Genomic DNA, 56013 nt, shown 5'->3' on the forward strand with positions numbered 1-56013 from the left:
CGCCAGCTGATCAGCCCGGCCCATGCCGGCGAACGCGGTGACCCGCCGCCAGCTACACCACGCTTAGGGACACGATCCCGTCTCAGTTGGCGGCCTCTCACGGCTGTCCTAATTAGGACAGCACCAATCCGGGGGCTGTCCCAATAGGACACCCGGCAAATCGAATTAGGACACTGAGAAATTCATGGGTGGCAGAAGCAAAAACGCCGCCCGCTTAAAATGAGCGCGGGCGGCGGCTTTCCAGCCCCGGTGGGTTTAGAGCAAAACTCCGGTGAGGATGAGGTTGCACAAGTTGTGCCAAGGTTTTGTGTCGCGTATTAGGACAGGTGGCCTGACTGAAACCAGTGGCGGCATGACCCGTATCTAAGCCGATGGTCGCCACCGACTTCAGCCTCCTTGCGGCCATCCGGCCCCGTTGTGCTGCTCGCGCGCCGGGGCCGTTCTTTTGACACCCGCGAAGGCGGATTAGCGGTGCGACAAGCATTCCAATCTCGCGCTTGACGATCGGCAGTTTCCATATGGTTGAAGGGAGGCGGCTCCAAGTGAATTCATCCGCCGAACGATATCAGCGCGAACCGGCCTACCGGCTCAGTGACCTTTGAAATGAAAGAGGCCGCCAACTGAGGCGGCCTTAATTCATCTTCTGGCGGAGCTTCCGGATAATCTCGCGCAGGCTGGCTGTGTATTCCTCGATGATCTGGCGTGCCTCTTCCAAGCGGGGGGATTGGGCTCTTTCGCGTCGATCTGTTCCTCGGGCTTGGTCCGAGAGCGGCACCTGGCCTTACCGCATACCCATGAAGAGCGCTGCAACAAACAGCGCGGCGCCGAAGGCTGCAATGCCAAGGCAGATGCGCGCGTGAACTGAATACGGATTGACGTGGGGCTGCTCGATCATGGGCCTCACCTCGGCGGCTGCAAGCCGGGAGACTTCGCCCAATCGTCCAGATGGTTTGCCACGTCGGCTTGGCGGGCCTTCCTAACGAGGGCTTCACGCTCTGCACCCGGCGGAAGTTTCGCGGCCTGCTCTTCGAGGTGCTTCGCCCATGCGGACAGGCGGTCTTGAAGCGTAAGCTGTTGCTTGAAACGACGCCGTTTGAACATGGCGCGCTCCTGTCCATGGGAGGAAGGCGGGAGCGCTAATGGCGTTCTCATCACAGATAAAAGCCACGGTCCTTTCTGTGATGAATGAAAATAGCACGGCGAGGATTTGGGTTCCTTGCCGAATGTTAACTTCTCGAACTGGAACACTCCCAAGATCAAACCAGGCCACCGCGTTCAGAAACGGGCCAACGCCAAAATCCGGATGCTTGGCCTAAGTAGGACACGAGCGCTGTCAGATCAGGACACCAATAAAAACGCCGCCCGCTTAAATGTTGCGCGGGCGGCGGCTTTCCAGCCCCGGAGAGGTCGATGCAAAACCCCGGTGACGATTAGTCTGCACAACCTGTGCCAAGGTTTTATGTCACGTTGCGGGACACTGCCGAATTCAACTTGGGACACTGGGGCGACGCCGCAACGCGGCGCTTTGCCAAGCCCCGCATCTTCAAGCTGATCCATCGGGATCAACCAGTCGGTACCAAGGGGCTTCCCTGGCAGAAGGAAGACTTCACGAAACGAAAGAGGCCGCCAACCGGGGCGGCCTCACGAGATCCGGCCCATCGCCAACGCGCGCATTGTACGATGGACCGTTCCGGGTGGATGGCGCGAGAGTGTCGCGCCACAGACCGGAATCTCAATCGCTTTATTGGAAAGTCGTTCCCGTCAGGCCGCCTACTGAGGCGGTCTTGCGTCATCCGCCCACAAGGCGGGTTGTCGTGACCAGAAATACGAAGCCGATCCCGGTCGCGGCGAGGAAGGCGACAAAATACCAGACGCGATACATGCCGAGCTAACCCGGGCGTGCCGCGATGGTTCAGGAGGTCGGCGAGCTCTCCGCCCATCTGGTGGTCTAGGCCGAGGTTGGACGGAGAGCCGCGCGCCGGACCCCCGTCGCATGACAATGCTAGGAACGTGCCATGACAGTTGTGTGAAATTGTCGGCGCCGCTCAGTGGAGATTGAACTTATCCAGAGGCAGACGAAGCTCCGCCGCGCGCTCCTCGCGATCTCGCCTGCGGAACTCATTTTCCTTCTGTTCGAATTTGATCATTTCCTGCGCGGCGGCTTCCAAGAGCCGATTGCGCCTGTCCGCCTGCTGCGTGTTTTCCGTCATCACCCAGGCTCCCTCAACGACTAGCGGCACCATCCTCAGACAGGCCGGACACCGCAAAAGATTCGCTGGGGATTGCGGATTTATGACGGCGACGTTCCGCTCCCGGATACACCAATCGTAGTCCCGAGAACAAAAACGGGCCGCTGTCGTTTTCAAATCAGGCCATCGAGGTCGGAAACAGGTCTGTGCCAAAATCCGGGTACTGGCCGGCGACGCAAGAGGCTGCACCAATTCCTTTCCGATATCGGCGTGAAGGCGCTACGCCAGCATCTGGGTCAGCTTCCAGGTATTGCTCAGGTATCGCGAGATCAGGGCGAGTACGAGGGGCACGTCAGAAGGATTTTCGGTCAACAGTATGAAATGGACTTGTGAACGAGGCCGCCAACTGAGGCGGCCTTACGGGGCGGCGAAATGAAGTACGACGGCCGCCATGATGCAAACGCCCAAGGCAATTGCCGCCCCGTAGCGCGGGTTGGGCCACGCCCCGGTCGTGATCAGTACCAGGGCGGCCACTCCGGCAAGTTTGAGAGCATTTATGACCATGCCTTTAATATGAGCCGTCCAACGAACTAGGTCACTCACAAATTCGAAAGACACTCAGGGTCAATACGGAAAGCACCTGTCTAAAGTGTTGGCCCTACGATAATACCTATGCTCAACAATTGAGCTTATAAGTTATCCCTGACATCTGCTGCCAAAGTTACCTTCGGGTGTTTCGCCTGCAGATGCACGCAAAAATAGTGCAAGAACAAAACAGGCCACTCCCAAATTCAAACTAGGCCGCCGCGCTCGGAAACAGGCCAGTACCAAAATCCGCGAAAGAACATATTGCGAACCAGGAACAAATGGGGTACATTGCTTTTATCGACGACCCGCCGCGCCAATCGTTTGTCCCGCACCCGAATCCTCGCCATAAGGAGCACGACCCAATGTCCAACACTGCCCTGCGTATCGTCGAAGGATCTTCCATGGACAAGAGTAAAGCTCTGGCCGCCGCGCTCTCCCAGATCGAGCGCCAGTTCGGCAAGGGCTCGGTGATGAAGCTCGGCAAGAACGACCGGTCGATGGATGTCGAGGCGGTGTCCTCGGGGTCCCTCGGGCTCGACATTGCGCTCGGGATCGGCGGTCTGCCGAAGGGGCGCGTCGTGGAAATCTACGGGCCGGAATCGTCGGGCAAGACCACGCTGGCGCTGCACACGGTGGCGGAAGCGCAGAAGAAGGGCGGCATCTGTGCCTTCATCGACGCCGAGCACGCGCTCGACCCGGTCTATGCGCGCAAGCTGGGCGTCAACATCGACGAGCTCCTGATTTCGCAGCCGGACACGGGCGAGCAGGCGCTGGAAATCTGCGACACGCTGGTGCGCTCGGGTGCGGTGGACGTGCTGGTGGTCGATTCGGTCGCGGCTCTGGTGCCGAAGGCCGAGCTTGAGGGCGAGATGGGCGATGCGCTGCCGGGTCTCCAGGCTCGTCTGATGAGCCAGGCGCTGCGCAAGCTGACGGCCTCGATCAACAAATCCAACACCATGGTGATCTTCATCAACCAGATCCGCATGAAGATCGGTGTGATGTACGGCTCGCCGGAAACCACGACCGGCGGCAACGCGCTGAAATTCTATGCCTCCGTCCGCCTCGACATCCGCCGCATCGGCGCGATCAAGGAGCGCGACGAAGTGGTCGGCAACACCACGCGCGTCAAGGTGGTAAAGAACAAGCTGGCGCCGCCCTTCAAGCAGGTCGAGTTCGACATCATGTACGGCGAGGGCGTTTCCAAGATGGGCGAGATCCTCGATCTCGGCGTCAAGGCCGGCATCGTCGAAAAGTCCGGCGCCTGGTTCTCCTATGACAGCCAGCGCCTCGGTCAGGGCCGCGAGAACTCGAAGGCGTTTTTGAAGGCCAACCCCGACATCACCGCCAAGATCGAGACCTCGATCCGCCAGAACTCCGGCCTGATCGCCGAGCAGATTCTCGCCGGCACGCCCGAGCGCGACGCCGATGGCGAGGAGCCGGCGGACGAGTAAACCTAACGCGAAGAACTTTCGCGAGGAGCGGGCGCTGAGGACGTTGAGTTGCCGACGTCGTCAGCGCCCGTTTCGTTTTGGGCCTGATAATAATGATCTGGTGGAGCGATGAGACGTCTGATCTTGACCAGTTCGTCCGGCGCTGATCTTGCCAAGTCGGAGCTGGCTGAGATCGTCGTTTTTTTCTTTTTTCGTTTCGCGTGGGATCCGCTGCCTTCACCTGAATATCTCGCAGCTTATTTCGGGGCGCGCTCAGGCCCGCTCAGGACGGGCGATCACTGGTCGGATTGGGGCGTCGTCTGGCCTCGCGCCTTCAAGGATCGCAGGAACCTGCCTTTTGCCGAGTTTTGCGAGCGCTATGACGAAATTGAACTTTGGTTTGACTCGAACCCTGAAGATCAATTGCAGTTGATTTGGCTGCTCGACTATTTCGATTCATGCCCCCAGCTGCTCGAAAAGCTTCGATTACGTTTGCTAGCGTCCGATTTTTTCGACGTGAGAATCGAAAGGCTCGGAAATTCCGCATCCCATATTCCCGTCGTGAGCGTCACGGCCAATGAGCTTATGACCGCCAAGATGGCCTGGCAGGCCTATAGCGCGCCGACACCCGAGGCCTGCGCTGATCTGATCCACAAGGACCTTAGCGCATTGCCGATGTTGAGGCTGGCTCTGCTCGATCTGTTGGAAGAGCTTCCGTCGCCTTTGACAGGACTTGGTGCAACTGAGTTTCGGTTTCTGGAGCTCATTGCGCGAGGGTTCACGCTCACAAATGCGCTGTTTCACCTGCGCACACTCCGAGGCACGCGGATATTCCGTGAATTTGAGTCAGGATGGTTGCTTCAAGGGCTGGCGCATGGTCCGAGGCCCGCGGTGGCAGGGTTGGACGATGAACTGCGCACAATCGACCGGGAAAACCTGAGGGATCGGCACGCCGCGTATCTGCGCAGCTGCCTGTCATTGACCGAATTCGGCAAGGCTGTCCTGGCCCATCAGGAGGATTTCAGCCGCCACAATCCAATCGATCGCTGGTGGGGCGGTACGCACCTGATCAACGATCGGCTATGGCGCTACGGCCCTGTTTTGACGAAGGGACCGTAGGGTGGGCCAAGGCGCGCAAGCGCCGTGCCCACCATATTTCAACGCGCACTAAGGTGGTGGGCACGCTTCCGCCTTCGCTCTTCGAGCTACGGCGGACAAGTCGCTTTGCCCACCCTGCGAATCCCTTACTCCGCAGCCTCCGCGTAGTCGCTCACCGGCGGGCAAGAGCACACCAGGTTGCGGTCGCCATAGACGTTGTCGACGCGCCCGACCGGGCACCAATATTTGTCGGTGCGCGAGGTGCCCGCGGGGAAGCAGCCCTCGGCACGGGTGTAGGCGCGATTCCACGCATCGTCTGCGATGTCGTGCACGGTGTGCGGAGCGTTTCGCAGCGGCGAGGCCTCGATCTTGAAGCGGCCGGCCTCGACCTCGGCGATCTCCTTCCGGATTGCGATCATGGCGTCGCAAAAACGATCCAGCTCCGCCTTGGATTCCGATTCGGTCGGCTCGATCATCAGCGTGCCCGGGACCGGGAAGCTCATGGTCGGGGCATGGAAGCCGTAATCGATCAGGCGCTTGGCGATGTCGTCGACGGTGACGCCTGAGGTCGTCTTCAGCGCGCGCGGGTCGACGATGCACTCATGTGCGACGCGGCCCTTCGCGTTCTTGTAGAGCACCGGGAAGTGCGCATCGAGGCGCGCGGCAATGTAGTTGGCGTTGAGGATCGCGATTTCGGTGGCGCGCTTCAATCCGTCGCCGCCCATCATCAGAATGTAGATGTAGGAGATGGTGAGGATCGACGCCGAGCCGAACGGCGCGGCCGACACCGGGCCGACCGGTGCGTCCCCATTCGTCGCGGGATGACCGGGGAGGAACGGCGCGAGATGCGCCTTGACGCCGATCGGGCCCATGCCCGGGCCGCCGCCGCCATGCGGGATGCAGAACGTCTTGTGCAGGTTGAGATGGCTGACGTCGGCGCCGTAATCGCCGGGCCGCGACAAACCCACCTGCGCATTGAGGTTGGCGCCGTCCAGATAGACCTGGCCGCCATGGCCGTGGACGATGTCGCAGATCTCGCGGATATGCTCCTCGAACACGCCGTGCGTCGACGGATAGGTGATCATGACAGCGGCGAGGTCGTTCGAGTGCTTCTCGGCCTTGGCGCGGAGATCATTGACGTCGACGTCGCCGTTCTTCTCGCAAGCGACCACCACCACGTCCATGCCAACCATCGCGGCCGAGGCCGGATTGGTGCCGTGGGCGGAGGAAGGGATCAGGCAGATTTTTCGGTGCGTCTCGCCGCGCGCGGCATGATAGCCGCGGATCGCGAGCAAGCCGGCGTATTCGCCTTGCGCGCCGGAATTCGGCTGCAGCGAGATCGCGTCATAGCCGGTGATGTCGCACAGCCATTTTTCCAGCCGCGCGAACAGCGCGTGATAGCCCTTGGCCTGCTCGCGCGGCGCGAAGGGATGCAAGGAGGCGAACTCCGGCCAGGTCAGCGGCATCATCTCGGTGGTCGCGTTCAGCTTCATGGTGCAGGAGCCGAGCGGGATCATCGCGCGGTCGAGCGCGAGGTCGCGGTCCGAGAGCTTGCGCATGTAGCGCAGCATCTCGGTCTCGGAGCGATGCGCGTGGAACACGGGATGGGTGAGGAAGGCGGTGGTGCGCTTGAGCGACTCCGGCAGCGCTTCGCGCGTGGTGGCGTCGATCTCGGCATAGGCGAGCGTGCCGCCGAATGCGCGCCAGACGGCTTCGACCGTCGCCGGCGTCGTGGTCTCGTCGAGCGCGATGCGCAACGCTGTCTCGCCGATACCGAGATTGATCTTTTCGGCAGCCGCGCGCGCGACGATCTCGGCGCGCTTGGCGCCGGCATCCACGCTGAGCGTGTCGAAGAAGGCTTCCGACTGCGGCGCAAAACCGAGCTTGCGCAGGCCGCTAGCGAGCACGGCCGCGCGGCGATGCACGTTGCGGGCGATCTGCGAAAGCCCCTCGGGGCCGTGATAGACCGCGTACATCGAGGCGATCACGGCGAGCAGCACCTGGGCGGTGCAGATGTTGGAGGTCGCCTTCTCGCGGCGGATGTGCTGCTCGCGGGTCTGCAGCGCGAGGCGATAGGCAGGCATCCCGCGCGAGTCCACGGAGAGGCCGACGATGCGGCCGGGCAGCGAGCGCTTCAGCGCATCGCGCACCGCCATATAGGCCGCGTGCGGCCCGCCATACCCCATCGGCACGCCAAAGCGCTGCGCCGAGCCGATCGCGATGTCGGCGCCCAACTCGCCGGGCGAGGCGAGCAGCGTCAGGGCCAAGAGATCGGCGGCAACGATCGCGAGCGCGCCCTTGGCCTTCAAGGCCGCGATCGCGGGCCTGAGGTCGCGCAATGCGCCCGAAGAGCCTGGATATTGCAGCAGCGCGCCGAGCACGTCGGTCTTATCGAGATCGGCAAGGGGGTCGCCGACGATCAGGGTCCAGCCCAGCGGTTCGGCGCGGGTGCGCATCACCGCCAGCGTCTGCGGATGGACGTCCTTGTCGACGAAGAAGGCCTTGGCTTCGACCCGTGAGTGCCGCTCCGCGAGCGCCATGGCCTCAGCCGCGGCTGTCGCCTCGTCGAGCAGCGAGGCGTTGGCGACGTCGAGCCCGGTGAGGTCGCAGATCATGGTCTGGAAGTTGAGCAGCGCCTCCAGCCGGCCCTGGCTGATCTCGGGCTGATAGGGCGTATAGGCGGTGTACCAGGCCGGGCTCTCCAGAATGTTGCGCTGGATCACCGCGGGCAAGATCGTGCCGGAATAGCCCTGGCCGATCAGCGAGGTGAAGACTTGGTTCTCTCGCGCGAGCTCGGCCATGTGCGCGATCGCCTCGGTCTCGCTCAAAGGCTTGCCGAGATCAAGCGGGGCGGACTGCCGGATCGAGGCCGGCAGCGTCTCCGCCATCAGCGCGTCGACGCTCTTGGCGCCGACGGCCTCCAGCATTGCCGTGACATCGCGCGCCGACGGGCCGATGTGGCGGCGAACGAAACTGGCGGTGTCGCCGTTGGATTTGCGGTGCGCGGTCATCATGGGTCCTCGCTTTAGATTTCTTTGTCATGCCCCGCGAAGGCGGGGCATCCAGTAAACGCAGGCGACACGGCTGGAACCGAGAAGCCGCGGCGTACTGGATCACCCGCCCCAGTGCGCAGTGCGCACAAGGCGGGTGATGACACCGAGTATGGGGCTGTTCTCGTCATCTCACGCCGTGTGGGCCTTGTAGGCGGCTTCATCCATGAGGCCGCCGAGCTCGCTCTTGTCGGCCATCTTGATCTTGAAGAACCACGCTTTGCCTTGCGCATCCGAGTTCACCAGCGCCGGCTCGGCGGCGAGCGCGTCGTTGGTCTCGAGCACTTCGCCGGTGACAGGCGCGTAGACGTCGGAGGCGGCCTTCACCGATTCCACGACGGCGGCGGCTTCCGCCTTCTTCAGGCTGCGGCCGACCTTCGGCAGCTCGACGAATACGACGTCGCCGAGCTGCGACTGCGCGTAATCGGTGATCCCGACGGTGGCGACATCGCCGTCGATGGCCAGCCATTCATGGTCGGAGGTGTACAGCGTCGTGGTCATTTTCTTAAGTCCTCAGCGTTTGTAGGTGTTTTTCACGAAAGGCATGGCGGCGACCGTGAGCGGCAGCCGCTGGCCGCGCACCTCGGCGAAGAGTTTTGTATCGAGCACGCTCGATGCGGTGGGCACATAGCCCATCGCGACCGGCGCGCTCAGGCTCGGGCCGAAACCGCCCGAGGTGACCTTTCCGATCGGCTCGCCGCCCGCAGCATCGGCAAACAGCAGCGCGCCTTCACGCACCGGCGCGCGGCCTTCCGCGCGCAGGCCGACGCGGCGGCGGCTCGCGCCGTTATCGAAATGAGCCAGGATCTTTTCGGCGCCGGGGAAGCCACCGGCGCGGGCGCCGCCGCTGCGGCGGCTCTTCTGCACCGACCATTCCAGCGCGGCCTCGACCGGCGTGGTCGCGGTGTCGATGTCGTGGCCGTAGAGGCAGAGCCCGGCTTCCAGCCGCAGGCTGTCGCGGGCCCCTAAGCCGATCGGCATCACATCGGGATTGTCCAGCAGCGTTTTTGCGAGGCGCTCGGCATCGGCCGCGGGGACCGAAATCTCGAACCCGTCCTCGCCGGTGTAGCCGGAGCGCGAGACGAAGCAGTCGAGGCCGGCGACCTTGTGTGGACCGGCATCCATGAACTTCATGGCGGGGGCCTCTGCACACAATTTCGCCAGCACCCCTTCCGCCTTCGGGCCCTGCAGCGCGATCAGGGCGCGGTCTTGAAGGTGCTCGATGATGCAGTCGCCCGAGAGATGCGCGCGCAGATGCGCCTCGTCCTCGGCCTTGCAGGCGGCGTTGACGACCAGGAACAGGTGATCGCCGAAATTGGCGACCATCAGATCGTCGAGAATCCCGCCATCCGGATTGGTGAACTGGGCATAGCGCTGCCGTCCCGGGGCGATCGCCACGATATCCTGTGGCACCAGCCGTTCCAGCGCGCGGGCGGCGTCCTCGACGTTGCCGGATTTCGGCCGAAGCGCGAGCTGGCCCATGTGGGAGACGTCGAACAGGCCGGCGGAGGAACGGGTATGGAGGTGCTCTTTCAGGACGCCCGCGGGATACTGCACGGGCATGTCATAGCCCGCGAACGGCACCATCTTGCCGCCGAGGGAGACATGAAGCCCGTGGAGGGGCGTATTTTTCAGGGAATCTTGGTCGTCGCGCGCAAGCATCACGGGGCCCTCGGTGGTTCCCCGGGGACGATTCCCCGAGCTAACCAGTCGAAGCCCCATCTGTCGCTGTGCCTGAGAGTATTATCCCGTCGGCGGACGCAGTCCGGGCCTTAAGCCCGTCGGCGCCTCTTTCCAGATGTCGTCAAAGCCACGCGGTCCTTTTGCCTGAGAGTTTCCGGGGCGGTTGCTCCTTCGGCGCCGGCACCAAAGCCGGTCTCTCCCGACGTGGCCGTACGATACAGATGGGTAGAGACCACAGGCCGGCCAAGCCTGTCAACGCGCACTTGGCGGCTTTCAACGGGATTGCAACGGAATTGCGCGCCTGCGGCAACTCACTGATCTCCTTGCACAGTTTCTGGACAGCGCAGCTGGCCTTGTCTAAAAGCGCTTTGACCCGCAGATATCAGCCCAAATGCCAGGTTTGGATGGCGTATCGCGGGTCCAAGCACACCCGATTGGATGAACATGAGCGGCGTCAACGAGATCAGGTCGACCTTTCTGAACTTCTTTGCCGAGAACGGCCACGAGATCGTGTCGTCCTCGCCATTGGTGCCGCGCAACGATCCCACGTTGATGTTCACCAATGCCGGCATGGTGCAGTTCAAGAACGTCTTCACCGGCGTCGAGAAGCGGCCCTATCAGCGCGCCACCACGTCGCAGAAATGCGTGCGCGCCGGCGGCAAGCACAACGACCTCGACAATGTCGGCTACACCGCGCGCCATCTCACCTTCTTCGAGATGCTCGGCAATTTCTCGTTCGGCGACTATTTCAAGGAGCGCGCGATCGAGCTGGCCTGGACCCTGATCACGCGGGAGTTCGGGCTCAAGAAGGACAAGCTGCTCGTCACCGTCTACCACACTGACGACGAGGCGGCCGGCCTGTGGAAGAAGATCGCCGGCTTCTCCGACGACCGCATCATCCGTATCCCGACCTCGGACAATTTCTGGGCGATGGGCGACACCGGGCCGTGCGGCCCGTGCTCCGAGATCTTCATTGACCGCGGCGACCATATCTGGGGCGGACCTCCGGGCTCGCCGGAAGAGGACGGCGACCGCTTTCTCGAATTCTGGAACCTGGTGTTCATGCAGTACGAGCAGGTGACGAAGGAGGAGCGCGTGGACCTGCCGCGTCCCTCGATCGACACCGGCATGGGCCTCGAGCGCATGGCCTGCATCATGCAGGGCGTCGACAGCGTGTTCGAGACCGACCTGTTCCGCCATCTGATCGACGCGACCGCGTCCGCGCTCGGCAGCGGGCCGAACGAGCAGACCGTCGCCTCGTTCCGTGTCATCGCCGACCATCTGCGTTCCTCGGCCTTCCTGGTCGCGGATGGCGTGCTGCCGTCGAACGAGGGCCGTGGCTACGTGCTGCGCCGGATCATGCGCCGCGCGATGCGCCATGCGCAGCTGCTGGGTGCGAAAGAGCCGCTGATGCATCGCCTGGTCTGGGCGCTGGTCCGCGAGATGGGCCAGGCTTATCCCGACCTGATGCGCGCGGAGAACCTGATCGAGGAAACGCTGCGGCTGGAAGAGACCCGCTTCCGCAAGACGCTGGTGCGCGGCCTTGCCATCCTCGACGAGAAGAGCGCGTCCCTGAAAAAGGGCGACATGTTCGACGGCGACGTCGCCTTCACGCTGTATGACACCTACGGCTTCCCGCTCGACCTGACCCAGGACGCGCTGAAGTCGCGCGGCATCGGCGTGGATCAGGCCTCGTTCACCGACGCGATGGAGCGCCAGAAGGCCAAGGCGCGCGAGTCCTGGAAGGGTTCTGGCGAGGCGGCCTCCGAGGCGATCTGGTTCCCACTGCGCGAGAAGCTCGGGGCCACGGAATTTTTGGGTTACGAGACCGAGAGCGCTGAAGGCGTCGTGACCGCGCTGGTCAAGGACGGCAAGGAAACCGCCAGCCTCAAGGCCGGCGATACCGGTGCGATCGTGCTCAACCAGACGCCGTTCTACGCGGAGTCAGGCGGCCAGGTCGGCGACACCGGCGTGCTTAGCGGCGAAGGCGGCATCAAGTTCCGCGTCACCGACACGCAGAAGAAGCTCGGCGATCTCTTTGTTCACGTCGGCACCGTCGAGAGCGGCGAGCTGAAGCTCGGCACTGCGCTGCAGCTCGAGGTCGATCACGGCAGGCGCTCCTCGATCCGCGCGCATCACTCGGCGACGCATCTCATCCACGAGGCGCTGCGCCAGGTGCTCGGCGATCACATCGCCCAGCGCGGCTCGATGGTCGCGCCCGACCGCCTGCGCTTCGACTTCGTGCATCCGAAGCCGATCACGGCGGAAGAGCTCGCCCGCGTCGAGGACATCGCCAACGACGTGGTGCTGGAGAACGACGAGGTCACCACGCGCGTCATGGGCGTCGACGAGGCCCGCGAGGCCGGGGCGCGCGCCCTGTTCGGCGAGAAATATGGCGACGAGGTCCGCGTCGTCTCGATGGGTAGGACCGCACGTGAGCGCGGCGCCAATGTGCTCGGCTGGTCGGTCGAGCTCTGCGGCGGCACCCATGTGAAGCGCACCGGCGACATCGGCCTGATCACGCTGACCGGCGAGAGCGCGGTTGCCTCCGGCGTGCGCCGCATCGAGGCGCTGACCGGCAATTACGCACGCCGGCACGCCAACGAGACCATGGCGCTGGCGAAGACCGCGGCCAACGAGCTGCGCACCTCGATCGACGACGTACCCGCGCGCATCACAGCGCTGATGGAGGAGCGCAAGAAGCTCGAGCGCGAGCTCTCCGACGCCCGCAAGAAGCTCGCGATGGGCGGCGGCGCGTCCGCCGGCAGCAATGGCGCAGCCGCAGGCGTGCGCGAGGTCGGCGACGTCAAGCTGATGGCGCGCGCGGTCGAGGGCATCGAGATGAAGGATCTCAAGAGCCTTGCGGATGACGGCAAGAAGCAGATCGGCTCCGGCGTGGTCGCCATCGTCGGCGTCACCGACGACGGCAAGGCCGGAATCGTGGTCGGCGTCACCGCGGATCTCACCGCGCGCTTCAATGCCGTGAACCTGGTGCGCGTCGCTTCCGAGGCGCTCGGCGGCAAGGGCGGCGGCGGCCGTCCCGACATGGCACAGGCCGGCGGCCCCGACGGCGCCAAGGCGCCCGAGGCGCTCGCGGCGATCGAAAAAGCGATGGCAGGCGCTTAAAATCCCATGCGCCTCGTTCCGCGAGGACGTGGCTCGGCCGATCCCAACCTAAGGGATCGCCTGTACGAATTGCTGGAGCACGATCCGCTCGCCTACTCGATCGGGTCGCGCTTCATCCAGGTGATCATCAGCGTCATCGTGCTCGACGTGGTCGCGATGATCCTCGCCTCGGTGCCGGAGCTCGACGCGCGGTTCGACACGCTGTTCAGCGCGGTCGCCGTCCTCGCTGTCATCGTGTTCGCGCTCGAATATCTGGCGCGGCTGTGGACCGTGGCGGGGCACACCCAGCGCAACGGCTCCGCGCTGTCCGACCGGCTCTCTTATGCCTTCTCCGCGCTCGGCATCATCGATCTCATGGCGTTCCTGCCGGCGGGAATCGTGCTCGCCACAGGCCGGCACGCGACGCTGGCCGGGCTCGGCGTGCTGCCGTTCTTCAAGCTGATCCGTTATTCGCCGGCGATGCGCTCGCTGCTCGCGGCCATCCATGCCGAGCGGCGTGCGCTGATCGGCTGCATCGTCATCCTGATCGGTGTGGTACTGACCTTCGCCTCGCTGCTCTACGCCATCGAGCGTGATGTGCAGCCTAACAAGCTCGGCACGATTCCGGATGCGATGTGGTGGGCGATCGTGACGCTCGGCACCGTCGGTTATGGTGACGTCGTGCCGGTGACGCCGCTCGGCAAGTTCATCTCGGTGTTCGCCATCATCAGCGGCTTTGCCATGATCGCGCTGCCGGTCGCGATCATCTCGACCGCCTTTGCCGAGGAGGTGAGGCGGCGCGATTTCGTCGTCACCTGGGGCATGCTGGCGCGGGTGCCGCTGTTCTCGCATCTCAGCGCAGCGGAGATTGCCGACATCATGCGGTTGCTCCGCGCCCGCACCATCGAGCAGGGCGAGATATTGGTCCGCCGCGGCGACGCCGCCTCGTCGATGTATTTCATCACTGCCGGCGAGGTCGAGATCGCGCTGCCGAGCCAGCAGGTGCGGCTTGGCGACGGCACCTTCTTCGGCGAGATCGCGCTGCTGCATAAGACAAAACGCAGCGGCACGGTGACGGCGACGCGCAAGACCCGACTGTTGCTGCTCGACGCCCAGGATTTTCACGCTTTGATCGAGCGCATGCCGACGCTCGCCGCCCACGTCCAGATGACCGCGAAGGCGCGGCTGGAGGAGACCGGCGACCTCGCGGCGGCAGAACTGGCGCAGGCCGAGCGCGAGGCCACCGACCGCTGAGCGGTCAGCCCTTCTTCAGGAAAACATACTCGGCCGAGTAGGGCGCGCTTTTGAATTCGCCGGCCTTGTCGCAGGCACCATCGAGCTTGCCGCCATGGGTGTTGATGCGCTGGACCGTAGTGACAGGCGTCAGCACGCCACTGCCGCGGCGCGAGGCGACCTCCAGCTTCAGCCAGGCGATATCGGCGGCCGTCGCACCCGGCGCGTTGCCGATGGCCTTGCCGGCCACGGCGCTGCCGTCGGCAAGCTCCCAGTTCGGGCCGGCATAGTGCCGGCCGACGGTCTTGCCCTCGGCGAGGAGCGTCGCGACCGGCTCGCGGAAAGCCCAGGCGAGCTTGCCGTCGGTGCCTGCCTTGCACTCATAGACTTGCGCGCCCTCGGCGTGGACGCTGAGCACGACGCTCTCGCCGGGCGCGGCGATGGCCTCGGGGAGCGGCTCCGCGGCTGCGGTGGGTCCGGCCACGGCCGCGAGCAGCAGGCAGGGGACGGCGAACTTGACGATGGACATGGGTGGCCTCCGCGCAACGGTGTCAAAATGAATGGGCCGCGCCCAGGCGCGGCCCATAATGTCTAACCCCGATCAGACGAAAATAATGCGCGGGCTTACGCCAACGCTTTCGTGAGGTTTTCCGCGACCTTGTCGAGGAAGCCGGTGGTCGAGAGCCAGCGCTGGTCGGCGCCGACCAGGAGCGCGAGGTCCTTGGTCATGTAGCCTTCCTCGACGGTGTCGACGCAGACCTTCTCCAGGGTGCTCGCGAACTTGGCGAGCTCGGCATTGTTGTCGAGCTTGGCGCGATGCGACAGGCCGCGGGTCCAGGCGAAGATCGACGCGATCGAGTTGGTCGAGGTCTCCTTGCCCTTCTGGTGCTCGCGGTAATGGCGGGTCACCGTGCCGTGGGCGGCCTCGGCTTCCACCGTCTTGCCGTCGGGGGTGAGGAGGACCGAGGTCATCAGGCCGAGCGAGCCGTAGCCCTGAGCGACCGTGTCGGACTGCACGTCGCCGTCGTAGTTCTTGCACGCCCAGACATACCCGCCGGACCATTTCAGCGCCGACGCCACCATGTCGTCGATCAGGCGGTGCTCGTAGGTCAGGCCCTTGGCGTCGAATTCCTTCTTGAACTCGCGGTCGAAGACGTCCTGGAAGATGTCCTTGAAGCGACCGTCATAGATCTTCATGATCGTGTTCTTGGTCGAGAGATAGACCGGGTAGTTGCGCAGCAGGCCGTAGTTCAACGAAGCGCGGGCGAAGTCGATGATGGAGTCGTCGAGATTGTACATCTGCATCGCGACGCCGGAGCCCGGGGTCTTGAACACTTCCTTCTCGATGACGGTGCCGTCCTCGCCGACGAACTTCATCGTCAGCGTGCCCTTGCCGGGGAACTTGATGTCGGTGGCGCGGTACTGGTCGCCATAGGCGTGGCGGCCGATGATGATCGGCTTGGTCCAGCCGGGAACCAGGCGCGGCACGTTCTTGCAGATGATCGGCTCGCGGAAGATCACGCCGCCGAGGATGTTGCGGATGGTGCCGTTCGGCGACTTCCACATCTGCTTGAGATTGAACTCCTTCACCCGGGCCTCGTCCGGGGTGATGGTGGCGCACTTGACGCCGACGCCGACCTTCTTGATGGCTTCGGCGGCGTCGATGGTGACCTGATCGTTGGTCTCGTCGCGGTACTCCATGCCCAGGTCGAAATACAGCAGCTCGACATCAAGGTACGGATTGATCAGCTTGTCCTTGATGTACTGCCAGATGATCCGGGTCATCTCGTCGCCATCGAGTTCGACGACGGGGTTGGACACCTTGATTTTTGCCATGATCGGGGAAGCCTCTTGGGAACGGCGCTTTGGCGCGCCACGGGAATATCCGCCGCCTCTTAGCACCGGACTGCAGCGGGCGAAAGCCAAGGGATTATGCACTTTTAGCTCATCCAGCTTGCCCAGATGGGGGGCGGGACGGGCCCTGCCGCGGGGGCGGGCCTCAGGCTTCAGAAGAGATTCAAAAGTCGAATCCAACCCGTTATTTCCCTTGAGAATTTCGTCAGGACAGGCAAACGACAGGCGAACGGGCGGCCGGCCCCAAGGATCGGGGCAAGGCCGGCTTTGAATCAATTCCTGAAGAACGCCTTGCCAAGGCCTTGAGAACCCAAGGTCTTGAGAACCCGAGGCCTTGCGAACCAGTGTGAAAGCGAAACGAGATGTCGGGGACTGACAAGAGCAAGGTGGGCCTCGCCCTCGATGGTCCCATCGTGATCCTGGTCGAGCCGCAGCTCGGCGAAAACATCGGCATGTGTGCGCGCGCCATGGGCAACTTTGCGCTTGGCGCCTTGCGCATCGTCAACCCCCGCGACGGCTGGCCTAACATTGCGGCCCAGCGGGCCGCCGCCGGTGCCGACTACATTCTGGAAAAAGTCGAATTGTTCGACACGGTCGGCGAGGCGGTCGCCGATCTCGACCTGCTGTTCGCCACCACCGCGCGTCCCCATGACCAGGCCAAGCCGGTGGTGGGGCCCGAGGCGGCTGCGACCGAGATCTCGGGGCACATCGCCACAGGCGGCAAGGCCGGCATCCTGTTCGGCCGCGAGCGCTGGGGGCTGACCAACGAGGAGGTCGGCCTCTCCAACCGCATCATCACCTTCCCGGTCAATCCGGGCTTTGCCTCGCTCAACCTCGCCCAGGCCGTGCTGCTGGTCGGCTATGAATGGTTCAAGCGGGCAACGTCAGGCGAGCTGCCGCACAGCATGCCCGAGCGTTCCGAACGCGCCTCGCAGCACCAGATGCAGGCCTTCTTCGACAATCTCATCCGCGAGCTCGACCGGGTCGAATTCCTGCGCCCGGCCGAGAAACGCGACACCATGCTGGTCAATCTGCGCAACATTTTTAGCCGCATGGAGCCGACCAAGCAGGACATGCACACCCTGCACGGGGTCGTGATGGCGATCGCGGAAGGGCGCAAGGGCCCGGCCAAGGGCGGCGTGCTCGACGGCGAGCAGGCCACGCGCCTGCGCGCGCTTCTCGCCGAGCACGGCCAGGGCGGCGGCGTGCCCGACAGCGGCTCGACCGTGCGCGGCCTTGCTCGCCTGCTCCGCCGCAACCCGACCGATGCCGAGCGCCTGCTCTGGCAGGCCCTGACCCGCGACCGCCGCTTCGCAGGAGCGTTCAAGCGCCAGACCCCGGTCGGCCGCCACATTCCCGATTTCGTCTCGTTCCCGCACCGGATCGCGATCGAGCTGGTCAATCCGGGCGAGGGCGAGACCATCGCGGCCGATCGCGCGGGCCGGCGGACGTGGCTGGAGGCGCGCGACTATCGCGTGCTGGAGATCCGGGCAGCGGACGTGGAGCGCGATCTCGAGGCGGAGTTGGTGCGGTTGCAGGGGATGATCCAGGGAATGACCTGACCTCGATCTGGCTGGGTTTTTGCAACCAAGAGCTGTGCAAGAGCCCTTCCGATTGCTATGACGAGCTGCTTGATATCATCGGGGGCTCCATGATCGGAAGGGTAGGCCGCGTGCTCTCGAGTACGGTAGCGACATTGGCAATGATCGCGCTTGTTTCGCCTGCGGCCGCAAACTCTGCTGACGAACAGAAGTGCAGCGCCCAGACCAAAGTCTCGCCCGACGAACGAATTGCGGCCTGTACTTCGCTACTGCGGCTGGACGAGTACGATCGGCAGAACATTGCTCGGATTTATTTCAATCGAGGCAGTGCTAACAACATCAAGGGTGAGTACGAGCTCGCCATTGCAGACTACAGCGCTGCAATCGAAGCCGATCCGACGGCCGAACGCGCTTACTACTGCCGAGCCGTCGCGCATTATAATCTCGGAGATTTTGACCGCGCTCTCGCCGATCTCGACCGCACGATTCAACTGAACTCAAGGAATCGCATTGCCCACTACGCCCGAGGTCTCATCTATTCAAGGAAGGGAGACTATGACAGGGCGATTGGCGACTACACCCGGTCGGTGCAACTCACATCTCAGGATCAGGCGCTTCGAAAGAATCAAAATGAGCCAAATCGCAAGGGCGACGATCTTGCCGCTCCCGTCGGCGGAGACGCCGCCGCGAGCGAGCCGGAAGGAATTGATGGCCGTATATTTCTGGCGCGCGGCGCCACGTATTATGAAAAGGGGGACATCGATCACGCTATTGATGACTACGATCAAGCGCTTCGGATCAACGCGAGAGATAAGGACGCGTTTGATTACCGAGCCAGAGCTTACAACGCAAAGGGCGACTTCGCCCGCGCAATCGTCGACGCCGACCGGGCAATCCAATTGGACCCAGAAGATGCGTTGGCCCATCGGTCACGGGCGCTCGCTTACTTCCAGAGCGGCTCACTGACCAAAGCTCTCGCGGATTTCGATCGAGCAACGTCGCTCGATCCCAGGGATGTCTACGCAGCGTTGTGGCGAGAGATCGTAAGCATGCGCAGCGGAGCGCCGAGCCGGCTTGCGGCCGCGACGATGAAGCTCGATATGACTGCTTGGCCTGCTCCCATTGTCCGACTATTTCTTGGAGAAGTGACGGCAGAGGAGGTGTTGCGAGCAGCCAACGATCCGCTTCCTGCTAAGCGGTCTGGCCAAATATGTGAGGCGAACTTCTACTCCGCCGAGTTCGCCCTGCAACGCGGTGCGAAAGAGCAGGCGCGGCGGCTTTTCGGACTGGCGCTTGCCGATTGCCCGCCGACCTTCGTGGAGGCACAGGCGGCCGCGGCCGAGCTCAAGGCGCTCGCTGCGAGCCCCTAGCGACGTTTGGGCACTGTCCAGTCTAGTTTAGACGACAGCGTAGGGTGGGCAAAACGGAAGCGTGCCCACCATCAATCGACGTGCCGGGACAGCAGTGGTGGGCACGGCGCTACGCGCCTTTGTCCACCCTACGAGATCGCGCTTGTGGGGTGCGTTAGTCGTACTGCGTCAGGCGGCGCTTGCGACCGGGGCTTTCGGGCCGCTCTGCTGGAGGCGACGTAACGCGGCGAGGTTGGTCTCGACCGAGGCCAGGCAGCAACGCGATTTGCCGCCTGACTTCGCCTCGTAAAGTGCTGCATCGGCGACCGCGAGCAATTCCTCGACTTCGGCGCCATGATCCGGCGACATCGCAATGCCGACGCTGGCGCCGACACCGGCGCGCACCTCGCCGCCGAGCTCATAGGAGACGGCGACCTCGCTGATGAGGCGGTGTCCCGCCTCCTGGGCCATTTCGGCCGTGACGCCGTCGACGAGCACGACGAACTCGTCCCCGCCCATCCGGGCGACCACCGCGCCGTCCGGCAGCGCCCGGCGCACGCGCCCGGCCACCGCTTTCAGGACCTCGTCGCCCGCCGCATGTCCGAACGTGTCGTTGACCGGTTTGAAGTCGTCGAGATCGAAGAACATCACAGCGAACCGTCGTTCGGCGTGGGCTCCAAGTCTGGCGCTGAGCGCCTCGACGAAGCCCGCGCGATTGAGCAGCCCCGTGAGTGCATCATGATGCGCGCGATGGCTGTTCTCGCGTTCGGCGCGCATGGTGGTGATCAGCATCCGGTTGAGGCGGAAGGCGGCGGCCGTCATCGCGGCCAGATACATCGGCACCTGGAGGTAGACGATGTAGAACAGCGGCTCGCCGGCGAACGCAGCGCCGGGGATGATGGGACCGAGGCTCAGCAGGATCATGGTCCCGGCCAGCCGCGGCGCGCCGAAATTGCGGAAGCAGATGCCGCCGACCATCGCCGCCGCCGAGAGCGAGGCCAGCATGGCGACGACCCAGTCCGCGCTGGCCAGGCTGGCAACGACGCCAAATCCAACGCTGGCGCTCCAGGCGACCGCGAGCAGGAGATGAAGGTCGGTCGGCGTCGGGCGGTGGGCACGCGCCCTGCGATGCGCGCTGACGAGCACGGCGAGGCGGGCCAGGCTGATCGCGATCTCCATGACCAGCCAGACAATGAATGGTGCGGTCTGCTTGCGGCCAGCGATCACGGCGGCGACGGCAACGGTGTTGACGGCGCCGGCAGCAAAAACCGGCAACGATCCATAGAGCTGGACAATGAGCGCGGCGCGGATGTCGTCGGGAACACCTAGCCCCGGCTCGGCGAGCCAGCGTGTCAGGCGCCAGCGTGGCGCACTGTAGAGTCCCTCGTCCGATTGCATTGCAGAGCGTCCCCGTATTCCGGGCGCCAACAACGATGACCGCTCCTAACAAGCCTTTTAAGACAGCCATCGATTGCCGGGCGTGCTTGACGCAAGGTAAACCGTCGCAAGCGCGGCCGCTGGCGTGCAGGAGAATGCGGATTGGTGCAGGCCGAAGGTGCGGCGACGGATGTGTTGCGTGATTAGAGGTAGGGAGGGCAAAGCGACTTGTCCGCCGTAGCTCGAAGAGAGCAGGCGGAAGCGTGCCCACCATGTCGCTCAACGGAGCTGAGATAGGAGTGATGGGCACGGCGCTTCGCGCCTTTGCCCACCCTACGAGGTACGCCCGAGCTGCACCTCGCGTTCCACCGCAATCCATGTCGTACGGGCCACGGCCAGCAACTTCCCGGCTTCATCGTGGAGCGCGGCCTCGGCCGTACGCTTGCGGCCGTCGCGGCCGGTTGGCCAAGCCGTGATGACGCAGCGGTCTCCGGGGCGCGGCCGGGCTTCGATCCGTGCCGACATCCGGCCCAGCAGCAGTGGCGTCTTGTCGAAGGTCGCGCTCTGCTGATCGCAATTGCAGGCAAAGCCGGTAGGACAATCGAGCGCCGACCAGAGAAATTCTGGCGCGACCAAACCATCTTCGGCTGTCAGATTAGCAGCCGGCGTCCAACTCGCCGCGAGAACGGCGTTGTGACGTCCGAGCGGACCGGCGAAGATGCGCAGGCCGTCGCCTTTCGCTCTTGCGGGACCGCAGACGAAACAGTTCGGCAGCGGATGCTCGTGCGGTTTCACAGGCGTCAGCAATTCGGCTGCGCGTGCTTCCTGCAAGGTGGCTGTCTCTACGCGCGTGAGTTCAACGCTCGTCGCTCGCCCGGTCGCGACGACTTTGGCGCCGTCGCGAAGCTCCCATGTGCCGTCGTCGGTCGCGACCGCAGCGAGCGGTTTGTCCAGGGGAGGCGGCGCGCGTAGCGTCACCTCTCCGTCGCCGGGAATGTGGCGGGCCAGCCGCCCGCAGACATAGCCGCCGTTCCCGGAGTTCGGAGGACCGCAAAAGCGCTTGTCGATGATGATCCCGGTCATCGGTTCTGTCCTCTCTTCGTCGTCGGGCCCAGTCTACCTGATCTTGAGGACAATTCGTCCCTGAACCGTGCGATTGGCGACGGCGCGCATGGCGTCGCCGGCCTCCTCCAAAGGGAGGACGCGATCGATGTGCGGGCGGATGTTTCCGTCGGCCAGCAATTGCATCAGCGTATCATTCATGCGTGCGGCTTCCGCGGAGAATTTCTCCGCCCAGGCGCCGACAAAGACGCCGATGATGGCATAGTTTTTCAGGAGAGGCAGGTTCATCGGGATCTGTGGAATTTCGCCGCTGGTGAAGCCGATCGGCATTAGCCGTCCGCCCCACTTCATCGATCGGGCCATCTGCTCGAAGATCGCGCCGCCGACATTGTCGAAGCCGATATCGATGCCGTCTCCCGATGTGATCGACTTGATCCGGTCGCGCAGGTCCTCGCTGCGATAGTTGATGACCTCGCTGGCGCCGTAACCGCGCACCAGGGCGGCCTTGTCGTCGGAGCCGACGCCGGCGACGACGCGCAGGCCGAGATGATGGCCGAGGTCGACGGCGGCAAGGCCAACCCCGCCGGCTGCGCCGGTGACGAACAGGGTTTCGCCGCGCTGCGCCCGAGCCCGCTCGACCAGCGCATAATAGGCCGTGCCGTAATTGTGCAGCACCGTCGCCGCGGCTTCGAACGCGACGCCATCCGGTAGCCGCACGCTCTTCGATTCCTTCGCAATCATCCGTTCGGCGTAGCCGCCGGTCCAGGCACTGCACGCCACGCGATCGCCGGGTGCGAACATCGTGACCTTGTCGCCGACCGCGACGACGACGCCGGAAGCTTCGGTGCCGGGCACGAAGGGCGTCGGCGGCCGCATCTGGTAGAGGCCCGAGACCAGCAGCTGGTCCATGAAGCTCACGGACGCCGCGTGGACATCGATGAGAATCTCGTCGTCGGCAGGTCGCGGCGCAGCGATCTCACCGAGGCGCAGATCCGCAGGGCCAGTGAACGAATTGCACAGAACCGCTTTCATCGGGGCGCTCCGAAAATGCGCGGCAACAGCATGGGAACGCGCCGGCGATAGTCCTGATAGGTCGCGCCGAACTCGGCGATCAGGTCCCGCTCCTCGAACTGCAGGGCGACCAGGATGTAGGCCGTGTTCGCGATCGCGAACAGCAGATGGCCGGCGGTCATCTCGGGCGTCGCCCAGAACGCGAGCAGAAAGCCCAGCATGAGCGGATGCCGCACGATCTTGTAGAGCAGCGGCGTCCGGAAGGATTGACCAGGCATGTCGGCTCCGCGCAACGCGAAGAGAGCCTGGCGCAGGCCGAACAGATCGAAATGATCGATCATGCAGGTCGAGGCGAACACGATCAGCCAGCCGAGCCAATGCACGCCGGTCAGGAGCCACGCTGTAATTCCGCTGGCCTGCCAGATCGGCGCCGGGATCGGACGCCACTGCCAGAACAGCAGCAGGAGGATCAGGCTCGAGAGCAGCACATAGGTGCTGCGCTGGCAGGCGATGGGAAGGCTTCCCGCCCACCAGCGCTTGAAGGCCGGGCGCGCCATGACGCTGTGCTGGATGGCAAACAGGCTCATCAGCAGCAGGTTGACGACGATGGCCTCACCCAAATTCGCAGGCGCGCCGACGTCGATCGACGTGTCGATTGACTTGGGCACGACATAATTGCCGACGAAGCCGAGCGCGTAGAGGAATGAAGCCGTGAAGACGGCGTAGCTCACGATGGCGTAGAGCAGGATTGCGAGGCGCGCGAACATGGTTTTTCCTATTGTGCCTGACACGGCGGTGCCGCATTCAGGAGCCTGAGCTGCTCGCTGGCGAGCGGGCTCGATCTGGCCTGACTGCTATCGCTGGACCGTCCCCTGCGCGTCCCCCGGGGCGCCGACCGGGGAGGAAGGATCTCCATGACGGCCTTTTCGCTTGGCACGTTCGGGTTCCCCGAGGTCCATGCCGACGACCGCCTGATCAAGCTGGCCTTGCGCAAGGGACTTGCGCTGCTGGTCTATCTCGCGGAAGCCAAAGCCCCCGTCGCGCGCGACGTCATTGCCACGCTGCTGTGGCCCGAGACGTCCCGCGAGACGTGCCTTGCGCGATTGCGGCGTCTGCTTCACCGCGTCGAACTCACGCTCGGCCAGGCGGTTTTCGAGACCGACCGCACAAGCTTGCGCTGGTCCCCGGAGGTCGAGCTGAAGATCGACTCGCATCTGTTCGAGAGCGCCTGCGATCGCGGTGCGTTTGAAGAGGCCTGCCGGATCTATCGCGGTGACTTCCTGGCGGGCTTTTCTCCGGACGACTGTCCCGAATTCGACGATTGGGCGTTCTTTCGCCGCGAGGCGTTGCGGGGACGGCTCGTGCAGGCGCTCGAACGTCTGGTGCAGGACAGGAATGCTGCCGGCGATCATCTCGCCGCGACACTGCATGCGGGCCGTCTGGTCGAGCTCGATCCGCTCAGCGAGGTGTATGGCCGGCACCTGATCCGCAGCCTCCTGCTTGCGGGCGACCGAAGCGCGGCGGAACGGCATCACGCCGCACTGGCGCAGCGGCTGCGCGACGAGCTTGGCGTCACGCCGGAAGCGGAGACCGAAGCGCTCATGAGTCGCGCGGCCGCGCCGCTGCGCGATGCTCTTCCAGCGACACGCTATGTGAAGGGCGCCGGCGTGCATCTGGCGTATCAGACCTATGGCAGCGGTCCGCTCGACATCCTGGTCATGCCCGGCTTCGTCTCGCATGTGGAACGCGCCTGGGAGCATCCGGCGAGCCGGACGTTTCTGGCCTCATTGATGAGACTTGGGCGGCTGATCGTTTTCGATCGCCGCGGCATCGGCCTGTCCGACCGGGTCGGATCGGCCCCCGGCATCGACGTCACCGCGGACGACATCGGCACCGTGCTGCGGGCGGCGGACTCGCGCCGCGTCGTGCTGTTTGGCGCATCCGAATGCGGGCCGGCCTGCATCAAATTTGCGGTCGAGCAATCCCGCCATGTGGCCGGGCTCATCCTGTTCGGCGCACTGGCCAAGGGCTGCTGGTCGGAGGACTATCCGCACGCACTGCGCGCCAGCCAGTATGATGCCTGGAGCAAGCACCTGATTGCGCAATGGGGCGGCCCGGTCGGGATCGAAGCCTTCGCGCCGAGCCTGGCCAATGATCCGCAGGCGCGCGCCTGGTGGGCGGGGCTGTTGCGCGCGGCGTCCAGTCCGGGCGGAATCTCCGCCGTGCTCGAGGCCTTTCGCGACGCCGACGTGCGACACCTTCTGGCGCGGATTGCGGTGCCGACGCTGGTGCTGCATCGGCGGGACGACAAGGCCGTGCGGATCGCGGCCGGGCGCGACATCGCGAGCCGGATCACCGGTGCGGAATTCGTCGAGCTCGACGGCAATGACCATTGGTTCTTTGCCGGCGACCAGCAGCCGGTGCTCGAGGCGATCAAGCGGTTCACGGAGGCTTTACCGCGTGAGGGGAGGTCGGGGCGGTGACGCCTCAAGCCTCATTTATTGGCACGTTTCGTGCCTCCCAAAGCGGCACAAACGACGTGACACGATGCCTGGCCAAGGGAGACCCTGACATGAAGCGCGAAGACCTCACCGAAAAGCTGCTCGACATCAAGCGCGAGAACGGCTGGAGCTGGAAACACATCTGCGACAAGGTCGGCGGCTATTCCGAGGTGCTGATCGTCGGTGCGATCCTCGGCCAGATGAAGCTGACGAAACCGCAGGCCGCCAATGCCGGCGAGCTGTTCGGCCTGTCGAAGGCCGAGACCACGATGCTCAACGAGGTGCCGATGCGCGGCACCGGCACGCCGATGCCGCCGACCGATCCGCTGATCTATCGCTTCTACGAGATGGTGATGGTCAACGGTCCGGCGTGGAAGGCGCTGATCGAGGAGGAATTCGGCGACGGCATTATGTCGGCGATCGACTTCGACATGGCAATGGAGCGCGTCGCCAACCCGAAGGGCGACCGCGTCAAGATCACCATGAGCGGCAAGTTTTTGCCGTACAAATATTACGGCGCCAGCGGCAATGTGCCGGAATACGGCTTCAAGGAGGGGTGAGGGACGCCAATGGCGAACAGCGAGTAGCGAATGGGCTCATTCGCTACCCGCCGCTCCCTAGTTCGCCTATTTGCCCGCCTTCACCTCGGCCGCGGCCACGGCGATCAATTCGCTCATCTTGGCGCGAATCGCCTGTTCGGTGATGGCGACGTTCTTGGCGGCGAAATCGGCCATGACCTTGCGCAGGACGTCGGCATCGCCGGCCTCCTCGAAATCGGCCGCGACCACTTCCTTGGCGTAGGCGGTGGCGGCCTCGCCGGTGATGCCGAGCTTCTCGGCGGCCCAAAGGCCGAGCAGCCGGTTGCGGCGGGCTTCCGCCTTGAATTTCTGCTCCTCGTCGAGGGCGAATTTCTTCTCGAAGCCTTCCTCGCGCTTGTCCAAACTGCTCATGCCTTTTCCAATTCCCTGCTGACTGGATCCGGCGGCCGTCGTTGCGACGGCCCCGGCGCATGCCTAGATAGGGGGCACGAATCGGCAAAACAACGAGCCGTTAAGCCGCAGGCAAGACGGTATAAGTTGATGCCGGGCGGCCGGATCGATTGTGCTGGGACAGCCAATCGGATAGGTTGCCTGAAGGCTTGGTTCCCGTTCTGTTTCCAAGGGGTTATAGACGGGTTCCCAGCCGTTCACGGCAGCTCCGCTGTGGGTCGTAACCTGGTAACCGGAGCACACCAAATACATGGATTTCAACAAAACACGGTACATCCCCATGAGCCGTCGGCGTCGTATTTATGAAGGCAAGGCAAAGGTTCTTTACGAAGGCCCGGAGCCCGGTACCCTGATCCAGCACTTCAAGGATGACGCCACCGCGTTCAATGCGAAAAAGCATCAGGTGATCGAGGGCAAGGGTGTCCTCAACAACCGGATCTCGGAGTACCTGTTTCAGCACCTCAACGACATCGGGGTGCCGACCCATTTCATCCGCCGCCTCAACATGCGCGAACAATTGATTCGCGAGGTCGAGATCGTGCCGCTGGAAGTGGTGGTGCGGAACGTTGCCGCCGGTTCGCTGTCGCAGCGCCTCGGCATCGAGGAGGGCACGCAGCTGCCCCGTTCGATCATCGAATTCTACTACAAGAACGACCAGCTCAACGACCCCATGGTGTCGGAAGAGCACATCACCGCCTTCGGCTGGGCCACGCCGCAGGAGATCGACGACATCATGGCGCTCGCCATCCGCGTCAACGATTTCCTCACCGGCCTCTTCCTCGGCATCGGCATCCGCCTCGTCGACTTCAAGATGGAGTGCGGCCGGCTGTTCGAGAACGAGATGATGCGGATCATCGTCGCCGACGAGATCTCGCCGGATAGCTGCCGTCTCTGGGACATCAAGTCGAACGAGAAGCTCGACAAGGACCGTTTCCGCAGGGATCTCGGCGGCCTGCTCGAGGCTTACACCGAAGTCGCAAAACGCCTCGGCATCCTCATGGAGAACGAGCGTCCGCAGGGCACTGGCCCGGTGCTGGTGAAGAGCTAAGAGGGATTTGACGTGAAGGCACGTGTTACCGTTACCCTGAAAACGGGCATCCTCGATCCGCAGGGCAAGGCCATCGAAGGCGCGCTGAAGTCGCTCGGCGTCGACGGCGTCGCCAGCGTTCGTCAGGGCAAGGTGTTCGACATCGAGCTTGCCGGCGCCGACAAGGCCAAGGCCGAAGCGGCGCTGAAGGAGGCCGCCGACAAGCTCTTGGCGAACACCGTGATCGAGAATTATCGGGTCGAGATCGTCTAGCCCGCGCGGCGCTTCACAGCCATCCGACGCGGCGGAAGCGCCAGTACAATCCGAGGCAGGCGAGGGCCATCATCCCCATGACGACGAAATAGCTGTATTCCCATTGCAGCTCGGGGATGTATTTGAAGTTCATCCCGTAGATGCCGGCGACTGCGGTGGGGACGGCGAGGATCGCGAGCCACGACGCGAGCGTTTTGGAGACCGCGGTCTCCTGCGCCTGTCCGACCAGCAGGCTCGCTTCGAAGGCGAAGGCCAGCACCTCGCGCATTGAATCGATGCGCTCCTGGATGTTCCTGACGTGGTCGGTGACGTCGCGGAACAGCGGCTGCATCGTCGCGCGCACCATCGCAAGCTCGTCATGCTCGAGGCGGCGGCAGACTTCCACCAGCGGGCCGATCGCGGTCCTGAGCCGCAACAGGTCGCGGCGCAGCATGTAGAGCCGCTCGATCTGCGCCTTGCTGATCGGCTTGGACAGCACGTCGTCCTCGATGCCCTCGACCTCCTCGTGGATGCTCTCCAGCACGGGCGAGTAGTTGTCGACGATGAAATCGAGGATGGCGTAGAGGATGTAGTCCTCGCCGCGCGCCAGCGCCCGCGGGCAGCTTTCGCAGCGTTCGCGCACCGGCGTGTAGGATGTCGAGGCGCCATGGCGCACCGAGACCAGATAGCTTTCGCCGACGAAGATGTGCGTCTCGCCGAAGGCGATCCGGCCCTCGATCAGTTGCGCCGTCCGCGCCACGATGAACAGGGCCTCGCCATATTGCTCGATCTTCGGCCGCTGATGGGCGTTGTTGGCGTCCTCGATGGCAAGGTCGTGCAGGTCGAACTGCTTCTGCACGGCGCCGAGCAGCGCCATGTCGGGCTCGTGCAGCCCGATCCACACCACGTGGCCGGGCTTGGCCCGCCAGCTCGAAGCCTCGCTGATGGCGATATTGGCGACACGCCGGCCGTCGACATAGGCGCCGGCGGCGATGACGCCCTGAGTGGACACCGGTTCGGAGGGGGAGGCGGGCCGCGACGGGACGTTCATGGCTTCAATCCCGGGCAAGATCGTCAGGCAAAAGTGCCGTGGCTATGGCCTGTGTACAAGGCCGCCCGGCAAGGCTAGCACTGGTAAAATCCCCGTCAAATGGCTATCTCTCTTCACGATTTTGGCCCTCTTTGGCCAGCCCGATTCCCATCACCTTCGGAACCCGAACCATGAAAGCCGCCATCCTCGTCTTTCCCGGAATCAACCGCGAGCGCGACATGGCGCGCGCATTGAGGCTGATCTCCGGCAGCGAGCCCGCGATGGTCTGGCACGCCGAGACGTCGCTGCCCGCGGGCACCGACCTCGTCGTGGTGCCTGGCGGCTTCTCCTACGGCGACTATCTGCGCTGCGGCGCGATTGCGGCGCGATCGCCGGTGATGGACGCGGTGCGCGACTATGCGGCCAAGGGCGGTCTCGTGCTCGGCGTCTGCAATGGTTTTCAGATCCTCTGCGAGTCCGGCCTGCTGCCCGGCGTCTTGATGCGCAACGCGCGGCTGAAGTTCATCTGTCACGACGTGCATCTGCGCGTCGAGCGCTCCGACACGCCGTTCACCCGCGGCTACAATGCGGGCCAGGTGATCCGCGTGCCGGTGGCGCATGGCGAGGGCAATTACGAGGCGGACGAAGAGACCATCAAGCGGCTCGAGGGCGAGGGGCGGGTGCTCTATCGTTACTGCTCGGCCGACGGCGTGGTCGATGATATCAGCAACATCAATGGCGCGGCGCAATCCATCGCCGGAATCGTCAACGACAGGGGCAACGTGCTCGGCATGATGCCGCACCCGGAGAACCACGTCGAAGACATCATGGGCTGCACCGATGGCCGCGGCCTGTTCGCCGGCCTCACTGCCCATCTGGAAAAGGCCGCGTGATCGCGTTCGTGGCGAAGCGGGCTCTCGCCGCGATCGCGGCGCTGTCGCTCGCGACATTTTCGCTCGCGACCGCCGCCTTCGCGCAGGATTTCCCCAAGCGTCCGCTCACCATGATCGTGCCGTTCGCGGCCGGCGGCACGTCGGACGTGATCGCGCGCACGGTGGCCGAGCAGATGGGCATCGCGCTCGGCCAGACCATCGTGATCGAGAACGTCGCCGGCGCCGGCGGCTCGACCGCGCTGGCGCGCGCCTCCCGCGCCGAGCCTGACGGCTACACCATCGCGATCGGCAACGCCGGCACCAATGCCGCGACCTACACGATCTATCCCAAACTGCCGTTCACGCCTGAATCCTTCGTCCCGATCGCCATGGTCGCGAAGACGTTCGGCATCATCGCGCTTCGCAAGGATTTTCCGGCGAAGGACCTGAAAGAGTTCATCGCCTACGCCAAGGCCAACCCCGGCAAGATCAATCTCGGCCACGCCGGTGTCGGCTCGTCGAATTACCTCATTTGCAAGAGCTTCGTGACGGCCGCCGGCATCGATGCGACGCTGGTCGGCTATCGCGGCGCGGCGCCTGCGCTCACCGACGCGGTCGGCAGCCAGATCGACGGCGTCTGCGACGCCGCCGCCTCCGTCTCGCAGTCGATCAACGAGAAGCTGGTGCGGGGGCTCGTGGTCGGCTCGACCGTGCGGCTGGCCACGCTGCCCGATCTGCCGACGTCTGCCGAGGCGGGCTTGCCGGACTTCGAAGCGCAGGGCTGGAATGGCCTGTTCGCACCCAAGGGCACGCCGCAGGCCGTCATCGCCAAGCTGAATGCAGCCGCGCGCACCGCGGTGGAAACCGACGCGGTGAAGAAGCGTTTTGCGGATCTGTCGACCGTTACGCCCGATCCCGACGAGCATACGCCCGAGGTGCTCCAGAAGCTCGTGACGCGTGACGTCGAGAAGTACCGGAAGATGCTCGCGGACGACGCCAAGTAGCAGCCGCCCAAATCATAGCTGCCCAAGTCATAGCGGTTTGGGCTTGCTGTCTCATGAACCTCAATCGCGTTTGAGACGACTGACTCCTCGTCGCCATCAAGGCGCGTGCATCCGGGGTCGCTGATTTCCGCGCGGATGGAAGCAACTCAAAGTTGTTTCGCTGCGCGAGTTGCGATATCAGGAAGCGTACGCTGTCGTTGTGCTCCCGGATGTCACATGCCCGTCGCTTTGGTCGTTCTGCTGCTCGATATCACGCTGATCTATCACGCGTCGCGAACCGGGCGATTGCGGCCCTGGGCTTTCATCATCCTGCTGGTGCCGATGATGGGCGCGCTCGCCTATATCGCGGTCGAACTCATCCCGGAATGGTTTTCCAGCCCCGGCGCGCGGCAGGCGCGCCAACGCGTCGCCAATCGGCTCGATCCGGAGAAGCGCTACCGCGAGCTGTCCGACCGGCTGGCTGTCACCGATACCATCGCCAATCGTGCGGCGCTGGCCGAGGAGTGCGCGAAGATCGGGCGCTACGGTGAAGCCGAGCAGCATTACGATCATATTTTGGCGCTGCCGATGGGCCACGATCCCGCCTACGCCTTCGGCAAGGCGCAAGCCGAATTCTCCGCAAAGCGTCCGGCCGATACGCTGGCGACGCTGGATGATCTTCAGAAGCAATGGCCGGACTTCGATTCCGCCGATGCGCATCTGCTCTATGCCCGCGCGCTTGCCGAGGTTGGCCGGCTCGACGAGGCGCTGGAGGAATATCACGCCGTCACCGACTATTTTCCCGGCGCCGAAGCACGGGTGCGCTACGGCATGCTGCTCCAGATGGTCGGCCGCAGCGCCGAGGCGCGCGTGGTTTTCAACGAGCTCCTGATCCAGATGCGGCGCGCGCCGAAATATCTGCGCGAGGCGCAGGCCGAGTGGCTCAACATCGCCGAGAAGCAATTGTCGGCGTCGCGCTGATTGCCGCTTCAACGCCAAACGCCAGAGAAGGCGATCAGGTCAACCAGGTAATGCACGAGCACGACCGGCCAAAGCGCACCTGAGCGCCGGTACATCGCCATGAAAAGGATGCCGGTTGTTGCGGCAAGCAGGATGTTTCCGATCCCGCTCCACCAATGAAAGGCGCCGAAGATCAGAGACGTCATGAGGATAGCAAAGACCCCATCGCCCAGGTAAGGCTGTGACGCGTTCCGAAGCAATCGCCTGAAAATGATCTCTTCACTGGCCGCGACCAGCGCCAAGCCAACGATGAGATCGAAGACGTTGAGCCAGCCGGTCGGGTGCGGGTATTTGCCAATGACGGTCGCTGGCAATGTCGCATTGATGAGTCGTCGCGGCCACTGACTCAAGCGGTCCAGCAGTACAATTCCTGCGATCCAGACCCCGATCTCAAGAAAAGAAATCCGGCGTTGCTCGCGTCGATAGGCAACAGCACGTGCTGCAGGAATCGCTGCAAGGATGGCCAGGGCGGCGATCCGCCCGGCATAGTCCCAGACAAGCCAACCCGCCGCAGTGTGCTGATGCAGTCGCATGAGCTGGGATGCAAATAGCGGAACAAGCGCGAGTGCGAACCACCAAATGCTGGGCACGCGATCGGCTTTTGAATCGCCAATGGCGTGTGGTGAACGACTGTCCATGCTGGGCCTTGAGGGAGGGATGCATCACGACAGGCTTGCGCGCGACTACCTCACATTCGTCCATCATGTGTCAATCAGGTTGTGACTGTGCCTTAGTGCGCCTCGTTGCGTTAGCACTCAGAGCCTGCGCAATCGTCCAAGCCACCGCTTGTAAACATCGCCCGGGATCGTCATCGTGGCGACGCCGGCCATGACCAGCACGAGACCGAGCGCGAGGTTTGACGGCACGGATTCGCCGAGCAGCACGATCGATAGTGCGACGCCGATCGGAATCCGCAAGTATCCCTGCGCGTTGGTGGTCAGCGTGCCGAGCCGAACCAGGCACATGTAGAACAGCATCAATCCCAGCGCGCTGGAGATGATGCCCATGGCGATGGTGGCGACGATTGCCGTCGGCGTCGGGTGCAGTGTCCAGGGCTGGTCGATGATCAGCGAGGGCGGCAGCAGCACGAGGCCACCGAACAGCAGCGAGCCGGTCGCCACCACCATCGGATCGTATTCGGAGAGCCGCAAGCCAAAGATGGTCGCGCAGGCAAAGGAGATGGTGGCGAGCAGGATCGCGATCTCGGCCACGATCTCGCCACTGAAGCCGCGCAGCGCGTCGAGACCGACGATGGCGATGGTGCCGGCAAGGCCGAGAATTGCGCCCACGAGCTTCAGCAGCGTCGCCGGCTCATGCCGCGTGATCAACGACGTGATCAGGAAAGCGAAGATCGGCGTCGTCGAGGCCAGCACCACCGTGTTCGACGCCGGCACATATTGCTGCGACCAGGTGATGACCAGGAACGGAAAGGTCGAGTTGATCAGCTGCTGGACTGCGAACAGCTTCCAGGCCTTCGCATCGGTCGGGAGCTTGAGGCCGCGCACCCACAGGATCGCGAACAGAAAGGCGGCCGCGATCAGCGAGCGCGCCGAGATGAAGGTGACAGGCGGGATGGTGGGAAGCGCGAGCTTCGCCAGCGGATAGGTGGAGCTCCAGCAGCAGGCGAGCGCGAACAGCAGCGCATAGTCGCGCCAGTTGCGGACGCCGGTGGCGATGATGGATGGCGACGATGATGCGGCGGCCGCCGTGCGGCCCGACGATGTGCTCTGCGGCACCTTGTTCCTGCTCCCCCGCGCCAGAGCGCTTGTCGCAAGTCTGGGCGAGGGGGTGCGAAAAGGGAAGGCGTCGAGCTATGCGTTTGGCTGGAGTGCCGGCTTCCGCTTCACCCGCTTGATCGTCCCGGAGAAGGTGAACAGCGGCCGCCCGGCCGAGGTCAGCTTGCCCCGCAGGAAGATCAGCGAGCCGCCGGCGCGGGACACTTCGCCGGCGCATTCGACCAGCTCGCCCTTGCGGGCCGCGTCGAGGAAATCACAGGCGAAATTCGTCGTCACGGCCGGGCCATCCAGCTCGTGGGTGGCGATCGCGAACAGGCAATAGTCGGCGAATGCCATGAAGCAGCCGCCGTGGACGTTTCCGGAGCCGTTGAGGTGCTTCTTCTCGACCCGGAAGGCCGAGCGGACGCTGCCGTCTTCCTCGACTTTGTGCCAGAACGGGCCGATATGGCTCTCAAAGCTGTCGCGAATCCAGGTTCGCCAACCCTTGAACTCACCTTCGGTGGCCACGTGCAGGTCGGGGCGGCGGGTGGATGGGACTTTGGTCAGCACGTGCAAGGAATTGGGCCTTCAATTACGGGTCTTTAGCCCTTAAATCCGATCCGTCCGCACCTTGCAATTCCTGTTCCCGCATCCCCCGGCCGCAAAACGTGGGACAGCGGGAAAATGCGCCATAAAGGGCTTTTCGTAGGCCCCCGATCTTCCTAAGAACGGCAAAACGCCGCCGAAAGCCCCGAATCCATGAAGAACGAACCCAAGATCACCCCCGAACTGGTTGCCGCCCACGGGCTCAAGCCCGACGAGTACGAGCGCATCCTGAAGCTGATCGGGCGGGAGCCGACCTTCACCGAGCTCGGCATCTTCTCGGCGATGTGGAACGAGCACTGCTCGTACAAATCGTCGCGTATCCATCTGCGCGGCCTGCCGACCAAGGCGCCCTGGGTGATCCAGGGCCCCGGCGAGAATGCCGGCGTGATCGATATCGGCGACGGCCAGGCCGTGGTCTTCAAGATGGAGAGCCACAACCACCCGAGCTACATCGAGCCCTACCAGGGTGCGACCACCGGCGTCGGTGGCATTCTGCGCGACGTCTTCACCATGGGCGCGCGTCCCATCGCCTGCCTCAATGCGCTGAGCTTCGGCGCGCCCGAGCATGCCAGGACGCGGCATCTCGTCTCCGGCGTGGTGGCCGGCGTCGGCGGCTATGGCAATTCCTTCGGCGTGCCGACGGTCGGCGGCCAGGTGCGTTTCCACACCCGCTATGACGGCAACATCCTCGTCAACGCGATGGCCGTGGGCCTCGCCGACGCCGACAAGATCTTCTATGCGGCCGCTTCCGGCGTGAACATGCCGATCGTCTATCTGGGCTCCAAGACGGGGCGCGACGGTATCCACGGCGCCTCGATGGCCTCGGCCGAGTTCGACGACAAGTCCGAGGAGAAGCGCCCGACCGTGCAGGTCGGCGATCCCTTCGCCGAAAAACTGCTGCTCGAGGCCTGCCTCGAGATCATGGAGAAGGGCTGCGTCATCGCGATCCAGGACATGGGCGCGGCCGGCCTGACCTGCTCGGCGGTCGAGATGGGCGCCAAGGGCGACCTCGGCGTCGACCTCGATCTCGACGCGGTGCCGACCCGCGAGACCGGCATGAGCGCCTACGAGATGATGCTCTCGGAAAGCCAGGAGCGCATGCTCATGGTGCTCAAGCCCGAGAAGGAAAAGGAAGCCGAGGCCATCTTCAAGAAATGGGGCCTCGACTTCGCCGTGGTCGGCTACACCACGCCGAGCAAGCGTTTCGTGGTCAAGCATGGCGGCGACGTCATGGCCGACCTGCCGATCAAGGAGCTCGGCGACGAAGCGCCGCTCTACGATCGCCCGCACGTGCCCTCCGCTGCGCTGCCGGTCGTGCATGCGCGCGACGTGCCGGCGCCGATGGGCGTCGGTGCCGCGCTTGAGAAGCTGATCGGCACGCCCGACATGTGCAGCAAGCGCTGGGTCTGGGAGCAATACGACCACGTCATCCTCGGCAACACCTTGCAGCGTCCCGGTGGCGACGCCGCCGTCGTGCGCGTGCAGGACGGGCCGAAGGGGCTGGCGCTGACCGTCGACGTCACGCCGCGCTATTGCGAAGCCGACCCGTTCGAGGGCGGCAAGCAGGCGGTGGCGGAAGCCTGGCGCAACATCACCGCGGTCGGCGGCAAGCCGCTCGCGATCACCGACAATCTCAATTTCGGCAATCCTGAACGGCCCGAGATCATGGGCCAGTTCGTCGGCTGCCTGAAGGGCATCTCGGAGGCCTGCCGCACGCTCGATTTCCCGGTCGTGTCCGGCAACGTCTCGCTCTACAACGAGACCAACGGCCGCGCGATCCTGCCGACACCTTCGATCGGCGGCGTTGGCCTGCTCGATGATTTCACCAAGTCCGCTTCGCTGGCCTTCAAGGCCGAGGGCGAGGCGATCCTCCTGGTCGGCGAAACCCACGGCTGGCTCGGCCAGTCGGTCTATCTGCGCGACATCTGCGGTCGCGAGGAGGGCGCGCCGCCGCCGGTCGACCTCGCGGCCGAGAAGCGCAACGGTGACTGCGTGCGCGGCATGATCCATGCTGGCACTGCGACCGCGGTGCACGATCTCTCCGACGGTGGCCTCCTGATCGCGCTCGCCGAGATGGCGATGGCCAGCGGCATCGGCGCAAAACTGCTGGCGGCGCCGGCGGCGCTCGTGCCGCAGGCCTATTGGTTCGGTGAGGACCAGGCGCGCTATCTCGTCACCGTGCCGGAAGCGGACGCCGGCCGCGTGCTGGCCAAGATGCGTGGCTGCGAGGTGCCCTGCGTGCGCATCGGCACCACCGGCGGCGATGCGATCGCGATCGCGGGCGAGGCGCCTGTTACGATCGATAGCCTGCGGAAATCGTTCGAGCGCTGGCTGCCGGAGTATATGGGCGGGAAGGCGGCCTGAGCCGCCGCCGCGAACTCCGTCATTGCGAGCGAAGCGAAGCAATCCAGACCGTCTCCGCGGCGGCAGACTGGATTGCTTCGTCGCAAGAACTCCTCGCAATGACGGACGGAGAGACCTCGGCCTTACAAAACGTGTGACGCGCCCGGAATCTTCCGCAACATTGCCGTCAGTCCCCAGCTCAGCAACACCGTGAGCACGAAGCCGATCGCCGCTTTCAAGATCGCAGGCCACGAATAGTCGAACAGCACATACTGGATCCACAGCGCGATCGGGTAGTGCACCAGGAACATGCCGTAGGCGTCCGCCTGCATGCGGTCGAGCAGGTTAGGCCCCGGCGACTTCTGGTTCAGGAAGAAGGCGAGGATCGCGAGCAGGATCGCGGCCGAGAACAGCACGACGAACGTGCCGTAGATCGCCTGATACCAGTCCGGCAGCACGCCGGGATTCCCGAGGATTGCGCGCTTGATGTAGATCATGCACCACATCAGGCAGTAGGGGACCAGCGTGGCGATCACCCACATCCATCGGTTCTTCGGCAACTGGCCCTCGGCGCTGAGGATACCGCGATCGAAGTTGGCGGCGCCGACGCTGACGCCGATGAAGAAATAGGCGAAGTAGAGCAGGACGCGGCTCGCCTGCACCGAAAACGGTCCGACCTCGAACCATTTGTTGGCCCCGAAATGGACCAGCGCGGGCACGTAGACGACGGCACTGACGACGGCGAGCAGCAGCCAGAACACGGCCGGCTGGTCAAATCCGCGCAGCGAAACGCGGTTGACCGGATCGACCAGATGGGCTGAGACCCGGTAGAGCATGCTCGCGGTCAGGTCGAACGCCAGCAGCACCCACACGAACCAGATCGGCCCGCTCGGCCACGGCCCGACGGTGATCGTCTTCCACCAGAACGAAGCGAAGGTCAGCTCGGGATCGTGCCGCAGCGCGATCGCGTAATAGGCGAGCGGGATGACCGTGAAGGCCGCGATCACGAACGGCAGCCCGAGCCGCAACAGGCGGTCGCGCAGGAAAACCTGCGGCGCCTTGCGCGCGATGCCGGACCACGTGAACAGTCCCGACAGGAAGAAGAACATCGCCATGAAGAAGCTGTCGGTGCAGAGCACAACGATGTCGAAGCCGATCCAGGACGCCGGGTCGGTGTGACCGAAATAGGTGTAGGGAATGACGGCGTGGTGCAGCAGCACCACCAGCGTGAGGAAGGTGCGGGTCCGATCGAGCGACAGATTGCGCGCCTTGGCTTTCGGCGCGGCGTGCGCCTCTGCGCCGATCGTCGCGGAATGTGACATCGTCATCATGGTCGCCCCGATTGCGCTCCTGCCCTGGCCGGACTGTGCCGTCGGGAACCGGATTCAGCAAGCGCAGTTTGTGTCGCGCCTTGCCCGCGGAGGGCCCTCAGGAACCAGTTCCATGCAGCGAAGTTAGCGTTCGCGAATGGGTCGAGGGCCGCAAAACATGCGGCATCCAAGGCGGAGTTGGCTATGACGATCCTGAAATGGGCGCTGATCTTTCTCTTGATCTCGATCGTGGCCGGCGTGCTCGGCTTCACCGGCCTCTCGGCCGCCTCGGCCGATGTCGCCCGCTTCCTGTTCTATATCTTCGTCGTGATCTTCCTGGTGCTGCTGATACTGGGGCTCACGATCTTCAGGGCGTAGCCGGGCTGCCGTTCGAACCGGGGGGCCGGGGCGCCGGCCCTCAATTGCCTGCGAATGGCATGACGCGGGCCATCAGCTCGGCCAAGAACTCATCAGGACGATCGAACGGAATGAAATGATCGCCGCCGCGAACCCACACAAATTCCTTATGCGGGGCCGTGATCTCCTTGAAATATTGCTCGGCGGGTTCGCCCGGCGTCACGCCGTCCGCGTCGCCCTCAATGAAGAACATGGGGATCGGGGATCTGAATCCCATCGAGGCCATGTCGCTCTGAAACATCGGCCCGGTCCGTCCGGTCAGATACCTGGCCGAGAAGGCGACGCCCTTGCGCCAGTTGTACAAGTCGAGCAGCGAGACATCCGGCATGAAGAGCGGCGGGATGGGGCCGGCGAACTGGAAGCCGCCGGCGGGCGTCAGACCCAGCGCGTTGCTCCATTTGTCCGCAATCAGGCGATTTTCCGGGGTGAGGGTCGGCTGTGAAGCGATCGGCGCCAATTCCGCCAGGGCTTCGGGATTGTTGGCGGATGCCGCAAGCCGTTGCAGGCGCGCGATCGTGAGCTCGAATGCCTTCTCGAAGGTCGTCCTGCCAACCACCTGGCCCGTGCCGACATAGGCCGAGAACAGATCCGGGCGTTGCTTCACCATGTGAATTCCCAGGAACGAGCCCCAGGAATGCCCGACCAGGACGATCCTGTCCTTGTGCAGATGCGTGCGCAGATGCTCGGCCAGCTCGACGCCATCCTGCGCCATTCGCTCCAGTGTCATGGTTGGCGCCAGCGTGTCTCCGGCGGCCCCATACGTGCGGCCGGTGCCGCGCTGGTCCCATTGCACGATGGTGAAGTGCTTTTCCCAGGGGCGCCAACCCGACGACATTGGCCAGCTGGAGCCTCCGGGCCCGCCATGGACGAACAGGAGGACCGGGTTATCCCGATCCTCGCCGCGGATTTGAATCCATTGCTTGATTCCGCCGATGTCGACGAACCCTCCCTCCTGCACGCCCTTCGGTGAGCGGATCGCGAGGGTTTCGGCAGCAAGATGCTGGCGATAGGCGCGAAAACCCAGTCCGGCGGCGGCCACCACGATGAGGATGGCGGCCACGCCCAGCAACGAGACCCCAATCAGTCTTGCGGCTTTGCGCGGCATCTTGAGCCTTGTGTCGACTGAGAGGAAGCGACCTGCGACCGCCCCGGCGCGGTGAGCCTACCCCACTTCCTCGATCTTCACCTTGTCCGGGTAGAAGGCGAGATGGCCGGAAATCTCCGTCATCGCGGGGAAAGGCGTCTCGTAGGTCCAGATCGCGTTGTCGAGCGTCTTGCCGTCGGCCTTGACGCTGTAATAGCTCGCGTCCCCTTTGTAGGGGCAATGGGTGACGCGGTCGGTGCGCTCCAGCAGCGCCATGTTGGCGTCCTCCCGCGGCACATATTGCACCGCCGGATATTTGGCTTCCTTCAAGATCAGTGCCTTGCTGGTCTCGGCGATCACGATGTCGCCGGCCGTGACGCGGACGCGCCGGGGATTTTGGGTGATGGTGATGGGGTGGTCGGGCCCTGGAAGCTTCATGAGTTCACGCCTTTTCGATCAATCTGCCGCGCGCGGCACTTTGTCGTGCCTTTATCCGGATGGGATCAGGGATATAGTGCCGGAATGCGTGACGTAGAAGGCCGTTCACGCTAAGTTTGGCCCTGCCGGTCCGGGGACCCCGGCAAGCGATTCGAAGCCGAGACAGGAGCAAGACCCGAATGCCCATGGACGCCCACGATATCGAGGCGATGATCAAGGCAGCGATCCCCGATGCCGAGGTGACGATCCGTGACCTCGCCGGCGATGGCGACCACTATGCCGCGACCGTGATCTCGGAATCCTTCCGCGGCAAGTCCCGCGTCCAGCAGCACCAGATCGTCTATCAGTCCCTGCAAGGCCAGATGGGTGGCGTGCTGCATGCGCTGGCGCTGCAAACCGGGGTACCGGGGGCCTGATCTGATCGCGTGACGGGGGGATGACGATGGCTGCGGACAATCCTCGCGGCGCGATGTTTCGCGTCATCGCTCCGAACCAGCATAGCCGCGTCACCAATGCCGAGCTGTTCTTCGACCTCGTCTTCGTCTTCGCCGTCACGCAGGTCTCGCACACGCTGCTGCACCATTTCACCCCGCTCGGCGCGGTGCACGTCACGGTGCTGTTCCTCGCGGTGTGGTGGGTGTGGGTCTACACCGCCTGGGTCACCAACTGGCTCAATCCCGATCTGACCCCGGTCCGCATCCTGCTCTTCCTGATGATGCTGGGCGGCCTCGTGCTGTCGACCACGATCCCGAGCGCCTTCGAGGGGCGGGGCCTGTGGTTTGCGATCGCCTACGCGACCATGCAGGTCGGACGCACCGCCTTCTGGCTGCTCGCGACCCCGCGCCATCGAACGGCCGTCCGGCACAACGCGATCCGCATTCTGGTCTGGCTCTGCGGCTCCGCGATCTTCTGGATCCTCGGCGGTCTCGCCCATGACGAGGCACGGCTGTGGTGCTGGATCGCGGCGCTCGCGATCGAATACGTCTCACCCGCGGTGCGCTTCTGGGTCCCGAAGCTCGGCTTCTCGTCGGTCGAAGCCTGGGCCGTCGAGGGCGGCCACATGGCCGAGCGCTGCGCCGGCTTCATCATCATCGCACTCGGTGAAGCCGTCGTCGTCAACGGCGCCACCTTTGCCGAGCTGGACTGGACCGCGGATAATATTTTGGCCTTTGTCTCGGCGCTGGCCGGGGCCATTGCGATGTGGTGGGTCTATTTCCACAAGGGCGCGGAGGCCGGCTCCGAGCGCATCTCGAAGTCCGCGGAATCCGGCCGGCTGGCGCGGCTCGCCTACACCTATCTGCACATGCCGATCGTCGCCGGCATCATCCTGACCGCGGTGTCGGACGAACTGGTGCTGAAGCATCCGACCGGCCATTCCGATATCAGGACCATCGTGAGCACGATCGGTGGTCCCCTGGTGTTCCTGGTCGGCACCATCCTGTTCAAGCACGCGATCCGCGGCTTCCTCCAGCTCTCCCACGGCATCGGCATCATCCTGCTCGCGGTGCTGTGGTGGTTCGCCGCCGATCTCTCGCCACTCTGGCTGTCGGTCGCGTCGACCGTGATCATGATCGTGGTCGCGGTGTGGGAGTCGGTGTCGCTGGGGTCGTCTCCGCAAGAGGCCGAGGAGCATTGACCCGGCGCCACTGGCGCCGGAGCGTTTACTCCGCCGCCTCCAGCGCGTGCACCGAAAACATCTTCGCCGCGTCCGTCCAGCTTTCGCGCACCTGCCAGCCCGCGCCCTGCGCCAGCGCAGCAAAACGCTCGAGGCTGTATTTGTAGCTGTTCTCGGTGTGGATGCTCTCGCCGGGGCGGAACGAGAAGCTGGTGCCGAGCAGGCGCACGGTCTGGCTCTTCTTGCTGATCAGGTGCATCTCGATCCGGTGCCGCTCGCGGTTGTAGATCGCGCGGTGGGTGAAGGCGGACAGGTCGAAATTGCCGCCGAGCTCGCGGTTGATGCGCACGAGCACATTGAGGTTGAAGCGGGCGGTCACGCCGGCGGCATCGTTGTAGGCGTCGTGGAGGACGCGCTCTTCCTTCTCGAGGTCGGCGCCGATGATCATCTGCGCGCCCTTGCCCAGGATCTTGCGGGCGCTCTTCAGGAAGGCCTGCGCCTCATGCGGCTCGAAATTGCCGATGGTCGAGCCGGGGAAGAAGCCGACCTTGGGCATCGATGCGACTGCCCTCGGCAACTCGAACGGGGTGGTGAAGTCGGCCGCCACCGGATAGATGCCGAGCGTCGGGAAGTCCCGCTTCAGGCCGTTGGCCTGCGCCTTCAGGAAGTCGCCGGAGATGTCGACGGGCACATAGGCTGCGAATTTGCAGTGATCGAGCAGCAGGCGGACTTTCGTGGTTGCTCCGGCGCCGAACTCGACCAGCGCCGCATGCTGCGGAATGATCTTCGCGATCTCGCTGCCGCGCTCCTTCAGGATCGCAAGCTCGGTGCGCGTCGGGTAATATTCCGGCAGGCGCGTGATCGCCTCGAACAGCTCCGATCCGGCCGCGTCGTAGAAATATTTCGGCGACAGCTTTTTCGGCTGTTGCGACAGGTCCTCGATGGCCTCGCGGGCGAAGGCGGTGGTCTGCTCGTCGGGGAGATGGGCTTCGGCCAAAGCGCTGGCGTGCACATTCATGATACTCTCCTGAACGCGCTGTCCGGCGCGTATTTGTCGTCGGATGATTTTTATTCGTAGTCGGCGAGCCGCAGTCCCGTGAACTGCCAGCGATGGTGCGGATAAAAGAAGTTGCGATAGGTAATACGGCTGTGGCCCTCGGGAGTTGCAAGCGAGGAGCCGCGCAGCACCAACTGATTGATCATGAACTTGCCGTTGTACTCCCCGAGCGCGCCTTCGATGGCGCGGTAGCCGGGGTAGGGCGAATATGAAGAACGCGTCCACTGCCAGACGATGCCGAAGGCGTCGTTGAGCTGGCCGGCGCGGGCCGCGACCTCCCATTCCATCTCGGTCGGCAGATGCTTCCCGGCCCAGCGCGCAAACGCATCGGCCTCGTAATAGCTGACGTGGCAGACCGGCGCGTCCGGATCGACCGGCTTGAGGCCGGCGAGCGTCATCATGTGCCACTGGCCGTCGATCTCGCGCCAATGGCCGGGGGCGTCCCAGCCTTCGTTGTTGACGGTGGCAAAGCCGTCCATCAGCCACAAGGTCACGGTCCGGTAGCCGCCGTCGCGCATGAAGGCGAGCCACTCGGCGTTGGTGACGAGATTGCGTGCGACCCTGACCGGACCGACGAGGGCGCGATGCGCCGGCTTCTCGTTGTCGAAATGAAAACTGTCGTCGACATGACCTACGGTGTGGATACCCTCGTTCAGCGTCAGCCAATCCTCCCCCGCGCGTGTCGATGCCGGGAAGCGCCAGTCCGGATCATAGGCCGGCGGGATCGGGTTCTGCGCGAAGGCATGCAGGATGTCGGTGAACATCAATTCCTGATGCTGCTGCTCGTGATTGAGCCCGACCTCGACCAGCGGCGCGATCTCGCGAAGCTTGTCCGCGCCGACCTCGCGGAAGAATTTGACGACGGCTGCATCGACATAGGTTCGATAGGCGCCGACCTGATCTGCGCCGGGGCGGGTGATGTCGCCGCGGTGATTGCGGGAATGACGCGGGCCGGCGCTGACGTAATAGGAATTGAACAGGAAAGCGAAATCAGGGTGGAAGGGCCGGTAGCCGGGACAGTGCTCGCCGAGCAGGAATTGCTCCCAGAACCAGGTGGTATGGGCGCGATGCCATTTCGTGGGGCTCGCATCCGGCATGGATTGAATCTGCTGGTCTTCAGGCGACAGCGGCGCGGCCCGACGCTCGGTCTCGTTGCGGACGACGAGAAACGCCTCTTCCAGCCCCTGGGCGAGGCCGCGCGGGTCGGCCGACGGTGACGAAAGCGGCGGGGTGGCCGTAGCGGAGGCTTGTTTCGTCACGTTTTTCTCCAGACAGCACAAGAGAACGTTGTTGGCGTTGCCCGGTTCCAAAAACCGGGGTTCGTCCTAGATAAGGGCTCCGTTACGGTATGAAAGTCCTCCCCGGCGATGATATTCGTGGCATCATGTAATGGAGCCGGCGTGGCCTGGACCGGCCGCCCCAGGGCTGTTCAAGGGGTGTTCGCCGCCATTTTACTTTGGATGCACAACGGTTTGGGCTACATATATGGGCAAGTATCGGGTTAAATCGGCTGGGCCGGCCCGAGGGAATCGTTGAGGGCTCCGCCCCGGAAGGACATGGATATGAGCATCGAGGAATTCATCGCCAACGAAGTGAAGTCGAACGACGTGGTTCTGTTTATGAAGGGTACGCCGCAATTTCCGCAGTGCGGTTTCTCCGGCCAGGTCGTCCAGATCCTCGACCACATCGGCGTTGGTTATAAGGGGCTCAACGTCCTCGAATCCGCCGAACTGCGTAACGGCATCAAGGACTATTCGAACTGGCCGACCATTCCGCAGCTCTATGTGAAGGGCGAGTTCGTCGGCGGATGCGACATCGTCCGCGAGATGTTCCAGGCCGGCGAACTGCAGCAGCTCTTCTCCGAGAAGGGCGTCGCCGTCGCGGCTTGATCCGGTGACCCAGCTGACGCGCCGCATCGGCGGCGCCGAGCTCGAGGTTATCGTTGCTGACATCACGACAATCGGCGTTGACGCCATCGTCAACGCCGCAAATTCGTCTCTCCTCGGCGGAGGCGGCGTTGACGGCGCAATCCACGACGCTGCCGGTCCCGAGCTTCTGGCCGAGTGCCGGACGCTCGGGGGATGTCCGACCGGCGATGCCAAGATCACGAAGGGCTACCGTCTGCCCGCGCGGCATGTGATCCACGCAGTCGGCCCCGTCTGGCACGGCGGCAGCCACGGCGAGGCGGATGCGTTGCGCTCCTGTTATCGCCGTTCGCTTGAGCTCTCCCAGGCCAATAGACTGAACTCTCTAGCCTTCTCCGCGATCTCGACCGGGGTATATCGCTTTCCGGCCGACCAGGCCGCGAAGATTGCGGTCCACACGACCATTGAAGCCCTGCCGGCAGCGCCGTTGGTCACCCACGTCATATTCTGTTGTTTCTCGGAGACAAGCGCCGCGCTCCACACTGACGTTTTGGCGCGGTACGCCAGCCCTTGTGCCTGATGACGCGGTCAGTACACTCCGCTCGGCCACCTTCCCGGGGAGGGGATATGAATTCACATTTCGGACTGCGTGCGTTCGTTTGCGGCGCACTGGTGTCGCTGGGTGCGATGTCGCTCGCGCGCGCCGAAGGCACCTACGAGATTCCGGCCGGCGCGCATTTCAATCAGGACAAGCTCGCCAAGGTCAGCGAGTTCTTCAAGAACGAGGTCGCGACCGGCAAGATCGCCGGCGCCACCGTGCTGATCAAGCAGCACGGCAAGCCGGTCTACCACGAAGCCTTCGGCGTGCAGGACGTGGAGAGCAAGGCGCCGATCACCGACAAGACCATCTTCCGCCTGTTCTCGATGAGCAAGGCGATCACTTCCGTCGTCGCGGTGCAGTTGATCGAAGACGGCAAGATCAAGCTTGACGATCCCGTCTCGAAATACATTCCGTCCTTCGCCAATGTGAAGGTCGGCGTCGAGAAGAAGGCCGACGACGGCACCAAGTCGCTCGAGCTCGTACCACCGAACCGGCCGATGACGGTGCACGATCTGATGACGCACACCTCGGGCGTCACCTATGGCTTCTATGGCGACAGCCTGGTCCGCAAGGCCTATCGCGAGGCTAATATCTACGCCGGCGATTTCGACCTCGCGGAGTTCGCCGAGCGCATCGCCAAACTGCCGCTGCACAACCAGCCGGGCGCGCTGTGGCAATACGGCCATTCCACCGACATTCTGGCGCGTGTGATGGAGGTCGCAACCGGCAAGCCGTTGCTCGAGATCGAGCGGGAAAAGCTACTCGATCCGCTCGGCATGGTCGACACCGGCTTCTTCGTCACCGCCCCCGAGAAGCAGAAGCTTCTGGCCCAGCCGGTGCCGAATGACGCCGATTTTCGCGTCGGCCGGATCAACGATCCGACGGTTGTCAAAAAAATCCAATTCGCCAGCGGCGGCATGGTTACGACCATGGCGGACTATGAGCGCTTTGCGCAGATGCTGCTCAACGGCGGCAGTCTCGACGGCAAGACCATCCTCAAGCCCGAGACATTCAAGCTGATGGTGACCGATCAGGTCGGTCCGACCTCGGGGGTCAGTCGCGACTATTTTTATTTCCCCGGCGACGGTTTCGGCTTCGGCCTCGGCCTTGCAGTCCGCACCGATCCCGGCAACGCCAAGCCGCCGCCGCCCGGCGATCTCGGGGAATTGAAGTGGGACGGCGCCTCAGGCTGCTATTTCGTCATCGATCCCAAGCAGGACATGTTCTTCGTGCTGCTGGAGCAGACCCCGACCGAGCGCCAGCGCGTGCAACGGACATTGAAGCAGTTGGTCTATGAAGCCATGGAGAAGTGACATGTTCGGGCGCCGCGCGCTGATCGCGGCGCTCGTTCTCTTGTTCGGTGCGGTTGGTGCGCAAGCGGGCTCCGAGAGGCGCGCCCGCACTTTCTCGCCAGAGGGCCTGGCAAAGGTTTCCGACTACATCAGGAGTGAGGTCGCAGCCGGCACCTTTCCGGGCGCGATCCTGCTGCTCCAGCAGCACGGCAAGCCGGTCTATTACGAGAATTTCGGCGTCCGCGATGTCGCCACCGAGATCTCGATGAGCGCGGACACGATCTTCCGGCTCTATTCGATGTCGAAGCCGGTCACGACAGTCATGGCGATGATGCTGGTCGAGGAGGGCAAGCTCTCGCTCGACGATCCCGTCGCAAAGTACATTCCGGCCTTTGGCAAGATGAAGGTCGGTGTCGAGACGAAGGCCGAGGACGGCAAGGTCGCGCTGGCGCTGGAGCCGCTCAGTCGCTCCGTGACGATCAAGGATTTGATGCGCCACACTGCCGGGCTGCCCTACGGTTATTATGGCGGGGGCTTGGTGAACAAGCTCTATGCCGACGCCGGTCTCTTCGACAACAAGGCTTTGACCAACGCCGAACTCGTCGCGAAGATCACCACGCTTCCGCTCGCCGAACAGCCCGGCACGAACTGGGATTATGGCCACTCCACGGACGTGCTCGGCCGCATCGTCGAGGTCGTATCGGGGAAATCGCTGTTCGGGTTCGAGAAGGAGCGGTTGCTCGATCCGCTCGGGATGACGGACACTGCATACTATGTCGCCGATCCTGCCAAGTGGCCGCGCATCGCCGAGCCGATGCCGCAGGATCGCGCGATTAGCCCGATGACGCAGGTCCGCGATCCCAGGAAACCGCTGAGGTGGGAGTCGGGCGGCGGCGGCCTTGTCGGTACGGTCGGTGACTACGCGCGCTTCTCGCAGATGCTGCTCAACGGCGGCAGCTATGAAGGCCGGCGCTATCTCAAGCCGGAGACCATCGCGCTGATGGCGTCGGATCATATCGGTCCTGAGACGAAGATCGCGCGCGATCAGAATTACTATCCGGGCGGAAGCTCCGGCTTCGGCCTCGGCTTCGCGGTGCGCACCTCGGTGCCATCGGGGACATCGTGGCCTCTTGGCGAATATCGCTGGGACGGCGTCGGCGGCACCTTCTTCTTCATCGATCCCGAAGACGATCTGTTCGGGATCTTCATGGTGCAGACCCCGTCGCAGCGTGGCCGGATTCAGCTGGCACTAAAGACGCTGATCTATCAGGCGATGGGGCGGTAGCTAGCCGCCTTCGTAGCCCGGATGGAGCCAACGGGTCGGCGCGAAGCGCCGCCCGATGACAGGCTCCGCGCAATCCGGGAAAATCTTTCCGCGAGGCGAGGCCCCCGGATTTCGCTGCGCTCCATCCGGGCTACGGACTTACGCCCCGCGCACGATCTCGCGGACGTATCCGATCATTTCCTCGACCTGGGCCGCATTGACGTCGAGATGGGTGCAGGCGCGGATGCGGCCGTCCATCATCGCGAGCGTCACGCCGCGCTGGCGCAGTGCGGCGACCATCTTGTCGCCGGCAATTCCGGCGCCATCAGGCTTGAAGAACACGAGATTGGTCTCGGGCTCCTGCACCTCGACGCCTGCGATCTGCGACAGGCCGCGGGCGAGCGCGCGCGCATTGGCGTGATCGTCGGCGAGGCGATCGACGTGATGGTCGAGTGCGTAGATGCAGGCGGCCGCGCAGACGCCGGCCTGCCGCATCGAGCCGCCGAGGCGCTGCTTCCACTGCCACACCGCGTCAATGAAGGCGCGGGTGCCCGCGAGCACGCCGCCGATCGGCGCGCCCAGGCCCTTCGAGAAATCGATCCAAGCCGAATCCCAACCCGCCGTCATGTCGCGCGGGGGGATGCCGCTCGCCACCGTGGCGTTGAGCAGGCGCGCACCGTCCATGTGGGTGACGAGACCGTGCTGCTTGGCGATCGCGACGATCTCGTCGAGTGCGGCCTTCTTCCAGATCGTGCCGCCGCCGATATTGGCGGTCTGCTCGACGCTGACGACGGTCTGCGGCGGCTGGTAGCGCGTCCGCGGATGCAGTGCCTTGCGGAAGGTCTCCGGCGTGAACTGGCCGTCGGGTCCCTTGAGCTGGGTCACCTGGAAGCCGCCGATCGCGGCATGCGCGCCGCCTTCGCGGGCGATGATATGTGCGCTCTCGTGGGCGAGGATCTCGTCGCCGGGACGGCAATGCACCAGCGTCGCGGTGACGTTGCACATCGTGCCTGACGGCATGTAGACCGCGGCCTCCTTGCCGAGCAGCGCGGCGACGCGCTCGCACAGTGCGTTCACGGTCGGATCGTCGCCGACCTGCTCGTCGCCGACCTCGGCCCGCGCCATCGCCTCGCGCATCGCAGCCGTCGGCTTGGTCTGCGTGTCCGAGAGCAGATTGATGCGCACCGGCGGCGCCTTGGGATCGATCGGGGGAGGGGTGTAGAGCATCAACTTGCTCCCTGAGGGGAATGGCACTCGCTCGCGGTCAGCGAGCTCTGGGTGGACGCCGGGCGGCGTGACGAAACCGCATAATAACGATTTCTGTCTCGGTCACACGATAATCGATCAGATAGGGATAAGGGTTGACCGGCAAGCGACGGACGTATGCACGCGTAGTCGTTCGCCCTGCGTGGGGGGTAGGTCTCTAGCAATGCTATGAGAGCGACAATGCGGCCTCGCACGTGGCCTGCGCCTTGGGGCGAGTGCGCCTCGATGTAGGTCAGAATTTGGTCGATTTGGGCGAGCGCCCGCTTCGTATAGCGGACCTTCACAGCCCGTGCTTAGCCCACATCGCGCGGACTTCGTCAGCGCTGGCCAGCTCGCCGCGGGCGATTTCGGCTTCGGCCTCGGTGAGATCTGCCTCTTCCGCCGCCGTCAGCTGGATTGGTGGCTGATCGCCCCCCGCAAGCTCAAGCAGGGTCCGCGCCAGTTCGTCCTGCTCTGAATCGGGCAGGCCGGAAACTTTGCTGAAGGCCTCTTCCAGAAGACGAGTCATGCTCAACTCCGCGCTGTGCAATCATAGCACAGATGGCCTGAGACATAGGAATCGCCGGCTCAAACAAAAAGGCCCCGGTGAACCGGGGCCTTTGAATGTCGTTCTGCCGAACTATCAGCGCGAATAGAATTCGACGACCAGATGCGGCTCCATCTGCACCGGGAACGGCACGTCGGAGAGGCCGGGGATGCGCACGTACTTCGCGGTCATCTTGCCGTGGTCGACTTCGAGATAGTCGGGGGTGTCGCGCTCGGGGAGCTGGCTGGCTTCGAGCACGTGGGCGAGCTGCTTGGAGGCTTCCTTGACCTCGATCACGTCGCCGACCTTGAGCTGGTAGCTCGAGATGTTCACCTTGCGGCCGTTCACCTTGATGTGGCCGTGGTTGATGAACTGGCGCGCGGCGAAGATCGTGGAGACGAACTTGGCGCGGTACACGACCGCGTCGAGACGACGCTCCAGGAGACCGATCAGGTTCTCGCCGGTGTCACCCTTGAGGCGGCTCGCCTCGACATAGATGCCGTGGAACTGACGCTCGGAAATGTTGGCGTAATAGCCCTTCAGCTTCTGCTTGGCGCGCAGCTGCACGCCGAAGTCGGAGAGCTTGCCCTTGCGGCGCTGGCCGTGCTGGCCGGGGCCGTACTCGCGGCGGTTCACGGGGCTCTTCGGGCGGCCCCAGATGTTCTGGCCCATACGGCGATCGAGTTTGTACTTCGCCTCACTGCGCTTAGTCATCGCGTCCTCTTCAGGTACATGGTTTGAGGAAACGCGCCCTCCTGTGTGACGGGCTGGGCCCGGCACTGACAGGTCCGATCCCCAAAGCTTAAGGGAGAGGACCACGGGTCGCGAAACGCTTCGCGGGCCGAAATCGGCCCGCGAGCAGGCGGCTTTTAGGTGAGTTTGGGCCGTTCTGTCAATGCGAATAGCCCCGAAATCATGTCCGGACCGCCCGGATCGGCTTCGCCCCGGCCGCGCGCAATTCGGCAGCGATTTCAGTGTTCAGGACCTGTTCCAGCCGGGTCAGGATCCGGGCAATGGGGGCGGCGTAGGTGACCCGGTGGTCCCAGCGGATCACGACATGGATGGTCTGGTCGCCCTCGACCACCCCATAGCTGACGATGAAGGGGCCGGGCGTGATGGGATGGAGCTCGCCGCCGCCATAGGCCGCCACCGAGCTCACCGCGAAGCTGCCGAACCAGTTGCCGCGCTGCCGGCCGAAATTCAGCCCGACCGCCCAGCACAGCCGCCGCAGCGGCAGCGGCAGGCGGGTGGCCCGCATGATCTTGCGGAACATGGGAACGTCTTCGATCGGGGCCGTCTTGGCACGCCGGATTTCGGCGTCCACCGCGGCCAGCGCCATGGCTTCGGGAGCCGCGATTCGCTGCGGCATCACGCATTCCTCGCCGTCTTGGACCCGGGCGATCGCCACCGACGCCACGCTATTGGGCAGCTCGTAGAGCGACGGCCAGGGCCATTTGGCGTAGACGGTGCGCAGGACCGGCTCGTCCCTGGCGACCAGGGCAAAGGCCTTGACGAACATCGCGGCCCAGCCGGCGGGCGCCATCGCCCCGGCGCGCGCCTCCAGCAGGGGGCGGATATTGAGGGGGCGGGAGAGCGAGACGAATGGCACGTCCATCGACGCCCGCATGAGGTCGCAAATCAGGCGGCGCGGCAGCGAAATGGTCTTGGACGTCCCGCGCATGGGTCTTTCGGTTCCTGCGGACTAAAATATGTGCAGCGAGCGGGTGGCCCGCTCGCCGCGTGCTCTAGCACGAACCAACCTGCCTGGGGCGGGTCGGTTCGCCGCATCAGGGTGCCGGCGAGGCCAGCGGCTTGGTCTTGTCGACGATGTAAACTCCAAGCACTTTCATGGCCTTGTCGCCGTGAGCCTTGGCGTCGTGCACGACGCCTGCCGGGATCTGGTAGGAGTCCCCGGCTTTCAGGGTTTTCTCCGGCTGGCCGTCGATGAGGAGATTCAGCTCGCCTTCGAGCACGTAGCCGGTTTCGACCCCAGGATGGGTATGGCGTCCGGCTGCGCCGCCCGCCGGGACCTCCGCGATCGCGGTGACGGTGTTGTAGCCGTCGGGAAATTCGAGCTTCTGCAGTGGGGTCCGCTTGATGCCGGTCTGCTGGGCGAAGGCTGCAAGGGCAAGGCTGGTAAAGGCGAGAGCGAGCAAAGTCTTTTTGAGCATGGTTCTTCCTCTCTGGAACCGCCGACCCTAGCAGCACCGCAGTTCCCGGCAAGGCCGCGACCGGCTCGTTCAGCGCTTGATCCCCTCGAACGCTGCCATGATGCCGCGCTGGAACAGCGACCAGTCGAAACCGAGCGCGATCGCGCGATAGCCGCGATCGACCAGGGCGTTGGCCTGGTCTGCGGTGCGGGCCACGCCGCCGATCGGCACGCCGCTCTTGAGGATGCCGGCCTCGGCGCGGGCGACCAGCTCCAGCAATTCCGGATCGTCCATCTGCCCGCGCTTGTTGATGGACGTCGCGAGATCGCCGGGGCCGATCACCGCGACGTCGATACCCGGCGTCGCCATGATCTCGTCGATGCGGTTGACGGCCTCGACATGCTCGATGGTGATCATGCAGATCATCTCGTCGTCGGCGCTGGCCATGTAGTCCGGCATCGACTGGCCCCAGCGGAACGGTGCGTGGAACGGACCCCAGAGACGATCGCCGCGCGGCGGATAGCGCACGCTGCGCACCGCCTTCTCGGCTTCAGCGCGATTGGTGATCATCGGGAAATTGATGCCGAAGGCGCCGATGTCCATCGGCGCTTTCGCAAGCCACGGCTCGTTCGCCGCGATCCGCACCAGGGGCGTGCACGGCGTGCCTGTCGTGGCCGCGATCATCGCATGTGCTTCGGTCAAGCCAATCGGGCCATGCTCGAGATCGACGATGATCCAATCGAGCGAGCGCGCCATGATCTGTACGGTCTGCACGCTCGGGATCGTCGCGATCGCGCCGAAGGCGGGGCGCCCTTCGCTCCAGAGCTGGCGGAGACGGTTGAGCGGCGCTGCGGGGACCGACATGGAATGACCTTGCGCAAAAGTGACGACGGCGAAGCCTAGCAGCGCGCCGTGTCTGCGAAAAGTCAGGCCAGTGCGCGGCCGCCGAAGAACGGCGTCAGCGTGGCCGAAAGGCCATGTACGCGGTTCGAGGTGAAGATCATCTCGGCGCCGGACTGCGCGATGCCGCCGATTTGCGCGCCGAGCAAGTCGGAGACGCGGCGGGCGATGGCGGGCGCGGGGTCGATCCATTCGACCGGCCAGGGCGCGAGCGTCTTCATCCGGTCGAGCAGCAGCGGATAATGCGTGCAGGCGAGCACCACGGTGTCGGTGCGCGATGTCGCGTCCGCGGGATCGCCGACGAAGCAGGGGGCGAGTTCGGCGAGGATGTCGCCGTCGCTGATCGGATGGCCGCTGAGCGCGGCTTCTGCCAGCGAGGCGAGCTCGGGCGAGCCGACCAATGTCACCTCGCAACCCAGCGCGAAATCGCGGATCAGCGCCTTGGTGTATTCGCGCTTCACCGTGCCCTTGGTGCCGAGCACCGAGACGCGGCGGCTCTTCGACTGCGCGCAGGCGGGCTTGATCGCCGGCACGGTGCCGACGAAGGGCAGGGAATAAGCGGCGCGCAAGTGAGATAGGACCAGGGTGGACGCCGTGTTGCAGGCGATGACGACGAGGTCAGGATCGTGCGTGCCGATCAGTTCGCCCATCAGCGGCACGACGCGGGCGATGATCTCGTCCTCGCTGTGGTGGCCATAGGGGAAGAAGGCATCGTCGGCGACATAGACGTAATGCGCGTCCGGGCGCGCGGCCACGACCTCGCGGAGCACCGTGAGTCCGCCAAGGCCGGAATCGAACACCAGGATCGTCGCAGAATTGGTCACGTCGCTACCTTAAGGGCACCATGGTTACCATTCGGTTTTTGGGGCGGTTTTGCGGCGGGGCCGTTTGGGACCGATTTGGAACGATTCAATTTCACGGTTACCGCAAGTTCCCGCTATCAGCAGCTGCGCTGCGGACGGGGACATATCCGCAAAACTCCGGAGAGCCGACATGATCAGAAATACCAGTAACGGCTGGGGCAGCGTTTCCCGGTGGCTGCACTGGATTTTGGCGCTGGCCATCCTCGCCACGATCGGCTTCGGCTGGTGGATGAACCACATCCCGGCGCGTCCCGACCGCTTCTTTTACCGCTCGATCCACGCCGATATCGGCTATGTGATCCTGCTGCTGACCGTGCTGCGCCTGGCCTGGCGCCGTCAACCCAACGCCGGCGATGCCGCCTGAAACCTCGCGCTGGCAGAAGATCGCGGCCCATATCAGCCACGGCGCGCTCTATCTCGTGGTCATCCTGGTCGCGATGTTGGGCTGGGCGCATTCCGGCGCGCGTACGCCTGATTATTCCGATTTCTTCGGCCTGTTTCACGTGCCGCAATTCACCTCTCCCGACCGTGCGGCGGCGGGCGCCTATGAGGACCGCCACATCCTCTTTGCCTATGTGCTGCTGGCGCTGATCGCGATTCACGTGATCGCTGCCCTCTGGCACCACTTCATCCGCCGCGACCGCGTCGTGGCGCGGATGGTGACGGACGACGTGGGGTAGGGCACGGTCTCTCCACCTCGTCATTGCGACCGCAGCGAAGCAATCCAGAGCCTTTCCGAAGTGGCAGTCTGGATTGTTTCGCTGCGCTCGCAATGACGGGTTAAGATGCGGCGTCACGGCAGGTCCAACTCACGGTCGCAGGAGACGTCATGCTCACCGTCCACCATCTCGGCAAGTCGCAATCCGAGCGCATCGTCTGGCTCTGCGAGGAACTGGGAATTCCCTACGAACTGAAGCGCTACGCGCGCGATTCCGTCACCATGCTGGCGCCGCCCGACTACAAGGCGCTGCATCCGATCGGGAGTGCGCCCGTCATCACCGACGGCGACCTCGTTCTCGCCGAGTCCGGCGCCATCGTCGATTACATCATGGCCAAATACGGCGATGGGCGCCTTGCGCTCCGCCCTGATCATCCTGATTTCGCGCAGTTCCTGTACTGGTTTCACTTCGCCAACGGCACGCTGCAGGCCGGCATGGGCCGGCTGATGATCCTGAACCGGCTCAAGCTCGCCGCGGACAATCCGATGCTGGCCGCGAGCAGAGGGCGTACCGACCGCGCCTTCGACCTGGTCGATGCGCGCGTTCGCGACGCTGAATATCTGGCGGGCGACACCTTCACCACCGCCGACATCATGATGGGCTTCTCGCTCACCACGATGCGCTACTTCCAGCCTTACGATCTCCAGCGCTGCCCGAATGTGGTGAACTATCTCGGCCGCATCGGCGCGCGGGCGGCTTATCGGCGCGCAATGGAGAAGGGCGATCCGGGAATGGCGTTGCTGCTGAGCTGAGCCGCAGAACGGGTCATGATCAGTGCGGCATATGCTTGGTCGCGCGCTCGATCAAGTCGCTCAGCCTCGAGACGAATTTTGCGAGGATCGGTGAGGCATTGGTTTTGTGGTAGCCCACGACGAGATCGATCGTCGGCGCCTTGCCCCTGAGCGGACGGCTGACGACGGACCAGGGCAGGAAGTTCTTGACGTAGCCCGGGAGTAGCGCGAAGCCGCGGGTGGAAGCCACCATCGACACCGCCATGGCGATGTTGTCGGCATCATGCGCCGTCGCGATCGGCAGGCCGCTTTCGCGAACATGGTTGTTGATGATCTTGAGGAGCTCTGGAGCGGTGTCGGAGACGTTGACGAAGGGCGTCCCCTCCAGTTTGGCGAGGTCGATGCGGTCGAGCTTGGCGAGGCGATGGTCGCTTGGGAGCACTGCGACCAGCGCCTCCTCGATCACGGTCTTGTAGACGAGCTCCGCTGAGCTTGCCTCGCGCCGCATGAAGGCGAGGTCGAGACTCCCGCGCCTTAGGCCGTCGGCCAGCGCAGGCGAAAAATCGCTCGTCACAGTCACGTCGATGTTCGGCAGTTCGTCGCGCAGCACGCGCATGGCCTCCGGCAGCCAATCGATTTCCTGACCGGTGAGGAAGCCGAGGGCAAAACGCGACTTCTCGGGGCGGCCGGCGCGACGCGCCGCCTCGATCGCCGCATCGGCCTGCGTCAGCGCAAGGCGCGCGTGATCAAGGAAGGCTCTTCCCGCGGCCGTCAGTTCGACGCCGTGCACACTGCGTACCAGTAGAGGTACGCCGACCTCGTATTCGAGATCGCGAATCTGGCGGCTGAGCGAGGGCTGCGCGGTGTGCAGCCGCTTCTCGGCGGCGACCGTCAGGCTGCCTTCCTCGGCCACGGCGATGAAATAGCGGAGATGGCGTAGCTCCATGAAGCATACCTCCTAGGTATGCCCATGAGCTTACAAAGTCTTTTTCAACGCCGCCAGCCTGCACCAAATAGCACTCCAGCAAAGGGCGCTGCACCAGCACCATACCTGACTGGCAGGGAATGGGGGCGCCGGCGCCCGGCGAAGGAGAATGACCATGACCGACCTCAAGGGAAAAACTGCTCTCGTCACCGGTGCCTCGCGCGGCATCGGCCGCGCCTCGGCACTGGCGCTCGCGAAGCGCGGCGCGCAGGTGCTGGTGCATTACGGCCAGGCCGCCAAGGAGGCCGAGGCCGTCGTCGCCGAAATCCGCAAGAGCGGCGGGCGGGCCGACGCGATCGGGGCCGATCTCGGCGCGCCTGATGGCCCGCATCAACTGGCGACCCGGGTGCGTGGCATCGTCGGCGACCGGCTAGATATTCTCGTTGCCAATGCCGGCATCGCCAAATCGGCCGTGATCGAGGAAACGACGGTTGAGGATTTCGACCGGTTGTTTGCCGTCAACGTTCGCGCGCCATTCTTCCTGGTGCAGCAATTGCTGCCGATCCTGCATGAGGGCAGCAGCGTCGTACTCGTCTCTTCGCTTGCCGCCCATGCGGTGGTCGGGACGCTGCCGGCCTATGCCGCCACCAAGGGTGCGATCGACACCCTGGTGAAGCACTTTGCGGCAGCGCTCGGTGCGCGCGGCGTGCGCGTCAACGCGGTGGCGCCGGGCGTGGTGGGGACCGAGATGTCGTCCTTCACCAAGACCGATGCCGGGCGCGACTACACGCTGGGCATGCAGACCTTGAAGCGGATTGCCGAGCCCGACGACATCGCGGATGCGGTTGCCTTCCTCGCCTCTCCCGACGCGCGCTGGATCACCGGCGACACCATCCACGTCGACGGCGGCTCGAAGCTCTGAGCCGTGGCCGGGCGGCCGAAGCGCGTTCGGCTGCCCGGTTCACGCGATCCGGTTCGTGGTCGTTGACCGTTCGCTCGCCAGCTGCTTCTGCAAGCGGTCGATGTTTTGCAGCAGGCGCTGGCTGGTCAGCACCAGGAAGTAATAGCCGAACTGCGGGTCC

The 56013-nt window shown here is 64.2% G+C and carries 53 protein-coding genes, 1 pseudogene and 1 riboswitch (1 of these 55 only partly in view); of the genes and pseudogenes, 24 read left to right on the top strand and 30 right to left on the bottom strand.

Annotated elements, in window-relative coordinates:
* Nucleotides 1-900: 900 nt before the first annotated feature.
* On the bottom strand, nt 901-1101 hold the full coding sequence (locus tag AC5ZFO_RS37530; protein WP_282523084.1) for a hypothetical protein: 201 nt from the start codon (nt 1099-1101) through the stop codon (nt 901-903).
* Nucleotides 1102-2045: 944 nt separating this feature from the next.
* A complete protein-coding gene (locus AC5ZFO_RS37535; protein ID WP_282523085.1) occupies nt 2046-2210 on the bottom strand; it encodes a hypothetical protein in 165 nt (54 codons plus the stop codon).
* A 929-nt stretch (nt 2211-3139) separates the two neighbouring features.
* Between AC5ZFO_RS37535 and recA the strand changes: the two genes are divergently transcribed.
* On the top strand, nt 3140-4228 hold the full coding sequence (gene recA, locus AC5ZFO_RS37540) for a recombinase RecA (RefSeq protein WP_014494106.1): 1089 nt from the start codon (nt 3140-3142) through the stop codon (nt 4226-4228).
* 123 nt (nt 4229-4351) lie between these two features.
* Entirely contained in the window at nt 4352-5326 is a 975-nt protein-coding gene (locus AC5ZFO_RS37545; RefSeq protein WP_282523086.1) for a hypothetical protein, read from the top strand.
* A gap of 125 nt (nt 5327-5451) precedes the next feature.
* Here AC5ZFO_RS37545 and gcvP read toward each other — a convergent pair whose 3' ends face one another.
* The 3 genes from gcvP to gcvT form a co-directional block, all read right to left on the bottom strand.
* Nucleotides 5452-8316: an aminomethyl-transferring glycine dehydrogenase gene (gcvP, locus tag AC5ZFO_RS37550; RefSeq protein WP_282523197.1), complete on the bottom strand. Its 2865-nt coding sequence runs from the start codon at nt 8314-8316 to the stop codon at nt 5452-5454.
* Between the two features lie 171 nt (nt 8317-8487).
* The gene (gene gcvH, locus AC5ZFO_RS37555) at nt 8488-8856 is read right to left on the bottom strand and encodes a glycine cleavage system protein GcvH (RefSeq protein ID WP_282523087.1); all 369 of its coding nucleotides are present in this window, start codon (nt 8854-8856) and stop codon (nt 8488-8490) included.
* 12 nt (nt 8857-8868) lie between these two features.
* Nucleotides 8869-10017 carry a glycine cleavage system aminomethyltransferase GcvT gene (gcvT, locus tag AC5ZFO_RS37560; RefSeq protein WP_496123440.1) on the bottom strand — a complete coding sequence of 383 codons (1149 nt, stop codon included), beginning with the start codon at nt 10015-10017 and terminating at the stop codon, nt 8869-8871.
* A gap of 144 nt (nt 10018-10161) precedes the next feature.
* Nucleotides 10162-10250: riboswitch (glycine riboswitch) on the bottom strand.
* 232 nt (nt 10251-10482) lie between these two features.
* Here gcvT and alaS point away from each other — a divergent pair.
* Entirely contained in the window at nt 10483-13164 is a 2682-nt protein-coding gene (alaS, locus tag AC5ZFO_RS37565) for an alanine--tRNA ligase (RefSeq protein ID WP_496123441.1), read from the top strand.
* Nucleotides 13165-13170: 6 nt separating this feature from the next.
* Nucleotides 13171-14397, top strand: coding sequence for a cyclic nucleotide-gated ion channel (locus tag AC5ZFO_RS37570; RefSeq protein ID WP_282523090.1), 1227 nt, complete (start codon nt 13171-13173; stop codon nt 14395-14397).
* A 4-nt stretch (nt 14398-14401) separates the two neighbouring features.
* Here AC5ZFO_RS37570 and AC5ZFO_RS37575 read toward each other — a convergent pair whose 3' ends face one another.
* Together AC5ZFO_RS37575 and AC5ZFO_RS37580 are read right to left on the bottom strand one after the other, a co-directional pair.
* A complete protein-coding gene (locus tag AC5ZFO_RS37575; protein WP_496123442.1) occupies nt 14402-14905 on the bottom strand; it encodes a DUF3455 domain-containing protein in 504 nt (167 codons plus the stop codon).
* 95 nt (nt 14906-15000) lie between these two features.
* Nucleotides 15001-16212 carry an NADP-dependent isocitrate dehydrogenase gene (locus AC5ZFO_RS37580; protein ID WP_282523092.1) on the bottom strand — a complete coding sequence of 404 codons (1212 nt, stop codon included), beginning with the start codon at nt 16210-16212 and terminating at the stop codon, nt 15001-15003.
* A gap of 380 nt (nt 16213-16592) precedes the next feature.
* Here AC5ZFO_RS37580 and AC5ZFO_RS37585 point away from each other — a divergent pair, with 380 nt between their 5' ends.
* Nucleotides 16593-17792: a TrmJ/YjtD family RNA methyltransferase gene (locus AC5ZFO_RS37585; protein ID WP_282523093.1), complete on the top strand. Its 1200-nt coding sequence runs from the start codon at nt 16593-16595 to the stop codon at nt 17790-17792.
* A gap of 140 nt (nt 17793-17932) precedes the next feature.
* Nucleotides 17933-19141 carry a tetratricopeptide repeat protein gene (locus AC5ZFO_RS37590; protein ID WP_282523094.1) on the top strand — a complete coding sequence of 403 codons (1209 nt, stop codon included), beginning with the start codon at nt 17933-17935 and terminating at the stop codon, nt 19139-19141.
* A gap of 168 nt (nt 19142-19309) precedes the next feature.
* Here AC5ZFO_RS37590 and AC5ZFO_RS37595 read toward each other — a convergent pair whose 3' ends face one another.
* From AC5ZFO_RS37595 to mddA, 4 genes are all read right to left on the bottom strand, one after another.
* Nucleotides 19310-20518: a GGDEF domain-containing protein gene (locus tag AC5ZFO_RS37595; RefSeq protein WP_282523095.1), complete on the bottom strand. Its 1209-nt coding sequence runs from the start codon at nt 20516-20518 to the stop codon at nt 19310-19312.
* A 312-nt stretch (nt 20519-20830) separates the two neighbouring features.
* Nucleotides 20831-21580, bottom strand: coding sequence for a PaaI family thioesterase (locus tag AC5ZFO_RS37600; protein ID WP_282523096.1), 750 nt, complete (start codon nt 21578-21580; stop codon nt 20831-20833).
* A gap of 33 nt (nt 21581-21613) precedes the next feature.
* A complete protein-coding gene (locus AC5ZFO_RS37605; RefSeq protein WP_496123443.1) occupies nt 21614-22591 on the bottom strand; it encodes an NADPH:quinone oxidoreductase family protein in 978 nt (325 codons plus the stop codon).
* The gene (gene mddA, locus AC5ZFO_RS37610; RefSeq protein ID WP_282523098.1) at nt 22588-23337 is read right to left on the bottom strand and encodes a methanethiol S-methyltransferase; all 750 of its coding nucleotides are present in this window, start codon (nt 23335-23337) and stop codon (nt 22588-22590) included. Before mddA ends, AC5ZFO_RS37605 begins: the two co-directional genes overlap by 4 nt.
* Before the next feature lie 147 nt (nt 23338-23484).
* Between mddA and AC5ZFO_RS37615 the strand changes: the two genes are divergently transcribed.
* Both AC5ZFO_RS37615 and cynS read left to right on the top strand, forming a co-directional pair.
* Nucleotides 23485-25053, top strand: a complete 1569-nt coding sequence (locus AC5ZFO_RS37615) for a bifunctional AfsR/SARP family transcriptional regulator/alpha/beta hydrolase (protein ID WP_282523099.1) — start codon at nt 23485-23487, stop codon at nt 25051-25053.
* Nucleotides 25054-25142: 89 nt separating this feature from the next.
* Nucleotides 25143-25631 (top strand): cyanase, encoded by a 489-nt coding sequence (gene cynS, locus AC5ZFO_RS37620; protein WP_496123444.1) that lies wholly within the window; start codon nt 25143-25145, stop codon nt 25629-25631.
* A gap of 66 nt (nt 25632-25697) precedes the next feature.
* On the opposite strand, the gene AC5ZFO_RS37625 is transcribed toward cynS, so the two are convergent.
* Nucleotides 25698-26021, bottom strand: coding sequence for a DUF1476 domain-containing protein (locus tag AC5ZFO_RS37625; RefSeq protein ID WP_014494124.1), 324 nt, complete (start codon nt 26019-26021; stop codon nt 25698-25700).
* 319 nt (nt 26022-26340) lie between these two features.
* Here AC5ZFO_RS37625 and purC point away from each other — a divergent pair, with 319 nt between their 5' ends.
* A complete protein-coding gene (gene purC, locus AC5ZFO_RS37630) occupies nt 26341-27108 on the top strand; it encodes a phosphoribosylaminoimidazolesuccinocarboxamide synthase (RefSeq protein ID WP_172782948.1) in 768 nt (255 codons plus the stop codon).
* 12 nt (nt 27109-27120) lie between these two features.
* A complete protein-coding gene (purS, locus tag AC5ZFO_RS37635) occupies nt 27121-27360 on the top strand; it encodes a phosphoribosylformylglycinamidine synthase subunit PurS (RefSeq protein WP_014494125.1) in 240 nt (79 codons plus the stop codon).
* Between the two features lie 13 nt (nt 27361-27373).
* On the opposite strand, the gene AC5ZFO_RS37640 is transcribed toward purS, so the two are convergent.
* On the bottom strand, nt 27374-28390 hold the full coding sequence (locus tag AC5ZFO_RS37640) for a magnesium and cobalt transport protein CorA (protein ID WP_282523101.1): 1017 nt from the start codon (nt 28388-28390) through the stop codon (nt 27374-27376).
* A 170-nt stretch (nt 28391-28560) separates the two neighbouring features.
* On the opposite strand from AC5ZFO_RS37640, the gene purQ reads away from it, so the two are divergent.
* The 3 genes from purQ to AC5ZFO_RS37655 all read left to right on the top strand — a co-directional run bounded on the left by purQ (nt 28561) and on the right by AC5ZFO_RS37655 (nt 31205).
* Complete coding sequence (purQ, locus tag AC5ZFO_RS37645) at nt 28561-29262, top strand: phosphoribosylformylglycinamidine synthase subunit PurQ (protein WP_282523102.1); 702 nt, start codon at nt 28561-28563, stop codon at nt 29260-29262.
* The gene (locus AC5ZFO_RS37650; RefSeq protein WP_282523103.1) at nt 29259-30245 is read left to right on the top strand and encodes a tripartite tricarboxylate transporter substrate binding protein BugD; all 987 of its coding nucleotides are present in this window, start codon (nt 29259-29261) and stop codon (nt 30243-30245) included. The genes purQ and AC5ZFO_RS37650 overlap by 4 nt, the downstream gene beginning before the upstream one ends.
* A 216-nt stretch (nt 30246-30461) precedes the next feature.
* Nucleotides 30462-31205: a tetratricopeptide repeat protein gene (locus AC5ZFO_RS37655; RefSeq protein WP_282523104.1), complete on the top strand. Its 744-nt coding sequence runs from the start codon at nt 30462-30464 to the stop codon at nt 31203-31205.
* 8 nt (nt 31206-31213) lie between these two features.
* On the opposite strand, the gene AC5ZFO_RS37660 is transcribed toward AC5ZFO_RS37655, so the two are convergent.
* The 3 genes from AC5ZFO_RS37660 to AC5ZFO_RS37670 all read right to left on the bottom strand — a co-directional run bounded on the left by AC5ZFO_RS37660 (nt 31214) and on the right by AC5ZFO_RS37670 (nt 33535).
* Nucleotides 31214-31882: a CPBP family intramembrane glutamic endopeptidase gene (locus tag AC5ZFO_RS37660; RefSeq protein WP_282523105.1), complete on the bottom strand. Its 669-nt coding sequence runs from the start codon at nt 31880-31882 to the stop codon at nt 31214-31216.
* 117 nt (nt 31883-31999) lie between these two features.
* A complete protein-coding gene (locus tag AC5ZFO_RS37665; RefSeq protein WP_282523106.1) occupies nt 32000-32980 on the bottom strand; it encodes a DMT family transporter in 981 nt (326 codons plus the stop codon).
* A gap of 75 nt (nt 32981-33055) precedes the next feature.
* A complete protein-coding gene (locus tag AC5ZFO_RS37670; protein WP_282523107.1) occupies nt 33056-33535 on the bottom strand; it encodes a PaaI family thioesterase in 480 nt (159 codons plus the stop codon).
* Nucleotides 33536-33718: 183 nt separating this feature from the next.
* On the opposite strand from AC5ZFO_RS37670, the gene purL reads away from it, so the two are divergent.
* A complete protein-coding gene (gene purL / locus AC5ZFO_RS37675) occupies nt 33719-35929 on the top strand; it encodes a phosphoribosylformylglycinamidine synthase subunit PurL (RefSeq protein WP_282523108.1) in 2211 nt (736 codons plus the stop codon).
* 122 nt (nt 35930-36051) lie between these two features.
* Here purL and AC5ZFO_RS37680 read toward each other — a convergent pair whose 3' ends face one another.
* Nucleotides 36052-37239, bottom strand: coding sequence for an acyltransferase family protein (locus AC5ZFO_RS37680; protein ID WP_496123446.1), 1188 nt, complete (start codon nt 37237-37239; stop codon nt 36052-36054).
* Nucleotides 37240-37422: 183 nt separating this feature from the next.
* Between AC5ZFO_RS37680 and AC5ZFO_RS37685 the strand changes: the two genes are divergently transcribed.
* Nucleotides 37423-37596 carry a DUF1328 domain-containing protein gene (locus AC5ZFO_RS37685; protein WP_014494135.1) on the top strand — a complete coding sequence of 58 codons (174 nt, stop codon included), beginning with the start codon at nt 37423-37425 and terminating at the stop codon, nt 37594-37596.
* 40 nt (nt 37597-37636) lie between these two features.
* Here AC5ZFO_RS37685 and AC5ZFO_RS37690 read toward each other — a convergent pair whose 3' ends face one another.
* Entirely contained in the window at nt 37637-38740 is a 1104-nt protein-coding gene (locus AC5ZFO_RS37690) for an alpha/beta fold hydrolase (protein WP_496123447.1), read from the bottom strand.
* Between the two features lie 57 nt (nt 38741-38797).
* Nucleotides 38798-39157, bottom strand: a complete 360-nt coding sequence (locus AC5ZFO_RS37695) for a DUF427 domain-containing protein (RefSeq protein ID WP_014494138.1) — start codon at nt 39155-39157, stop codon at nt 38798-38800.
* A 179-nt stretch (nt 39158-39336) separates the two neighbouring features.
* On the opposite strand from AC5ZFO_RS37695, the gene AC5ZFO_RS37700 reads away from it, so the two are divergent.
* On the top strand, nt 39337-39573 hold the full coding sequence (locus tag AC5ZFO_RS37700; RefSeq protein ID WP_028147489.1) for a BolA/IbaG family iron-sulfur metabolism protein: 237 nt from the start codon (nt 39337-39339) through the stop codon (nt 39571-39573).
* Nucleotides 39574-39599: 26 nt separating this feature from the next.
* On the top strand, nt 39600-40793 hold the full coding sequence (locus AC5ZFO_RS37705; protein ID WP_496123448.1) for a low temperature requirement protein A: 1194 nt from the start codon (nt 39600-39602) through the stop codon (nt 40791-40793).
* Nucleotides 40794-40818: 25 nt separating this feature from the next.
* On the opposite strand, the gene egtD is transcribed toward AC5ZFO_RS37705, so the two are convergent.
* Both egtD and egtB read right to left on the bottom strand, forming a co-directional pair.
* Nucleotides 40819-41790: an L-histidine N(alpha)-methyltransferase gene (gene egtD / locus AC5ZFO_RS37710; RefSeq protein ID WP_496123449.1), complete on the bottom strand. Its 972-nt coding sequence runs from the start codon at nt 41788-41790 to the stop codon at nt 40819-40821.
* A 50-nt stretch (nt 41791-41840) separates the two neighbouring features.
* Nucleotides 41841-43139 (bottom strand): ergothioneine biosynthesis protein EgtB, encoded by a 1299-nt coding sequence (egtB, locus tag AC5ZFO_RS37715; protein ID WP_496123450.1) that lies wholly within the window; start codon nt 43137-43139, stop codon nt 41841-41843.
* Between the two features lie 252 nt (nt 43140-43391).
* On the opposite strand from egtB, the gene grxD reads away from it, so the two are divergent.
* From grxD to AC5ZFO_RS37735, 4 genes are read left to right on the top strand one after another with little or no spacing between them, the layout of a single operon-like run.
* Entirely contained in the window at nt 43392-43718 is a 327-nt protein-coding gene (grxD, locus tag AC5ZFO_RS37720; RefSeq protein WP_007602294.1) for a Grx4 family monothiol glutaredoxin, read from the top strand.
* Nucleotides 43719-43722: 4 nt separating this feature from the next.
* The gene (locus tag AC5ZFO_RS37725; protein WP_282523114.1) at nt 43723-44274 is read left to right on the top strand and encodes an O-acetyl-ADP-ribose deacetylase; all 552 of its coding nucleotides are present in this window, start codon (nt 43723-43725) and stop codon (nt 44272-44274) included.
* A 47-nt stretch (nt 44275-44321) separates the two neighbouring features.
* On the top strand, nt 44322-45608 hold the full coding sequence (locus AC5ZFO_RS37730) for a serine hydrolase domain-containing protein (protein WP_282523115.1): 1287 nt from the start codon (nt 44322-44324) through the stop codon (nt 45606-45608).
* Between the two features lies 1 nt (nt 45609).
* A complete protein-coding gene (locus AC5ZFO_RS37735; protein ID WP_282523116.1) occupies nt 45610-46872 on the top strand; it encodes a serine hydrolase domain-containing protein in 1263 nt (420 codons plus the stop codon).
* 138 nt (nt 46873-47010) lie between these two features.
* Here AC5ZFO_RS37735 and AC5ZFO_RS37740 read toward each other — a convergent pair whose 3' ends face one another.
* The 7 genes from AC5ZFO_RS37740 to murI form a co-directional block, all read right to left on the bottom strand.
* Nucleotides 47011-48078, bottom strand: coding sequence for a threonine aldolase family protein (locus AC5ZFO_RS37740; protein ID WP_282523117.1), 1068 nt, complete (start codon nt 48076-48078; stop codon nt 47011-47013).
* Nucleotides 48079-48397: 319 nt separating this feature from the next.
* A complete protein-coding gene (locus AC5ZFO_RS37745) occupies nt 48398-48625 on the bottom strand; it encodes a hypothetical protein (RefSeq protein ID WP_282523119.1) in 228 nt (75 codons plus the stop codon).
* 114 nt (nt 48626-48739) lie between these two features.
* Nucleotides 48740-49357 carry a 30S ribosomal protein S4 gene (gene rpsD / locus AC5ZFO_RS37750; RefSeq protein WP_018316575.1) on the bottom strand — a complete coding sequence of 206 codons (618 nt, stop codon included), beginning with the start codon at nt 49355-49357 and terminating at the stop codon, nt 48740-48742.
* Nucleotides 49358-49556: 199 nt separating this feature from the next.
* The gene (locus tag AC5ZFO_RS37755) at nt 49557-50324 is read right to left on the bottom strand and encodes an acyltransferase (protein ID WP_496123451.1); all 768 of its coding nucleotides are present in this window, start codon (nt 50322-50324) and stop codon (nt 49557-49559) included.
* A gap of 106 nt (nt 50325-50430) precedes the next feature.
* A complete protein-coding gene (locus AC5ZFO_RS37760) occupies nt 50431-50814 on the bottom strand; it encodes a cupin domain-containing protein (protein WP_282523121.1) in 384 nt (127 codons plus the stop codon).
* Between the two features lie 69 nt (nt 50815-50883).
* Nucleotides 50884-51657, bottom strand: a complete 774-nt coding sequence (locus AC5ZFO_RS37765; RefSeq protein WP_247309353.1) for an HpcH/HpaI aldolase family protein — start codon at nt 51655-51657, stop codon at nt 50884-50886.
* A gap of 62 nt (nt 51658-51719) precedes the next feature.
* Nucleotides 51720-52517 (bottom strand): glutamate racemase, encoded by a 798-nt coding sequence (gene murI, locus AC5ZFO_RS37770; protein ID WP_282523122.1) that lies wholly within the window; start codon nt 52515-52517, stop codon nt 51720-51722.
* Between the two features lie 169 nt (nt 52518-52686).
* On the opposite strand from murI, the pseudogene AC5ZFO_RS37775 reads away from it, so the two are divergent.
* Both AC5ZFO_RS37775 and AC5ZFO_RS37780 read left to right on the top strand, forming a co-directional pair.
* A pseudogene (locus AC5ZFO_RS37775) lies at nt 52687-53236 on the top strand (cytochrome b).
* 149 nt (nt 53237-53385) lie between these two features.
* Nucleotides 53386-54027: a glutathione S-transferase family protein gene (locus tag AC5ZFO_RS37780; protein ID WP_282523123.1), complete on the top strand. Its 642-nt coding sequence runs from the start codon at nt 53386-53388 to the stop codon at nt 54025-54027.
* A 19-nt stretch (nt 54028-54046) separates the two neighbouring features.
* Here the strand turns inward: AC5ZFO_RS37780 and AC5ZFO_RS37785 are convergent, their stop codons facing one another.
* A complete protein-coding gene (locus AC5ZFO_RS37785; protein WP_496123452.1) occupies nt 54047-54952 on the bottom strand; it encodes a LysR family transcriptional regulator in 906 nt (301 codons plus the stop codon).
* A gap of 154 nt (nt 54953-55106) precedes the next feature.
* Here AC5ZFO_RS37785 and AC5ZFO_RS37790 point away from each other — a divergent pair, with 154 nt between their 5' ends.
* Nucleotides 55107-55853 (top strand): SDR family NAD(P)-dependent oxidoreductase, encoded by a 747-nt coding sequence (locus tag AC5ZFO_RS37790; RefSeq protein WP_039157433.1) that lies wholly within the window; start codon nt 55107-55109, stop codon nt 55851-55853.
* Nucleotides 55854-55892: 39 nt separating this feature from the next.
* Here the strand turns inward: AC5ZFO_RS37790 and AC5ZFO_RS37795 are convergent, their stop codons facing one another.
* On the bottom strand, nt 55893-56013 hold the final stretch of the coding sequence (locus tag AC5ZFO_RS37795) for a Crp/Fnr family transcriptional regulator (protein ID WP_282523125.1). Its footprint extends 686 nt past the window's final position; only the last 121 of its 807 coding nucleotides appear in the window; the start codon falls outside the window, past its right edge; it ends in the stop codon at nt 55893-55895.

Source organism: Bradyrhizobium sp. Unk1, from assembly GCF_059512345.1.

Coding starts and splice junctions, on each gene's coding strand:
- AC5ZFO_RS37530 (WP_282523084.1), bottom strand. CDS start 1,101: ATGTTCAAACGGCGTCGTTTCAAGCAACAGCTTACGCTTCAAGACCGC.
- AC5ZFO_RS37535 (WP_282523085.1), bottom strand. CDS start 2,210: ATGACGGAAAACACGCAGCAGGCGGACAGGCGCAATCGGCTCTTGGAA.
- recA (WP_014494106.1), top strand. CDS start 3,140: ATGTCCAACACTGCCCTGCGTATCGTCGAAGGATCTTCCATGGACAAG.
- gcvP (WP_282523197.1), bottom strand. CDS start 8,316: ATGACCGCGCACCGCAAATCCAACGGCGACACCGCCAGTTTCGTTCGC.
- gcvH (WP_282523087.1), bottom strand. CDS start 8,856: ATGACCACGACGCTGTACACCTCCGACCATGAATGGCTGGCCATCGAC.
- gcvT (WP_496123440.1), bottom strand. CDS start 10,017: ATGCTTGCGCGCGACGACCAAGATTCCCTGAAAAATACGCCCCTCCAC.
- alaS (WP_496123441.1), top strand. CDS start 10,483: ATGAGCGGCGTCAACGAGATCAGGTCGACCTTTCTGAACTTCTTTGCC.
- AC5ZFO_RS37570 (WP_282523090.1), top strand. CDS start 13,171: ATGCGCCTCGTTCCGCGAGGACGTGGCTCGGCCGATCCCAACCTAAGG.
- AC5ZFO_RS37575 (WP_496123442.1), bottom strand. CDS start 14,905: ATGTCCATCGTCAAGTTCGCCGTCCCCTGCCTGCTGCTCGCGGCCGTG.
- AC5ZFO_RS37580 (WP_282523092.1), bottom strand. CDS start 16,212: ATGGCAAAAATCAAGGTGTCCAACCCCGTCGTCGAACTCGATGGCGAC.
- AC5ZFO_RS37585 (WP_282523093.1), top strand. CDS start 16,593: ATGTCGGGGACTGACAAGAGCAAGGTGGGCCTCGCCCTCGATGGTCCC.
- AC5ZFO_RS37590 (WP_282523094.1), top strand. CDS start 17,933: ATGATCGCGCTTGTTTCGCCTGCGGCCGCAAACTCTGCTGACGAACAG.
- AC5ZFO_RS37595 (WP_282523095.1), bottom strand. CDS start 20,518: ATGCAATCGGACGAGGGACTCTACAGTGCGCCACGCTGGCGCCTGACA.
- AC5ZFO_RS37600 (WP_282523096.1), bottom strand. CDS start 21,580: ATGACCGGGATCATCATCGACAAGCGCTTTTGCGGTCCTCCGAACTCC.
- AC5ZFO_RS37605 (WP_496123443.1), bottom strand. CDS start 22,591: ATGAAAGCGGTTCTGTGCAATTCGTTCACTGGCCCTGCGGATCTGCGC.
- mddA (WP_282523098.1), bottom strand. CDS start 23,337: ATGTTCGCGCGCCTCGCAATCCTGCTCTACGCCATCGTGAGCTACGCC.
- AC5ZFO_RS37615 (WP_282523099.1), top strand. CDS start 23,485: ATGACGGCCTTTTCGCTTGGCACGTTCGGGTTCCCCGAGGTCCATGCC.
- cynS (WP_496123444.1), top strand. CDS start 25,143: ATGAAGCGCGAAGACCTCACCGAAAAGCTGCTCGACATCAAGCGCGAG.
- AC5ZFO_RS37625 (WP_014494124.1), bottom strand. CDS start 26,021: ATGAGCAGTTTGGACAAGCGCGAGGAAGGCTTCGAGAAGAAATTCGCC.
- purC (WP_172782948.1), top strand. CDS start 26,341: ATGAGCCGTCGGCGTCGTATTTATGAAGGCAAGGCAAAGGTTCTTTAC.
- AC5ZFO_RS37640 (WP_282523101.1), bottom strand. CDS start 28,390: ATGAACGTCCCGTCGCGGCCCGCCTCCCCCTCCGAACCGGTGTCCACT.
- purQ (WP_282523102.1), top strand. CDS start 28,561: ATGAAAGCCGCCATCCTCGTCTTTCCCGGAATCAACCGCGAGCGCGAC.
- AC5ZFO_RS37655 (WP_282523104.1), top strand. CDS start 30,462: ATGCCCGTCGCTTTGGTCGTTCTGCTGCTCGATATCACGCTGATCTAT.
- AC5ZFO_RS37660 (WP_282523105.1), bottom strand. CDS start 31,882: ATGGACAGTCGTTCACCACACGCCATTGGCGATTCAAAAGCCGATCGC.
- purL (WP_282523108.1), top strand. CDS start 33,719: ATGAAGAACGAACCCAAGATCACCCCCGAACTGGTTGCCGCCCACGGG.
- AC5ZFO_RS37680 (WP_496123446.1), bottom strand. CDS start 37,239: ATGATGACGATGTCACATTCCGCGACGATCGGCGCAGAGGCGCACGCC.
- AC5ZFO_RS37685 (WP_014494135.1), top strand. CDS start 37,423: ATGACGATCCTGAAATGGGCGCTGATCTTTCTCTTGATCTCGATCGTG.
- AC5ZFO_RS37690 (WP_496123447.1), bottom strand. CDS start 38,740: ATGCCGCGCAAAGCCGCAAGACTGATTGGGGTCTCGTTGCTGGGCGTG.
- AC5ZFO_RS37695 (WP_014494138.1), bottom strand. CDS start 39,157: ATGAAGCTTCCAGGGCCCGACCACCCCATCACCATCACCCAAAATCCC.
- AC5ZFO_RS37700 (WP_028147489.1), top strand. CDS start 39,337: ATGCCCATGGACGCCCACGATATCGAGGCGATGATCAAGGCAGCGATC.
- AC5ZFO_RS37705 (WP_496123448.1), top strand. CDS start 39,600: ATGGCTGCGGACAATCCTCGCGGCGCGATGTTTCGCGTCATCGCTCCG.
- egtD (WP_496123449.1), bottom strand. CDS start 41,790: ATGAATGTGCACGCCAGCGCTTTGGCCGAAGCCCATCTCCCCGACGAG.
- grxD (WP_007602294.1), top strand. CDS start 43,392: ATGAGCATCGAGGAATTCATCGCCAACGAAGTGAAGTCGAACGACGTG.
- AC5ZFO_RS37730 (WP_282523115.1), top strand. CDS start 44,322: ATGAATTCACATTTCGGACTGCGTGCGTTCGTTTGCGGCGCACTGGTG.
- AC5ZFO_RS37735 (WP_282523116.1), top strand. CDS start 45,610: ATGTTCGGGCGCCGCGCGCTGATCGCGGCGCTCGTTCTCTTGTTCGGT.
- AC5ZFO_RS37740 (WP_282523117.1), bottom strand. CDS start 48,078: ATGCTCTACACCCCTCCCCCGATCGATCCCAAGGCGCCGCCGGTGCGC.
- AC5ZFO_RS37745 (WP_282523119.1), bottom strand. CDS start 48,625: ATGACTCGTCTTCTGGAAGAGGCCTTCAGCAAAGTTTCCGGCCTGCCC.
- rpsD (WP_018316575.1), bottom strand. CDS start 49,357: ATGACTAAGCGCAGTGAGGCGAAGTACAAACTCGATCGCCGTATGGGC.
- AC5ZFO_RS37755 (WP_496123451.1), bottom strand. CDS start 50,324: ATGCGCGGGACGTCCAAGACCATTTCGCTGCCGCGCCGCCTGATTTGC.
- AC5ZFO_RS37760 (WP_282523121.1), bottom strand. CDS start 50,814: ATGCTCAAAAAGACTTTGCTCGCTCTCGCCTTTACCAGCCTTGCCCTT.
- AC5ZFO_RS37765 (WP_247309353.1), bottom strand. CDS start 51,657: ATGTCGGTCCCCGCAGCGCCGCTCAACCGTCTCCGCCAGCTCTGGAGC.
- AC5ZFO_RS37780 (WP_282523123.1), top strand. CDS start 53,386: ATGCTCACCGTCCACCATCTCGGCAAGTCGCAATCCGAGCGCATCGTC.
- AC5ZFO_RS37785 (WP_496123452.1), bottom strand. CDS start 54,952: ATGGAGCTACGCCATCTCCGCTATTTCATCGCCGTGGCCGAGGAAGGC.
- AC5ZFO_RS37790 (WP_039157433.1), top strand. CDS start 55,107: ATGACCGACCTCAAGGGAAAAACTGCTCTCGTCACCGGTGCCTCGCGC.